Raw genomic sequence first — 57,671 nt, 5'->3', positions numbered from 1 at the left:
CTGATGATGAACAACCCGGAACAAACGGCAATGAGTACGCCAAACAGCATAACATTACCTCCGTCTTAATGTTAAGAGGTATACCAACACAACAATACCACTCCGATCCGGCTATTGGTACACGGACATTCTATAGATTTCCTCAAGAAACGTTAAAGTTCTAATAAAATAGCAGGATTCGGGAATGTTACATAAGGATTGGCAAATCAAAAAAAGGAGGCGGAGGAAATGAACTCCAATTCGAATAACGAAAGAGAAACGTTCGTAGCCGTGCAAAAAAACGGGGACGGAGACATTACGGCCTTCCAAACGTCGACCGGACGTACGCTGAACTACGAGCAGGCTTTGACGGAAGTGCAGGGCGGCCAGATCGCCGGCGTCAACGCATTTAAAGGAAGAGACGGCGAAACGTATATTCGGGGAGACGCCGACGGCGATCCGAGCAACAATCTCGACAATCTCCCTACGTTCTGAAAAACATATCGTTCACCACAGCATGGAAAAACCGGGCTCTAGGCCCGGTTTTTTTGGCGTTTACTTATTCCTATTCATTCAGATGGCGGCATCGGTCGGGAACGAATACGTCTTGCGCTGAAGTATAAACTTCATCAGCCCGGTATGACCGACGTACGAGTCCATATCGTCTCCGTAATGCATCAGCCATACTTTCTTCTGAATATCAGGGGGCAGCGTCATCAGCTCGGCGAGCGTGGCGTGTACCAGGCCGTGTCCTTCCAGCTGGCAATCGTGCAGCAGATACGTACAGCCCCGTTCGTGAACGGCTCGGATCAGCTCGGGATCGAACACCGTGTCTCCGCTATAAAACAGCTGATTATTCAAAATAGCAGCGTAGCTCGGCATATTCCGGAAATGCGTGGTCGGCAAAATCTCAATCGTAAAGCCCGGATGGATCAGATGCGGAACCCCGCTTCTCAGCGGAATCACGTCAAAAAACTGGTCGAGCGACTGGTCTTCCTCCGCGCCGTACTGCAGACCGCCCTTCAAGGAATGCTCCCACAGCGGGCCGATCAGCTGTTCTTCGATGAAGAGTGCCGGTTTTTTCTTGTATTGAAACTTCAATCGCAGCATTAGCTCTTCGAAGCCGCCGATATGATCGGCGTGCAGATGTGTGACGAACACGCCGTCGATCCTGTCAAGCGGGGCGTTCAGCTCATGCATCGCAAGCGGTGCCGTAATGCCGAAGTCGATCATGAGCGTATACCCGTTGCACGTTACGAGCGCGTTGTTGTTGTAATATTTTTTGGCAAAGGCCGAGCCCGTCCCGATCATCTGGATATCGATGCGCATATAGTTTCTGCTTCCTCCTTCGGCTTGTTCGAATAAACGTTGCATGCGCACGTCATTTGAGGACATATTGCTTCAAATGTATCATTTTTCCTGTCAAATGGAAAGGAGTTGATCACGGATTTTCGACAAATTTTTCAGTATGCCTGCGGCTTCCCCGCTCCGCAAATAAACGTACCCCCGGTACAGAGGCGGAGTCTTGTTCATCCTCTTCCGCATAGTATACAAGGCGATCAGGCAACGGGTCGACAAGCGCGCGGGAGGAAAAATGATGGCGGGGAAAAAAGTAAAAAAACAAGCGTCCTCGGGAAGGACGCAGGCTCATTACAAATTTGTAACTTCCGACGTATGCGCGGTGTGCAAGCATCAGTGCGCGCGGGGCATCCGGTATATGGAACGGATGAAGCAGCCCGGCGCAGTCGGCAGAGGCGTTCCTTGCGTGCTCACCCGTTATTTCAAGTGACCGTAATCCGTTCGGGATACGGATATACGTTTATGCCGCTGCCTCTCCGGCCATTGACAGTCCAGGGCCAAGGCAAGCGGTTATCCGGCGGCGAGCGGATCGTTCCTTGCGGTCCATTCGCCGCCTTCGTATGTGCGGGAGGGTGCAACGGCACAGACGACGAATCAGATCTGCGGCCTCCCTTGTTCCTTTTGATATCCCGGGATGCCACGGAAGCGGTTCCATGGTATCATAATCGTATGGAAAATCGAGGAACGGAGGGTGTGCCGTGGGCAAAACGAAACATTCCGGCCCGATGAAACTGGATACGAGGCTGAAGCCGTCGCTGTGGGTAAGCCCTGCACCGCTTGGTCTCGGCAAAGTGAAGCCGCACCACATTTGGGATACGTTGAAAGCGGTTTACGACAATCGCGACAATCTCCCGTACGCCTACCGTATTCTGACACAAGGGGTGTGCGACGGATGCGCGCTGGGCGTATCCGGACTGCGGGACCGGACGTTGACCGGCCCGCATCTGTGCACGACCCGGCTGAACGTGCTCCGGCTGAATACGATGCCGGCCATCGAGCCCCGCTGGCTCGAGGATGTCTCGAAGTTGAGGGAGATGGACAGCGCCGAGCTTCGCAAGCTGGGCCGTATCCCGTATCCGATGATCCGGAGGAAAGGGGAAAACCGGTTTACGCGCCTCACCTGGGATGAAGCGCTGGAGCGGATCGCGGCCAAAATACGCAGCATCGACCCGAAGCAGCTCGCGATGTATTGGACCGCGCGGGGCATTACGAACGAAGTGTATTACACGGCTTCGAAGGTGGCGCGGTTCCTCGGCACGAACAATATCGACAACGCGTCGCGTATATGCCACTCGCCGAGCAAGACCGCCCTGAAGCGCTCGCTCGGCATAAGCGCCTCAAGCTGCAGCTACAAAGACTGGATCGGCACCGATGTTCTCGTGTTCTGGGGCTCCGTAGCCGCGAACAACCAGCCGGTGTCGACGAAATATATGTACGCCGCCAAGAAAGCCGGGACCCGGATTATCGTGGTGAATCCGTACCGGGAGCCTGCGATGGAGAACTATTGGATTCCGTCGATTCCGGAGAGCGCCCTGTTCGGGACGAAAATCGTCGACGATTTCGTCCAGGTACATATCGGGGGAGATATCGCCTTGATGAACGGGGTGATGAAATATTGGTTCGAGCTGGAGAAGGACCGCCCCGGAAGCGCCATCGACCGGAAGTATGTGCACGAACATACGACGGGATACGAAGAGCTTCGCAAGCATGCCGCTTCATTGAGCTGGCCTGCGCTGGAGAAAAGCTCCGGGCTGGCCCGACAGCAGATCGGCGAGTTTGCGCAGACACTGGCGTCGGCCCAAACCGGCGTGTTCGTCTGGAGCATGGGCTTAACCCAGCACCGGTTCGGTACGGACAACGTATCGCAGATCGCCAACCTGGCGATGCTCCGCGGTTTTATCGGCAGGGAGAGATGCGGGTTGATGCCGATTCGCGGGCATAGCGGGGTACAGGGCGCCGGTGAGATGGGCGCCGAGCCGATGTCCTTGCCGGGAGGAGGGCCGATCGACGAGGAGAGCCGGGATCGTTTCGGGAAGCTGTGGGGGTTCCCGATTCCTGCTTGGTCCGGGGATATCGTCGGCTTGTCGCTGGAGAACGCGCTATTGCCGGAAGGGCACGAGCGACGTACCCGTGTCTTTTATACGAGCGGCGGGAATTTCCTCGAGACGATGCCGAAGCCGGAGTTTATCCGCTCCTGTCTGGAACGTATGGAGCTTCGGGTTCATCAGGATATTATTCTGAACACGTCGACGCTTGCGGACGCCCGTGAGGAAGTGATCGTCCTGCCGGCGATGACGCGTTACGAGCAGCCCGGAGGCGGAACGTCGACGAGCACGGAGCGGATGGTTTATTACAGCCCGGAGATCGAAGGCCCGCGAATCGGGGAAGCCCGGGCGGAATGGGACATTCTCGTCGATTTGGCGGGGAGGGTCAAGCCCGAGCACAAAGCGAAAATCGCCTTCCGCTCCGTACAGCACATTCGCGAAGAGATCGCGGAGGCTGTTCCGTATTATGACGGGATTCAGCATCTGTCCAAGGCGGGGGACGTTTTCCAATGGGGCGGCGTATGGCTGTGCGAGGACGGGATCAGCCCTACGCCGGACGGCAAGGGACGGCTTCTGCCCATCCAACTCCCGGAGCTGCGCAAGCCGGAAGGTCATCTGTACGTCACGACCCGCAGAGGCAAGCAGTTCAATTCGATGGTATACAGCCGTATCGATCCGTTTAATGCGGCCAGGCGCGACGACGTGCTGCTGCACGCATCGGACGCCGGGGAGCTGGGAATTGCCGAGGGCGAAGCGATCGTGGTCTATAACCGGAACGGTACGATGTACGGCCGGGCCAAATTCGCCGAGATCAAGCCGGGCAATGTCGAGGTGTTTTGGCCGGAAGGCAATGTGCTGTTTCCGGTCGGCGTCTACGAGCCTCATGCTGGAATTCCGGAATACAACGGCGCGGTTATTATCGAGAAGGCGGAGACGTTTTTCGCTTTTAAAGACACCCGGTATGCCGAGCGGAGAATTGCCGAGCTGGATATCGGAACGGAGTAGCAGGCTCCCCCATAAGAGCCGCAATCGGCCGAATGCTTCGGGCAATGGTTCTAAATGATATAGATGGAACGGCCCGGTGAAGTCATCGCCGGGCTTTTTCTTTTGGTCGAAAAACCGGATAAGTCGTTGGAACTATTTGTCATGCAGGACTTTAGTCTAATTATTTGTCGAAGATCGATGAATTTCATGCAGGAATTGGAAAGATCACGTGGAATATATTGGAGTTGCGATTAGAATGTGCTGAGGTTATGGACATGAATCTACTTATGAAGCCGCTCGTTCGTTTGATGGGGCGAATGAAATATAAACAAAAGCTGTATTTGATGGCGCTTGCAGTTATCGTTCCGTTCAGCCTGCTGGCGGTGTATTGGATTCAGGATATCGAGGACGACTCCCGCCGGATGCGAATCGGTCGGGAAAGTCTGCTCGTTCATGATGCGCTCGTGCAATTGTACGGCGACATCCAGATCCATAGAGATTTTGCCGGACGTGTCTCAGCCGATCCAGCAGCTGTACAGGAGAAGCGCAAGGAGCTGCAGGCGGGGATCGATACGAAGCTGGCTGCTCTGGGACACGTGCTTCGCCAAACGAATGCTCCGGATAGCGTGACCGAGGACTGGCGAGCGGTCTCCGCCTACTGGAACGAATCCACACGTGCGGAAACGGCCATGAGTCCGGCGGAAGCCGTCTCCGCCCACTCGAAGGCGCTAAGCGTGATCTACGCGATGATGATCCGCACCGCCGAACGATCGGGGCTCGGTCATAGCGCGGACCCGGCGACGGCACGGCTGGCGGAAGCGGCTCTGACGAAGCTGCCGGTCGTCATCAGCCAGGCGGATGATCTGCGTACGGCCGCCGCCTCCGAGCTGTCTCTCGGCGCTGAAGCCTTAAGTTCGCGGGTCAAGCAGCCGGCTGACGAAGCCGTCTCGAAATTGCTCCAATTGCGTGAAGGCACCCTTAAGCAGATTCCCGAGCCGCAAACGCAGCAGCGGTTGAACCAGGCTTTGGAAAGCGCTGTATCTGCATTTGCCGTGTTATCCGCCAAGCGGCCGGCCCCTGCTTTCGAAGCAGGCTTGACTCGTTTGGACAAGGAGCAGCTCGACTCCCTCTCCCGAGAGGCGGTTAAGAAAGTATATGACGTATACGCGGAATATTCGAGGCTGCTTGACGATACGTTGAAGCAGCGCGCTGCCCGTCTGAAATCCGGCAAAATCGTCGTCGTTCTGTTTGTCATAGCCGGCCAGCTGGCGTCGATTCTGCTGTTCACGGCCGTATACAAAACGGTTATCGGGTCGGTGGCCGAACTGAAGCGCGTATCGCGAAGGATCGCCTCCGGGGATTTATCGGCACGGGTCCGTCTGCATGCCCGCGATGAATTGCGCGAGGTGGAGACGGCGTTTAACAGAGTCATCGATTCCTTCGACCAGACGATGTCCGAAAGAAAGCTGGAAGAAGAGCAGATGCGGCACAAGGCGTATTATGACGCGCTGACCGGACTGCCGAACCGGTTTCTGCTGCAGGACCGGCTCCGCACGGCGATCTCCCACGCGAGCAGGCAAGGGGGGATGCTGGCCGTTCTGTTTATCGATCTGGATGGATTCAAGCATATTAACGATACGCTCGGACACCGGACAGGCGATATGCTGCTTCATGCGATCGCCGGACGGCTCCGCTCGCGGCTCAGGGAAAGCGATACGGTGTCCCGGGTGGGCGGGGACGAATTTATTATATTGCTGCCTGACCTGTCAGAGCGGCAAGTCGCGGCTTACGTGGCGCGCAAGCTTGTAGACGAGATGTCCAAGGCGTTCGTATTCGAAGGGCAGGAATTGTTCGTATCGGCGAGCGTCGGCATCAGCCTGTACCCGGGCGACGGAACCGATTCCGACACGCTGCTCCAGAAGGCGGACTCGGCGATGTACCAGGTCAAATCCAACGGCAAAAACAATGTCCAGCTGATCGACAACGAAGACAAGGGCGGCGTGCAGCAGAAGCTGAATCTGGAGAACGAGCTGCGGATCGCGCTGGACAAAGGCCAATTCCATGTCGTCTATCAACCGATAGTCGGAGCGGAGAGCGGGACGCTGGCGGGGGTTGAAGCTTTGCTGCGCTGGAACCATCCGAGACGCGGGCTTCTGTACCCGGCGGACTTTATGGAGGTGGCCCAGCAGAGCGGACTGATTGTCCGGATGGACGAATACACCCTTGCGGCCGCATGCCGGCAGATGAAGGGCTGGAAGGACGGGCTCGGATGGAACGTTCCGGTATCGGTGAACTTGTGCCTGCATCCGGAGTGGCGGGGCCGGCTGGCCGACAAAGTGTCGGAGCTGCTTGCCGCGAGCGGGCTCCATGCCGATCAGCTCGTGGTGGAATTTACGGAAAACCGGGTGTTTCAAAACCTGGATGAGACGCTGCACATCCTAAAGAGCCTGCGCTTGCTCGGCGTACGCATTTTGCTGGACGATTTCGGAACCGGATTTTCGTCGTTCACGTATTTGAAGAAGCTGCCGATCGACGGGCTCAAAATAGACCGCACGTTTGTAAAAGACATTCCGCACGGACTGAAAGACTCGGCGATCACAGCTTCGACGGTAACGCTTGCCAAGCAGCTTCATATGCGTGTAGTTGCAGAAGGAGTGGAGACGGAGGAGCAGCTCCAATATTTAAAGCAGATCGGTTGCGGTGAAATTCAAGGGTATATCGTATCCAAGCCGGAAACGGCGGGTGTGATTGCAAGCCGTTTTCGGTAATGCCGGTCTACCAGGCAGCTCGGCGAATGATAGAAATTGAATCAGCAGGGAAGTGTGGTGCTGAAAAAGAACCGCAGAATATTGGAAACCGGGCTGCAGGATCCTTAGCGGCTGTACCGCATGACTTTGACAATTAATTGGTCCAGCTGTTGGCTTATTTCCAGTACTTGAGGATGTCCGAAGTTGAATTCATATATTTTTGCCGTGCGCAGAAGTTGTTTTTTTAACAGGTCGATTTCGACTTGAAGGCCCGTCAGATGATTCATGTTGATTCCGCTTCCTCTTTCTGATGTATATTTCTGTATCAGTTTACATGATTTTTATTGATCGTGTAACACCATTCCGTGCAGGTTTATTTTTGTTTACAAACTACTTGGGGTTCATGTAGAATAAAATATTTACCAATTCATAGAAAGCTCTATCAGTCATCCATATCATAGAACAAACAAACGATTCTTGCAGCTGATTTCTAATAAGGCCGGCAAACTTTTGTGACGGTTTCCCGCAACTTTTTGCAGACGTGCGAGTATAACGATTCAGAACAACACGTTTGATGGAGGTAATCGCATGAAGGTGAAGCGGCTTGCCGCACTAACAGCAACATTAGTCGTGCTTGGAGCAGGAATCGTATACGCTGGCTCCCCGTGGGGAGATTATAAAGGTTTTGACAAAGTAAAAGTGCAGGTAAACGGATCGGCGGTGCCCGATGGCGATGTTCCTGCGTTTATGATCGACGGCCGCGTCGTGCTGCCGCTTCGTGCTTTATCCGATTCGCTTCAGGCCGTCGTCCAGTGGGACGATTCAGCGAAGACGGTTAATATGTATAAACCGAATGTACATATGTTCGTCGCCGAGAAGCTCGGCAAGAAAGATTCGCTCGAAACGCCGTTCGGAGCCGTACCGCTCGGCAAAAAGCTGGATTTTGTCGTATCCGCGCAGGTCGACAGCTTGACTACACCGATCGATGCGTTCAAGATCGATCTGGTGTCTCCGGCCGGAGACGTGATCCGGACGACGGAAGTGCCGATGGAACAAAGCAAGGAGAGCTTCTGGTATACTTGGCCGCTTGAAGCCGTGCATTTTGAAGCGTCCGGCACCTATAAGATTCAGTTTAAAATCAAGATCGACAAATCGCAAGATTACGCCGTCGTCTCTGAGAAAAAAATCATTTCCCAGTAAGCTCCGCGCGCCATTCGTTTCATTGACCGTCGATAGGGAACATGGTACGATAGGATGGGTTTGAAATTCAATCGATGAAACGAGGGTTTTGCATGAGCGACCATCAGCACGACGAAAATTGCGGCTGCGGAGAGCATGAGGAAGACGTATTTATTTTAACCGACGAAGACGGCAACGAACACGAGATGGTGATCGTATATACGTTTGAAACGAAAGAGAAAGCGTACGCCGTATTGCTGGACCGCAACGACCCGGAATCGGACAGCATCATTTTCCGGATCGATGAAGAAGGCGAGGAGTCTTTCCTGGTCAACATCGAAGACGATGCCGAGTGGGAGCACGTTACGGCAGTATACGAGCAGATCGTAGAATCGGAAACCGAGGCATAAGATAGCGGAAAGAACCCCCTTTGCACAGTGCAGAGGGGGTTTTTTGGTTTTGCTAGAAGAGCAGAGCCGGACAGAGGGAACGTGATTCTATCACTTGCGCGGATTAAAGTACATTGTCCGGCCGTTGAACAGCCGAAGCTCGGCCTTTAAGTGACGCGCCAAATATTTGCACAATTCGTTGCCTTTGGACTTGTCGCCGTGCGTCGCGTCATCGGGAAGCGTCACTTGAATGTACGTTTTTTCTTTCTCTTCTTCGGTTTGGGTGCCGACGCCGAACAATATGTATTTATACAGAGGATTGCTGCCTTTCAAGTAAAACCATTTGCCCTGGCCTTCCGGCTTCGTCTCAATCGAATAAGGAAACGCGGAACCGGCATAGTCCCATCCAAGCTGACGGCCCGTTAGCCCGGTTTGCTCTTGGTAACGGCCGAGGTGGTCTTTCAGTTCGTCCAGCGTCAGGGTGGATGCGGCCGATCCGTCCACCAAATAAATGTAAGCGCTTTGCGCCATCGTTACACCGCCCTTGTCGTTCCGTTTGTCAATGACCATCATAGCACTTCATCCCTTTATTGACAATATCCGCTGACGCCGGCGGATGCACCAATCCCTTATCCGGGACGAGACGGATACATTTATCATTGTCAAACTGGCGAGGAGGATGGTATAGTAACTGTAAAATATTATAAATATTCAGAAAATTCAAACGAATGGAGCGTGATTCTCATGTTTGAACGTTTGTATGATACGTCCGAGCAAGCTCAAGTGCAATTTATCGGCTATGCTTCCGATCGGGCACGCTACGATTTCGGAATTGTGTATACGAACGCCTTTTTCGGCAAACCGATCGTATTTTGTATGCAAACGAACCGTTCGACTCTTCTCGATTATGACGATCTCGATAATTTGACTTATCTGCAAAAAGCGTTCCAGCTCACAACCGCCGAAGCGGAGGAAGTATCGGTACTGATGAAGCAATTTATTCCTACCTTGTCGATTAAGGATCAATATTAAGGGTTCGGATCGGACACCAAAACGGAGAGGGGCCCTAGGGCTCCTCTCCGTTTTGTATGGGCTGCCCGCTGGCAGAACGGCAAATTTCTCAGAAAATCGGCTTGGTCTCGACGATCACTTTGACGAATTCGATCGTGCGGTCTTCCGGGCCTTTGACCGGCAATCCGACCTCCAGATGATCGACGATATAATCGATGTTGTCCTGGGAGATCACTTCGCCAGGAAGCAGGATCGGTATCCCAGGCGGGTATACATAAATAAATTCAGCCATAATGCGCCCCGCAGATTCTTTAAACGGCACAATCTCCGTATCTCCGTAAAAAGCGTCGCGGGGGGTCAGCGACAGCTGCGGAATTTCCGGAATGTGAATGACGAGCTCGTTCGAATGATTGACGTTGTGCGTTTCCTTGGAGAGCTCCGCCAGTGCCCGGATCAAAATGTCGACATTCTCCTGCGTATCGCCCGGTGTGACGAGGCAGAGAATGTTGTACATATCGCTCATCTCAATCTCGAGGTTGTACTTCTCCCGCAGCCAGTTCTCGGCGTCATACCCCGTAATGCCCAGATGGCGTACGTGCACGGTCACTTTGGTCGGATCGTAGTCAAACGTCGCTTCCGTCCCCAATATTTCTTCCCCGAAGCAATGCAGTCCGGGTATTTCATTAATCGCCCTGCGGGCGTATTGGGCCAGCTGCAAAGCTTTCTCCGCGATCGCTTTGCCGTTCAGCGCCAAGTTTCTGCGGGACGTATCGAGTGAGGCCAGCAGCAAATAAGACGTCGAAGTGGTCGTCAGCATGCTGATGATCGTCTGAATCCGACGCTGGTTGATTCTCGGACCTTGCACGTTCAGAATCGAGCTTTGCGTCATCGAGCCGCCGAGCTTATGAACGCTGGTGGCCGCCATGTCGGCGCCGGCTTGCATTGCCGATATCGGCAAATCGTCATGGAAATGAATCAGCGACCCGTGAGCCTCGTCGACGAGTACGGGAATATCGTAGCTGTGCACCAGTTCGACGATTTCTTTCAGGTCGGCGCATACGCCGTAATAGGTCGGGTTGATCACGAGCACCGCTTTAGCGTCGGGATGCCGGCTTAACGCTTTTTTGACGGAGCTGGTCGTGACCCCGTGATCGATCCCCAAATTGGCGTCGCGTACCGGCGACAGGAAGATCGGCTTGGCTCCCGAGAATATAATGGCAGACAATATCGATTTATGCACGTTGCGGGGAACGATGATTTTATCGCCTTCTCCGACGACGGACATAATCATGGTCATAATCGCGCCGCTCGTGCCTTGGACGGAGAAGAACGTATAGTCGGCTCCGAATGCGTCGGCTGCGAGCTGCTGCGCTTCCAGGATAACTCCTGTCGGCTGGTGAAGATCGTCCAGCGGCGCTATATTGATCAGGTCGATCGAAAGTGCGTTATCTCCGATAAACGAGCGAAACTCGGGATCGGAGCCGACCCCCGTTTTGTGTCCGGGAATATGAAACTGAATCGGGCGTTTGGCCGCATGCCCGGTCAGTGCGGTAAATAAAGGGGTGCGGTTATGATCCATGCGGTCATCCCTTCCTTCCGGCGATTTCGAATGATATGCTTAAAGAGGTTGTTCAAAAAGTCCACTTTTAATCACGGACTTTTTGAACTCGCGCTTAAAACTAAACAAGCTTGAGTATATCAAATTGGGCGGGTGATGCAAGTTTTTATTTCATTAAAACTTGCACCGTTGATGCAAAGTTTTTATTTCGTGAAAAACATGCATCGTCGATGCGAACTTTTTATTTCATTAAAACTTGCATCGTAGACTTCCCTCAGCGAACATCGGCTTCGCGACGTTTTACGACCCTGCTCCTGGGGCAGACTAACCAATAAGTAGATTCTTATATCGGCTGAGGTGGACAAGTGAACCGGTTACTATCGTTTTGGAACGAACAGAAAAAATTTCTTACTCCTTTCGTAGTGATGCTTCTGGTCATTATGTTTATTGTTGAATTCGTGAAGGGAGCGATACTCGTCTCGATTTTGCCGATATATATGAAGTCGGTGCTCGGGATTACGACGTTTTTAATCGGCTGGACGCTTGCGCTTCAATACATAGGCGACAACTTGTTCCGTTCCCCGATCGGCTGGCTGATCGATAAAGTCGGCTATCGTCCGGTTATGCTGGGCGGGGTAATCGTGACGCTGCTGTCGGTGCTTATCCTCGTGTTTTTTCGTCAGCCGTATTGGATCATGCTGTCCTGCACGCTGCTCGGAATCGGAACATCGCCTTTATGGCCCTGCGTCATTACGGGGGCGACGAATTCGACGGGAGAGAAGGCGACCGGCACTACGATGTCGATCATCTATATGTCGTGGTTATCCGGAGTCGGCATGGGGCCGGTCGTCATCAATTTTTTTATCGGAGACACCTACAGAACGGCGTTTGGTATCTTGCTCGGCCTGATGGTGCTGACTGTGGTCGTCTCGCTGTTTTTGCCTGGCAAAGGATACGGCTCGGATCTGAAATCCCTGGTGAACGATTACCGGGCCGAGCACGGGGCGCGGGGGTCGGCAGACGGCTTCTTCATCCGGCAAACCCGCAAAATCCGCCTATATATGGATGAAGTGCGGCGCTCGCTGCACGTCAGCTGGGTCTTTTATCCTTCCCTGTTCGCCCAGACGTTCGCTCTCGGGCTGCTGACGCCGGTGCTGACGCTGTATGCGAGGACGATCCTGAACTTGACGCCTGCCCAGTACAGTCTGTTTCTGATTGCCGGGGGAGCGGTTACGGTGCTATTCCTTATACCTGTAGGCAAGCTTGTGGACCGTTTCGGCGTCCGCTGGTTTATTAATATCGGGCTCGTGCTCAGCTCTGCGACGCTGCTGACGTTCACTTCGGTGAAGTCCGTCGGCTGGGTGCTTGTGCTGGTGATGCTGCTCGGGGTCGGTTATGCCCTGATCATCCCTTCCTGGAATGCGCTCATCGCCTCGGTTATTCCGAAGGAAAAGCGCGGCGCGATCTGGGGGTTCTTCCTCACGATCGAAGGATCGGGCAACGTGCTCGGACCGATCTTATCGGGCAAGCTGTGGGATTCGATCGGCTATCAGGCGCCGTTTCTGTTAAGCGGGTGCGTGCTTGCCGTCCTTTTCGTTCTACAATTGTTCATTTTTGTCGACCGTAAAGTTATGGTAAGATGATTAAAGCGTCTGCAAACGCAACGGTTTGGCTGGTGTTGTATACTACGTTTTCGGAGGCCTTTCGTCCATGAACAAGCAGATTGGGGTCATCATGCTCATTCTGGTGACCATCTTTATCGGATTCGGCATTATCATTCCGGTCCTTCCGGAAATTGTCAGTCCTTTTCATCTCAGTATGATGCTAACGCTTTACTCCGCGATCTCGTTCGTGATGTCGCCGTTTTGGGGCTCGTTATCGGACCGGATCGGCAGACGGCCGGTGCTGCTGCTCGGTCTTGTCGGATTTGCCGTGAGCTTTCTGATTCTCGGCCTTGCCGGCGATTCGTTATGGCTGATGTATGTGTCCCGCATCCTTGGAGGCGTGTTCTCCGGCGCGGCGACTTCCTGCGCCGTCGCTTATGTGGCGGATATTACGACGGAGAGCAACCGGACGAAAGGGATGGGACTGGTCGGCATGTCGATCGGGCTCGGTTTCATTTTCGGTCCGGCGATCGGCGGGCTGCTGGCGGGCTTCGGCTTGTCGATTCCGTTTTTCGTCTCCGCAGCCTTGTCGCTGATCACGTTCCTGTTTGCGTGGAAGCGCCTGGTGGAGTCGCTTCCGGCAGAGAGCAGGGGACAGAGCGGCCAGAAGCGGGTGTCCCGATGGACCGCTTTCTCGGGTCCGCTCAAATATTTGTATGTGTTGTCGTTTTTCGTGACGTTTACGCTGGCCGGCATGGAGGCGACGCTGCAATACTTCCAGATGCTCCGGTTTAATGCGACTCCGATGGATATCGGCATTATGTTTCTGGCGAGCGGTATCGTAGGGGCGGCCATTCAGGGAGGCGTCGTCCGGAGGCTGGTCAAACCGGGGGACGAGCCCAAAGTGATCGCGATCGGACTGCTGCTGTCTTCGGTCGGATTTTTCCTGATCCTCCTGTCGTCGAACTTGCTGACCGCTTCAATTTATTTGACCGTATTCGGCGCGGGCAACGCTTTGATCCGTCCGTGCGTGTTGTCGCTCATTACGCAAAAAACGAAAGTCGGCCAAGGCGTAGCGACGGGCTTGAACTCGTCCATGGACAGCCTCGGCAGAATCGCCGGCCCGCTGATGGGGATGGGCGCCTTTCACTTTAACGTCAATATGCCGTTCGCGATCGGCGGCGTCCTGTGTCTGGCCGCAATCCTGCTGCTCGTTCCGTACCGGGCGCTTGACCGCCGGATGAAAGCGGAAAGCGCGGCAGGCTGATCGCAGCCTGCTTGCAACGAGGACGGCTCCTGCCGGCAACAGTCCTGCGGACGCGTCCGCTGTGTTCACCTCGAGCCGCAGATTTTTTCTAGCGGCACATATCCGCTTCGTAAACAAACAAGGCCCCCCGGTAACGCCTGACGGCATTTCCGGGGGGCTTTGTTGATGCGTTGTGCGTCTGGCTTGTTACTTCGTTACCGAAACGGTAATCGTTGTGCTGGAGGTCACTCCGGCATAGTTGACCAGCTCGGCCCGATACGTATACGTCCCGACCGGCTTGCCGCTTACAAGCGTCGCCGCCGATTGCGCCTGAGGCGTCCGTGCGGTCAGCGTCTGCGTGTCGATCAGCGTTCCGTTCTCGTACAGCCGGTACGACTCCCCGTTCGTTCCCCACCACATATTCATACGGATCGTAAAGTTTCCGTCCGTATCCCAATTATCGTGAGAGAGAACGGCTTTGGCCGGTGCGGCATCGGTTACGTTAACGGTCAGCACGCCGCTTTTCGTCGTGCCGTAAGCGTTCGTAAGCTCGGCGTAGTAACGGTAGGTGCCGTTAGGTTTATAAGTGACGGACGTAACGGTCGCCTGAGCATGAGGCGAATTGTCGAGCAGCGTCCGGGTGTCGATCAACACGTCGTTCTCATACAATTTGTACGAGCTGCCGTTATTGCCCGACCACATGTTCATCGTGATGTTGTAGCTGCCGTCCGCAAGCCCGGTATCGTGTCCGTTGTCGTGGGATAAAACCGGTAGTCCCGGCACTCCGGTGCTTTTCGCTGCGATATTTGTCACGGTAGCGGTTTGACGGGCTGGGTTGCCTGCTTCATCGATAAATTCGAACATAAAGCTGCCGTTGGCTTGGAACGTATAGCTGGCCGATCCGCCATTGTTCGTAATCGTAACCGGTTCGCTTGGCGTCAAGACCGCGGTAACCGGGCCGCTGGTCGGAGAAGTGCTGCTGTAGGTGACGGAAGCGGCCGGCGCCGTGGTGTCGATCCGCAGCGAAGCGGTCTTGACGGCTTCGCCATTGCCCGCCATGTCCGTCGAACGGTAGCTGATCGTATAGGAGCCATCCTGATCCAGAACGAACGGGCCCGTATAAGCGTTCCAAGCGGCTCCGCCGTTGAGGCTGTACACGGTGTCCATTACGCCGGCCCCGCGGTCGTAGGCGGACAGGGTGACTGTAACCGGATTGACGTACCATCCGTTCAAGCCGTCCGGCAGGCCCGGCGACAGTTCCGCAGTCGTTACGGGAGCCGTGCGGTCCATCAGCATGTTTTGCAAGTAGATCTTCCGCTTGTCATCAACGTCGTAGCGCAGCTCCATCCATGTCCGGACGTTCTGGAACAGCTGATCCGTTTGCACCGCATTCAAGCTCGCCAGTTGGCTCATCGCAGCGCCTTTCGCAGCGCCGTCCTCGATCAGGGGCAGGACGATCCGGTTGTAGAAGGCGATGTCTTTCGTAGCGGGGTTCTGAGACCAATAGGCGGTCAGCTCCGCGGATTTGGTTTGAAACGACGCCCAGGCTTTGGCCAGCATATATTTCTGGATCGCCATCCGTTGCTCCGCCGTCGGAGCTTGAAAGCGCAGCAAGTTGAACTTCCCGGGCTGATGGACGTGTCCTCCCCAAGTCTGGCCGTCGGAAGGGGACCATCGGATCAGGTTGAACTGCCAGTCTCCGCCATCCAGAGGCAGACGGTCGTACACGTTCTCCCAAGGAAGAACGACCACCGTTCCCCAGCCGGTCGGAATCTGTCCCGTATTCACCTTGACGCTGCCTTTCAGCGGACGGTTATTCCGGTACTCGGTCTGCCACTCGTAATATTCGATTGGCCCTCCGTCCGTCGGCACGATCATCTGATGGTAGGGGAGATCGCCTTCCCCGGGGACTACAAAAAACTCGAACGAGCTCGGCTTCAAGCTGCCGCCCGCATCGTTCTCCCATTCGTTCGCCTGGAAAAACATATATAAGCCGTCCTCGCGGTATACCATATAAAAGGAAGTTTCGCGCGGGCCGCCCGGCGGGATCGGGGTGCCGGGCCAATATACCCCGAATCGCGTTTCCTTGTATGCCGGATTGTTGAAATAAGAACTTTGCGCCCATTCCGCCGGAGATTGGAGCGATTCCTCCGTCCAAGTAACCGGATACACCTTCTTCGTCTCGGCCTGCACACTCGCTGGGCTCATACCCGAAGCGGCCCATACAAGCGCAAGCAGCAGGATGATAACTCGCCCTGATTGTCGGAACATCGTACCGCCTCCTTAGTGGGTAGTTTCCAAATCAAGCAACAGCCCGATATGCCGGATCATCTCCAGCCGGAGCAGATCTTGATTCGTCGAGCGCTCGTCGACTTCTTCGAGCCAAATCAAGGCGTTGTTCGCGGCGGCTACCCGATCGGCTTGACCCGATGCAATCGCGGCGGCGGCAACCTGCTTGAGCTTGGTCGCATAGCGGATGTCGTCAATCCCTTCGCGGAACCCTTCCCAGGCGATCGTGTCGATCAGTTTCGTTCTTGTCGGATAGACGAGGTTGAAGTTGCGGAATTCGTCCTGAATCGAGTTGTCGTTCCAGATGTTCGGAGGGCCTTCATAGAAAATATAATTGTATGTAGCGTCATAGTTGGCTTTGTACGTCCACATCCCGTGACGCTGACGCATCAAGTCGGGATTTTCCGGTCCGGTATGCGGGTACGCGTAATTCGTAATCATTTTGTCGCTGCCGAAGGAGTGCCACATATCCGCCTTTGCGCGGGTCGGCTCTCCGACGATGTTCAAGAAGTTTTCTTTCACGTCCAGCTCGAAGTGGCGTTCGGTGCCGGTAGAGAATACTTTGGCTCCCTTGTCGTGCATGTACTGCCACATCTCCTGCTGGAACTGCAGCATCGACCAGGAAGGCTCATCCCAGCCGTCAAAATACAGGTTCGTGTGACCGACGAAGCTGGAGACATAATCGTACGCCTCGTCGAGCGCGGCCTTTTGCGCGTTAACGCCGTTTCGCCATGCGTCGTAGAGGGTGTCCATCGCCAGCTTGTTCGCTTCGGTCGGATTCGCTTCATAGGTCGCCTTGGCGGCCAAATAACCTGTATATTTATTGAAAATGTCGTAGGGTGGAAACGTCTGCTTCACGCCGAACAACGGGTTCAGACTGAGGCCGGCCTGCTGCATAAGCTCCAGCTGCTTCGTGAAGGTCGCCCGGTCGGCAACCGAATAAAGCGGTCCGGGGATATGAAGCGCGTTATGATCGGCGAGATTCTGATAATCGTTCAGCAGTTTGGTCTCTACGAGAGCGAGATCCCCTTTGGCCTGAACCAAATGTTCCTTCACTCGGCTTTGGTGGTAAAGCATGACGTAAAAGTCTTTGTTCACATCGTAATACGTTTTCGGCTGAGGAAGCTCATAAGGAAGGACGCGGACATATAAGGCGAGGCTGCCTGCCGGGACGCCGTCCGCTACGATATCGATCGAGCCGGTATAAAAGCCGGCGGCGGCTTGGCCGGGAACCTTCAAGGTAAGCCACATCTGCTTCGATTCCCCCTGCTTCAGTTCGATCGGCAGAAGAGTCGGGCTGTCCTCGACCGGTTCCTCGTATGTGTTGAATTTGGTCGCCGGGATGTTGGAGATGTCTTTGTACTGGGAGCCGGTCGGGTAGTCGACGCGCAAGGAGTTGCCTTTGCGGTTATGGTCGACGAGAATGAGGTTTTCATCGTGCAGCAGCAGCTCGGGAACCAGCACTTGCTTGGAGGAGTCGCTAAAGTAGCTTTGCCAGGCCGTTCCGCCCTGATACCAGGTTTTGACGACCCGCAGATCGATAGCGCCGGCCGGAATCGTGCCGCCTTCCCCTGTCAAATCGCTGACGGCAAAGGTGACAGAGCTTACATCGGAGAGCGGGGCGAGAACGAAGGAAGCTGCTTCGAATTCCCCTTTCGCCGAGATGACCGAGAGTTGATCGGTTAAGGCGCCGTCTTGCGGAAGCGTATCCGGCAGCCGCTTTTCCGGGCTGATCGGGGGAGCCTCGTAGACGATAAAAGGCGAGTTCGCCCAAGGGGCGCCGCTGCTGAGCAGGTTGACGTCCGCGGCCAGCTTCAAGGCGTAGCTCAGCGCCTTGTGCGTGGTCAAGCCGGCCTCGGGCGTGATGTCGGCTGAGCCCAGCACCGTATTGGCTTGATTGCGAACGCTTTCAAGAAATTGCTTCAACGGAAGCCGGTCGGTAGTGCCAAGGAGCACATTCAGTTCACTGACTTGGGCGGCCAGCCCTTCTCTCGACCAGGAGTCGCCCGGAGCGGGGGAAGCAGAATTCGCCATTGCCGGCGAGACAACGAGAAGCAAGGTGCAGAGCATAGTGACGACAAGCATCAGACGCTTGAACAACAAGATCACTCCCTCGTATTCCATTGTGATGGTTGCAGTCTGCGCACACTGCAGCCTTATATTTCACTTCACTGCGGCTTGACTCGGGCGGCTAACCCCAATACAGCTGCCGCACTGCAGGAAATAACGAATTCTCCATATCTGCTTCACCCTGCTGTAGCTGTAACCATCGGCGTTCTCGTGTATCCATTCTCCTCCTGTCCTCTTAGAAAACGGTTCGATTCATATTATACATCATAATTTACGTATGTAAATGTTTTTCTCATTTGCGCATTATGTATCGAAATCATGCGGGTTCAGGATAAAATAAGCAGATAAAATCTTTGTTTTTTTTTCATTATGCAATTTATTTATATTTATAAAAGTGGTAATATGCAGTTAACTGGAACAGGAACGGACCTGGAGAAAGACGGATTCGGCATGAAGTTTTCCCGTGGAGGATGGACGAATGCGGAACAGAATTAGCTGGGAGAGAGCGGGCTTGACCGGACTGGCGTGCCTGACGCTGGCCTTGTCCGGATGCACATTGTGGCCGAAGGAAGAATCGGTGCTGAAGCCGCCGCTCGTATTGCCGCAGAAGGAAATCTACAATTTGCACGAAGTGAAGCGGGGGACTGTGACCCGGCAGGTGAAAGGGACGGGCGTGTTCCAGTCGTCCGACGTCGTCAGTCAGCACTTTTATTCTACAGGCAAAGTAACGGGCGTTCGGGCAAAACCCGGAGACCGGGTCCGGCAGGGAGACCCACTGATCGAGCTGGAGATCGGGCTTGGCGATATCGCCGTCAAGGAACGGGTCCGGGACTTGGCGAAGGCGAAGCGCAATCTGAATCTGGCCAAGGAAAGCCGGGACGAGGAGCTGATTCCGATCCGAATATTGGAGGTGGATATCGCCGAGCGATTATGGAACGATGCCCAGTCGCAGCTGGAAGGCAAAACGATGCGGGCGCAAATCGACGGCATTATCGTCGCGATGGAAGAGGTGAAGATCGGAGATACGGTTGAACCGGCTAAACCTTATGTAACGATAGCCGATCCGCAAAGGATCGAGCTGACCTACACATCGTCCGGCTCCGATAATGTGCAGGAGGTCCGGGCCGGGATGCGGGCCGACATCGTGTACCGGGACCGGCAGCTGCAAGGGACGGTGGTCCAAAGTCTGGCAAACGCACCGTCTACCGGTCAGAAACCGCAAAACGCCGGTTATGCGAAAACGATATATGTGCGGCTGGACGATGCCGGCATCCGCCCGGAGCTGAACGACAGCGCGGAAATTCAAATCATGCTCCAAAAGAAAGAGAACGTCGTCGTCATTCCGAGGTTCGCATTAACCTCTGTTCTGGGGCGTACTTACGTCAAAGTGCTGGAAGGAGAACGGATTCGGGAGGCCGATGTAGAGACCGGGCTCGAGTCGGCCACAGAAGTCGAGATCGTCAAAGGGCTGGAAGAAGGACAGCAGATCATTATCCAGTAACGGCCGGGCTCCGCACTCCACTAAGTCGGGAGGTATCGTGTTGGCACTGCTTCTCATGATGGTGCGCAAGCTGGCAAATAACGGATGGCTGGCGGTTTGTCTTCTCGGCGGGCTTGTTATGTCCGTGGCGCTCGTAAGCAGCATCCCGATCTATACCGATGCGGTATTGCAGCGGATGCTCATTAAGGATCTGGAGCAATTCCAGATTACGTCCGGCCGTTATCCCGGAATTCATTATGCGAAGGCGGTTATGGGAGGCACTTCCTATTGGGATACCGGGGACTACAAGCCGGAGGACCGGCCTCAGGCGGTACGGACGCTGGACGACTTCATGCGCAAGGAAGCGGCTCCCGGATTCGGACTGCCGGTAAGCGAGCTGGTGCGCGAGAGAAGGACGACCTATTATTCGGTGACCCCTGCGGAGCAGACCCGGATCGAATCGGGGACGAACCGGCAAATCGAGCTGGCGGCAAGGTCCGGCTTGTCCGAGCATATTCGTCTGGCAGACGGCAGATTGCCGGCCGATCGGCCTGTGGACGGGATCTACGAGGCGCTTGTGACCGAGCAGTCGCTGAAGGCGTTAAATATGGTGCTCGGCAACGTATTCGTTATAAACGACGAGGAAGCGAAGACGAACATCCGGATCACACCCGTCGGCGTCGTCGCCAAGAAGGACAATGCCGATCCTTATTGGTACAACCAGTTTGAAGACTATGCCAAAACGTTTTTTATCGACTTCGAGCTGTATGAACGCGACTTTACGACAGGGGAAGTGCTGCCGACGGCAAGCGCCGGCTGGCTGTTCCTGCTTGATTACTCCCGGATGGGCCTTGATTCCATGCACCGGTTCGTTGAGGCGAGCGAACGAATCGAATCTTTTTTATCAGGCCGGTTCCGTACCTACCTCACCGAAGTCCCTGCCATGCCGACATTGCAGACGTACTTCCAACGGGAAGCCGACTTAAGGAAGATGCTCTGGTCGCTGTACGTGCCGATTATGATTATGCTCGCTTATTACCTGTATATGGTGTCCAACCTGATTACGGAGCGCCAACAAACGGAAATTGCGGTGCTGCGCAGCCGCGGAGCCAGCCGGCTTCAGGTCGCGGCCGGCTATATGATCGAAGGGCTGCTGCTGGGGGCTGTCGCGCTGGCGATCGGACCGCCGCTTGGCATGCTGCTCGTCCGCTTGCTCGGCGCTTCGAACGGGTTTCTCGAATTCGTCAACCGTTCGGCTCTGCCGGTCCGGTTGAGCGGCGAGTCGTACCGGTATGCGCTTTATGCGGTCGCAGCCTCCGTCCTGATGACGCTTTTTCCCGCGCTTGCCGCAGCCCGCCTGTCAATCGTCAGCCATACCCGGCAGTTGGCCCGCCGCGGGAGCCGTTCGCTATGGCACCGATTCTACATAGACTTCGTGCTGGTCGCGGCCGCGGTATTCGGCCTTCGCCGGTTCGACAGGCAGCGCAGCGACTGGATGCGAATGGGAGCGGACGGCTCCGACTTCTCCGTCGATCCGCTGCTGTTCTTTTTTCCCGCGATGTTTATTCTGGGCGCGGGACTGCTTATGCTGCGCTTTTATCCTTGGCTGCTCCGACTCCTCTATTGGACCGGCAGGAAAAGATGGCCCCCGGCGCTTTATGCGACGCTGATTCAAGTCGGAAGAGCCGGAGCGCCGTATCTGTATGTGATGATGTTTCTGATCATGACGATCGCAATAGGCTTGTACAGCGCTAGTGCGGCGAGGACTTTGAACGATAACGCGGAGCACAAAATCCGCTATAAAAACGGCGCGGACATCGTGCTGAAGCAAGCCTGGATCAGCGACGCCCCGCTTTCGGGCTCCGCAGGTCCAACCGGCCGTTTACCAGGCAACCCCGGAGAGCAGACGAGCGCAGACGCTATCAGGGCGGATACGGGTTCGGCGAAGCGGACTCACTACGTGGAGCCGCCGTTCCAGCCGTTCCTGGAGCTTCCGGGCGTACAGTCCGCGGCCAAAGTATTCGTGAAAGAGGAAGCGGGGTATGCGGCCGGCAAGGAGGGCGGACCGATCCGGCTGATGGGCATTAACACCGCTGAATTCGGACGTACGGCATGGCTGAGGAACGGCCTGCTGGAGCATCATCTGAACGACTATTTGAATCTGATCGCGACCGATCCGTCAGCGGTATTGATTTCCCGAACGATGGCCGATCAGGGGATCAAGCCCGGAGACGTGATTTATATCGATTGGAGCGGCGTCCCTGCGAAGCCTTTTACCGTTTACGGGGTAGTCAATTACTGGCCGGCCATGAATCCGAATCCGTCCGGGCGTGTCCGGGACGGCGTGCCCCCGGAAATACCCCGTTTCGTGATCGGTCATCTCGAGTATATCCAGCTGGCGCTGGCGCCCGAGCCGTATGAAGTGTGGATCAGATTCAAGGATGGGGAAAGCAGGCAGCCTCTGTACGATGCGTTGGCGGCGAACGGCATCAGCTTGATCTCGGTGGCGGATACGCGGGAGGAGGTCGTCGCAGCCAAAAACGATCCTTTTCAGCTGGCCGTAAACGGGGTGATGACGCTCGGCTTTCTCATCGCCGTGATCATCAGCTTTGCCGGTTTTCTGCTGCATGGGGTACTGTCGCTCTCCGGACGGCTCGTGCAGTTCGGGATCTTGCGGGCCATGGGCATTTCGTTCCCGCAGCTGCTAGGGATGCTGGCTGCCGAGCAGCTGCTGACTACCGCAGCCGCCGTCGTTATGGGCGGGCTTGTCGGCGGGGTGACGAGCGCTTGGTTCGTCGCTCTTTTCGAAATCTCCTTCAGTCCTTCGACGCAAGTACCGCCATTCCAGGTAACGTTCGATTCCGGCGATACGTTGAAGCTGTATGTGATCGTGACCGGTATGATCACGGCGGGGCTGGTTGTTCTCGGCTGGCTGCTGTCCCGTATCCGAATTCACCAAGCGGTCAAGTTAGGAGAGGATTAGGCGGTGATGATCTTGGGGCATGGACGAAGGACGGACCGATCCGCTGCGAGAGGAAGAGGATGCCTCACGCTTTCCCTGACTGCTGTACTTCTGGCAGCAGCGCTTCTAGCGGGATGTTCGCTTCTCCCGAAGCGAAGCGAGTCCGGTCCCGGGCTGATCGAGAATGTCCGGGTAAAAGCCGACGTCTGGGCGGTGAAGAAGGGGACGCTGACCGTCGAATTAACCGGAGCCGCCATAGTTGTCCCGGCCCGGGAAAAGTTTTATTCTTTTCAGGTTAACGGGACGGTTGGGGAGGTACGGGTCAAGCGGGGGGACCGGGTCGGCCGGGGAGACGTGTTACTGCGGCTGCGAACCGCGGATTTCGCTTTATCGCACGCCCGGCAAAAGCTTGCCGTCGAGAACATGAAGCTGGCGCTTCGCCAATCGCTGAAGTCCGGTCATCCCGACGATATAATGATCGACCGGATGAATCTCGAGATCGAACAGTTGAAGCTGTCCCGGCTGCTGGACAATCAAAGCAAAAGCGAACTCGTCTCGGCAGCAGACGGAATCGTGACGTTTCTGGACGATATCGTAGCCGGGAGCAAGGCCGAGACGTACCGGAACGTGGTCGGCGTCGCTCCATCCGGTGCGTTGCGGCTTCAATATACGGGAGACCTGTCCGCTTACGCAGGCCGGATCAGGCCGGGGATGCCTGTCGCCATACAGGTGGAAGGGGCGACGGTGAGCGCGCGGGTAGCGGGGGCGCCTTTGACGATTTCTCAAGATGACGGTCATCAGCAGCAAGCCGAAACTAACGAGAACACCCTTTTTTTCGAATTCGCAGGCCCGCTCCCGGACGGACTGACGCTTGGAGCCAGTCTGGATTTCCAGCTGGAGCTGGTCAGCAAACCGGATGTGCTGACGATCCCGCGCCGGGCGCTTCGGTATGAGAACGGCTCGGTTTACGTACAGATTGCAGACGCGGATATACGCCGGGATACGGAGGTGCAGATTGGGCTCGTCACCCGTACGGAAGCGGAGATTGTGAGCGGGTTGACGGAGGGGCAGCTCGTTGTGATCAGTCCGTAGCTAACAGAACGAGTGAGACCGGATGTTTCATACCTGTGAAAAATGTCGGATTTTCGCCGGATATTTCATTTAAAATTCTTAGATTTATCACAGGTAAGAAAATAATGCGCATATATGAAAAAACCGTTGACTATCCGGATTTGCGGATATAATATTTTGTTAGCGTTTCCTATTCGTCAGATCATACGGGACAGTTCAAGGATAAGGGGAGAGGGCGGCCATGGGCGAAAGCGGCAAGAAGCTGAAAGTAGCAGTCCTCGTCACGGAGTACAGGTACAACTCCCACGCGGATGTCATTTTGGGGCGTCTGCTGGGCGGTTTTGCTTATCGCCCCCGGGTAGAGGTCGTTTCGATGTATACGGATCAGGTGCCGGACGGCGATATGAGCCGGGAGGCCGCGGCCCGGTGCGGCATTCCGGTCTGCCCGTCGATCGCCGAGGCGATCCGGGCCGACCATTCGGGAGGGCCTGTGGACGGCGTGATCATAATCGCCGAGCACGGAAATTACCCCAAGAACGAGAAGGGGCAAATTTTGTACCCCAGACGGCGTTTTCTTGAGGAAACGCTGGCAGCGCTCGATGAGCTTGGGCGTGCGGTTCCGATTTTCTCCGACAAACATCTGGCCTACACTTACAGCGATTCACTGTGGATGTACGACGAGATGAAGGCGAGAGGCATTCCGTTCATGGGCGGCTCCTCGATCCCGTATGCCGATCTGGTGCCGGCTCTTGATCTTGGGCGTGCAGGGTCGATGAAGGAGATCCTGGTGATCAGCAACGGAGGGCTGGAATGTTACGGCTTCCACGCTATGGAGGTGCTTCAATCGATCGCCGAGTTTCGGAAGGGCGGCGAGACCGGGGTGCGGTCCGTGGAGTTGATCCGGGGCGGCCAAGGGGAAGTATGGGAAGCGATGGACCGCGGGGAATGGCCGGAAGATTTGCTGCTGCATGCGCTCTCCGTTTATCCGGATTTGCCGCAAGTGCATCCGAGAACGAGCGAGCCGGACCCGGCTATGTACAGAATCGAATATGCGGACGGCACGAAGGCTTTCATTATTCAGTTCAAGCGGCTGCACGAGCATTGGGCTTTCGCCTTTCGCGACCGCGAAGGCCGGATCGCCGCTTCGCGCTACGACAACGATCTCGACCGGCCGTTCAGCCATTTTGAACGGTTGACCCGGTCTATCGAGACGTTTTTCCTTACGCGGCGGCCGCCGCAGCCGCCGGAACGGACGCTGCTCACATCAGGCATGATCAGCTTTGCGATGGATTCTTTATTTGCAGGAAAGAAGCTGGAGACGCCCGAGCTGATGATCAAGTATGCGGCGCATTCGGTCTTGGAGGGAAAAGAATGAATAACAATCTGTTTGCCGGAATTCCGGAGGAGCTTACCCGGTTTACCCAGTTGCCCAATCAGGAAGGGCACAATGCGGTGTGGGATTTCGTGAAGTCGCCGGGCGGACGGTTTTATGTAAGCGTATGCGGGGAAAACGAGAAGCCGCTCACCGCGTTGCTGTACGAGTATGATCCCGAGTCGGGCGGGCTCAGGCTTATATTCGACGTGGCGAAAGTGTGGATCGTCGATTCGCAGCAAATGCCGCCGAGCAAAATCCATACGAGCATCGATTTTTTGCCGGACGGCAGACTGATTATGGCGACCCATAACACGGCCCCCGCGCCGGGCCACAAGCAGTGGATGTATGAGCAGTATTACGAGCATCCGTGGGAAGGGTATCCCGGCTCGATCCTAATGATCGTCGATCCGGATACGAACGAGGTTCAGGTGAGAGGCATTCCCGTGCCGAGGGAGAGTATGTACGGCGGCATGCTGGGCAATGATCCGCGTTATTATTATTTTCTCGGTTACATGAGAGGGCACTTGTACCGGATCGATCTGGATACCAATGAGGTGAAGGATTACGGCAAAGTGTCGGAATTCTCCTCCTGCCGGCTCGTCAAGGATGCCCAAGGCCGGTTGTACGGCAGTTCCTACACAGGGGGGATCTGGCGATTCGATCCGGAGCGGGAAAAGGTGCAGGATTTGAAGGTGAATTTCGTCTCTCCTAACGGAACGAAGCATCGGAGGCAGTTTATTTTCGCCGTGCATTCTCCGCGGAATTCGCTGTTCCTTGTAGACAATATGGACGGGGAGATGATCGAGCTCCATACGGAGACGCTTGCGGTTACGAGGCACGGCCCGATCCATCTGCGCCATGAAACGCCGGTGAATCCGTACGGGATCGGAGGACTGGCGGCCGACGACAATTTCGTTTTGTATTACGGCCTGAAAACATACGACGGTTATTTCCCGATCCGGCTCGTCCGGTGGGATATTTTGAACGGCGGAGAGCCGGAAAATCTGGGGCTGATCGCACCGCAAGGCAAGGACTCCCAGTACATATGCGAGATGATTTTTGACCGCGACGGCTGGCTGCATATGGTGGACGTATGCGGAGAGTTTTCCCCGTACATCCTCGCCGTCGATATGAAGAAGCTGCAGCCTCCGGGACCGGGCGCTCCGAACGTGCCGCTGAGGCCGTACACCGAACCGGACTATAACGGTGTCGGTCGCCCGGCGTTTATGCATATCGTGGCGGGCGGCACGCGGACCATGCCGCTTCACCAGTATATGAGCTGGAACGATACGGCGGTCCGTCACGTGCGTTCCATCGCGGAGCGCGTATTCACGATAAACGGCGGCGCTCAAGTGCTGCTGGCCGAGTCGGATGCCGGGACGGGACGGCTTGTGCAAAAGACGGTTATTTATGACGGGGGCGCTCCTCTATCGTGTGTGGATGTGGACGGCCGGAGGGCGGCGGTCCTTACGGCGGACGGCAAAATCGTGGAAACGGATCTTCGGGCCGGCACCGGTACGATTATGTTCGAAACGCCGGAGGGAACGAAGCTCACGAAGCTGCACCTGACTCTCAAAGGAAACCAATTGCTGGCCAGCGACCCGGCAGGCACCGTGTACGTATGCGATCCGCAGAAGCGCTCCCTTCAGTTGCTGCACGGTCTGGTCTTGACCGAGCCGGATGCCCATCCGATCCGGCTGGACGACGACAGGCTGTTGCTGTCCGGCGCCGCTGACGAGCTGGTGCTATACGATCTGGCGGAGGGTCGTGCCGTGACGCTGCCGGTCAAAGTTCCCTCCATCCGGGGAAGAGCGTTCCGGGCGACGGTGACGGGTGGGGCGGCGCTCGCAGACGGAACTGTAGTTGCGGGGACGGCGGACGGCATGTTGTTCACGTTGTCCGCAGATCACCGGAAGACGACGTCCTACGGCCGGTTATACTCAAGCGGGCAACTGCGTTGCTTCGTCAGACGGAACGGGGAGGAAGTTTTCGGCGTATATGGCGGAGCCAGGGATGCCGGCCATGTGTTCCATTTTTCGTGCGAGCACGGGTTTACGGATCTGGGAAGACCGCGGGTTATTAAAGACAATGCGGAGCTGAGGGAGCTGGATTCCGAGTGGGCCAGCATCCATTCCATCTCATGTCTCGCCTACTCGCCCGAGGACGATTCCTTATGTGTCGGTTCGGGAGAGCTGTACGGCTGCGTGGTGCGTTATACGAATGTCGCGGTTCCCGGACAGGGTGGGGAGCCGGGATGATGCACAAACCCATACAGGCGCACAGAGGCTACTCGGATCTGTATCCTGAGAACACGATGCTGGCTTTCAGGGAGGCGGTGCGGGCGGGAGCCGGAGGGATAGAGATGGATATCCGGCGGACGGCCGATCATCAATTTGTGATGATCCACGATTCGACTGTCAACCGGACGACGAACGGAACGGGCAACGTAGCCGAGCTCGAATACGGCAGCTATATGCAACATTTGGATGCGGGCGGTTGGAAAGGGCCGGCCTACGCGAATCGCGCAGATACCCGAATCCCGACGCTGCAGCAGGTGCTGGATGAGTTTCAAAACAGCGGCATTACGTTGATCCTGCATCTGAAGCAGGAGGACTCGCTCGATGTTTTGAACATCGTCCGGCAGCGGAATAGGCTCGGCCAAGTCGTGTTTTTTGGAAATGAAGCGGTGATCAACCCGATTAAGAAGGCGGAAGCGGGCGCGTATACGCAAAATGACGGAGCGCCGGGCCCGGAGCGTTATGAAGCGTTGCTGCGCAACGCGATCGAATACGGCCATAACGCTGTAAGCGTAAGCAGCGACACGGTAACGGGTGAAATGGTGGCGGAGATCAAGCGGTATAATAAATGGGTGCATGTGTCCTTCTTATCCGGCGATTACGAAGCCGGCGTAGAGCGGTTGACCGCGCTGAACGTGGACTATATGCTGGGCAACGATCCGAGACGGATGATCGGCGGACAGGGCCGAAAGGAGAATGCGATATAAAAGGGCGGGAGCAGACGAAGGCGGGTTTTCGTTCCGTCGAAGAGCGATACGATGTCGTGGTGTGCGGCGGCGGATTGGCGGGTTTCTCCGCAGCCGTCGCCGCGGCCCGTCACGGCGCGAAGGTGTGTCTCGTGCAGGACCGGCCGGTGTTCGGCGGCAACAGCTCGTCGGAAATACGCGTTCCCCCGCAAGGAGCGGCCAGCTTCCATGCGTACGCACGGGAAACCGGCATCATCTCCGAGCTGCTGATCGAGGAGAGGGCGCGCAACCACGAGAATCCGACGTGGGACAACGGATACATCAACAGCGTCTGGGATATGGTTATGTACGATATGGCGATGCACACGCCGAATCTGACGTTCCGGCTGAATTCGACGGTTACCGATGTAAGGATGCGGGATGAACGGTCGGTGGAAGCCGTGATCGCCCGCGTCAGCCACGCGGAGACCGAGCTGACGTTATACGCGGATACGTTCGTCGATTGTACCGGCGACGGTATCGTAGCCGCGTTAGCCGGCTGCGAATGGAGGCTCGGGACGGAGAGCCGGGACGAATTCGGCGAGCCGCACGCGCCGGAGCAAGCCAGCGATGCGGTCATGGGCAATTCGATTCACTTCAAAGCGAAGGATGTCGGCTATCCGGTGCCGTTTACCGCTCCGGACTGGGCGGTCCGCTACGACAACCCGGACTTTTTCTATAAGCAGGGCAGATGGCCGAGCGATGTGCGAAGCGGGTTCTGGTGGATCGAGCTGTCCGTGCCATGGCATACGATCTACGACAACGAGACGCTCCGGCACGAATTAACCCGGCACGTATTAGGCGTCTGGGACTGGATCAAAAACCGGGACCCGCGGCTGAAGGAGGAAGCGAGGACGTACGCGCTCGACTGGATCGGGCAAGTGCCCGGCAAGCGGGAAAGCCGGAGAATCGTCGGCGAATACTTGATGACCGAGCACGATCCTTTGCAGAAGACGGTATTCCCGGACGAGGTCGCCTACGGCGGCTGGTTTATCGATTTGCATGAGCCTGGAGGACTTCTCGCTCCGTTCAGCGAACATTCTGCTATAGAGGGAAATTCCGGAACTTCCTACATGTCGAAAAGTTATGTCGGACCGTACGGAATCCCGCTGCGCATCTTGATTGCGAACAAGATGAATAATGTGATGATGGCCGGCCGGAACGTCAGCGTCACTCATGCGGCGCTCGGCACGGTGCGCGTCATGGGGACGACGGCGGTGATGGGGCAGGCGGCGGGGACGGCTGCCGCCCTGGCGATTCGCGCCGGCATCCCGGTGCGCGACGTTCCGGAGCGGGCGATCGGCGATGTCCAGCAGGCGCTGCTGCGCGACGGGTGTTTCCTGCCGAACGTCGTGAACGAGGATGAGCGCGATCTGGCCAGACGGGCCGAGGTCCGTGCTAGCAGCGAAGCGGTTCTGGCCGGCGCACTTCCTCCGCCGGACGGGGAAGACCGGCCGGCTGCACAGCCGCTAACGCACAGGAGAGGCCAATGGATCTGCGTCGGCGCGGATCGTGTGGAGGTGTTGACCGTATGTCTGGCCAACGGGTCGGGCGCCGCTCAGACCGTGGAAGCCCGGTTATATGCCGCGGAGCATATATGGGATTACCGGGTCGAGCCGGGAGAGCCGCTCGCAGCGGCCACGCTCACGGTACCGCCGGGAGAGGAGCAATGGGTGGAATGGCCGGTCGGCATCGACGTATCGCAGCTCCGGGGAAGCTATATCCGCCTGGATCTGCTGGCGAATCCGCTCGTCGGCTGGCACGCTGCGGCCGCGATCCAGCCCGGGCATGTAAGCGCCTACGAGATCGGCAACGGTCTGATGCGGCGGTTCGGAAGCGGGACGACGATGAGCTTCCGCATCTCGCCGTCCCAGGCGTGTTACGGGGCGGACAACATCCGCAGCGGCGTCACCCGCCCTTACCGGAGCACGAACTTGTGGCGCTCCGACCCGTCCGAGTCTGACGCCCCTTGGCTGGAGCTGACATGGGCGGAGCCGGTGGAGATCGGGCGGATCGAGCTGACCTTTCCCTGCCAGCTGCTTCGCGACTACCGGAACTATCCGGGCCTCTACCGCGATCCGGAATGTCCGAAGGATGTTGCGGCAGAAGCGTTCGTAGACGGCAGCTGGACCGGGATCGGGGCGATCGCCGACAATTATCAGCGGATGCGGTCGATCGTTCCGGAACGCCCGGTCCGGACGGAACGGCTGCGAATCACCGTTCGTTCCACGAATGGCGATCCGTCTGCGGGGATTTATGAAGTCAGGTGTTATCCTACTTCCTAGAAAGTGGTGAACCGCGTGAGTATGCTGGACAATAAAGTGGTGCTGATCACCGGCGGTTTAGGCGCTTTGGGCCGGTCGGCCGCGCGCATGTTTCTGGCAAGAGGAGCGGCGGTGTTCATCTGCGACCGCGCTTCTCTTGCGGCATTTCCGGAGATCGGAGCGTTGGAAGCGCGGTACGGGGACAAGCGGTTCGCCTTCATGCAGGCCGACCTGTGCGACGAACGGCAGGTGATGGACGTCGTAGCTGAAGTCGAACGCCGCTTCGGCAGGCTGGACGGGACGTATCATAATGTGTTCGCGAATGTGTGGAAGCCTGCGCTTGAGATCACGCTGACGGAATGGGAGGATACGATCCGGGGGACGCTGACGAGCACGTTCCTGGTTAATAAATACGCGCTCGCCCTGATGATCCGCTCGGGCGGCGGATCGATCGTCAATACGTCCTCGATTCTCGGGGAGATCGTGTCGGAGGGCTGTCTGGCTTATGGAGCCGGCAAAGCGGCGATCCATCAGTTTACGAAAGTGCTGGCTGCCGATTACGCGTCATACGGGATACGCGCGAATGTGCTCGTTCCCGGCGATTTCAGGGCGAAGGAAGATTTCGCGCGCCAATCCGAGAAGGAAAAAGAAGCAATTCGCAGCCGAACCTGGCTGGGCCGCAGCGGCAGTGCCGACGAGATTAACGAGATGGCCGCCTTTTTGTTGTCGGACGCTTCCTCTTATATAACCGGCTCGATTTATAAAGTGGATGGAGGGTTTCATGCATGACGCCAAAAACGATAGAATGCAAATTTACAGAGGATGAGACCAGGAGATGGGAGACGCTGCAGGCGGAACAACTGGTCGATGTCGTCAGCGGCGGTCAGGTGCAGCAACCGACGCGGGTGATGACGTGCTGGGACGGGGATGCGGTTTATTTCCGGTTCGAATGTGTCGATGATCATACGGTCGCCGATTATACGCAACGCGACGATCCGTTGTACGAACAGGATGTAGTGGAAGTATTCATAGATGAAGAGGGGACGGGGCGGCATTATATCGAGCTGGAGCTCAGCCCCTTGAACGTAGTGTTCGATGCCCGCGTGGACAACGAGGACGGGCGGATTCGCGTACATACGGAGTGGGATGCGGACGGAATGGAGACGAAGGTATGGAACGAAGGCGATCTTCGGCTCTACGAGATCCGCTTGCCGTTCATCCATTTTAGCCGGCGGCCGGAATCGGGGACGTTGTGGCGCATCAACTTTTACAGAATCGACGAGGACCGGGACAATAAACGGTATTACCAGGCATGGTCGCCGACGGGGGCGGTCAATTACCATATTCCGTCGCGATTCGGAACGTTACGGTTCGTCAAGTAACATTACGCCATGGGGGAGGAGACGGGGCAAATCATGAAATCCTTCTTGTATCACGAGCATACGAGGGAAGAACTAACGGCCAAAGCCAAACAGGGTTATATGGCCGTCGTTCCGCTGGCGGCAACGGAACAGCACGGGCCGCATCTCCCCGTATACACCGACAGCCTGATCTGCGGGCATATCGCGAACGGAGCGGCGCTTCGTGCGGCCTCTTCGGTTCCGCTCCTGCTCTGTCCGCTCATCCCGATCGGCTGCTCGCATCATCATCTCGCCTTCGGAGGAACGCTGAGCTTCTCTTCGGCAACTTATGTGCGGATGCTACGGGATATCGGGGAAAGCCTCGTCGCGAACGGGTTCCGTAAAATCGTATTCCTTAACGGCCACGGCGGAAACGATCCGATCATGCAGCAGACGGCGAGCGATCTGGCCGTCTCGCATCCGATCTGGACCGCCTCGGCTTCCTACTGGAGCGTTGCGAAGGAAGCGCTTCGGCTCGCCGATGCGGAGCAAGTCGGCATGGTGCCGGGCCATGCGGGAGGGTTCGAGACTTCGGCGATACTGGCCTTGCGCGAGGAACTGGTTCATACCGACAGGGCTGCCGGGGAACATCCCCAGCGTCCCTGGATTCTTTCGGGGCCGCCCGGAACATTTATTGGCAGGCATGGAGAACTGACCGGAGCGGACGGATATACCGATTCCCCGCACCGGGCAACTGCGGAGAAAGGGCGCGCTTATTTGGATGTAATCAGCCGTAGCGTCGCCGAATGGCTCGTCCGGACGTATCAATCGATGGAGACCGGGGAGAGAAGCTTGGCTGTGAATGGAAAGCAGGAAAATGGCATATAAGCCAAGAACATACAAAGGGGAGGACGAGCCGCAGCTCGTCGCTCCCCTTCACTGAACGTACCGGGCTTATGCTTTCAGCTTGGCGATCACGTCGATTTCGACAAGCAAGTCGAAATTGAGTTCGCAATAGACGAGTGTGCGCGCCGGGTAAGGGCAGGGGAAGAGGCGGGCGTAAATTTGGTTGAACAGCTCGTAGTGTTCCCGCTTGCATAGATATACGTTGACCTTTACCACGTCCCGCAGCGTTAATCCGGATTGAGACAAGATGCGTTCAATGTTCTGGACGGTTACGATCGTCTGATGTTCCAGATCGTCCGCCGTAATATCGCCTGTATGCGGATCCACTCCCCCTTGCCCGGATACGAACAGCAGCGATTCCGTAGGCGTAGCAGACGAGAAGGGAACTTCATCCATTCCGTATTTTTGTAATTTCGTATCCAATGCTCATGATCCTCTCCGCGGAAAAGGTGTACGTATCCGATTGGCCCCGGGGAGGCGAGACGGCCGGTTTCCGCTTACTTCCGCCCCGTTCCTCCTCCGAGGGACCGATATCTACCAGCCTAAAGCTTTGCGGGTCTCGAGAGCTTTGGTGTTGTAAGCCTCGATCGCCGGGAACACGGTGCTGATATTGCCGCCTTCGCGGATCAGTTTATCGATGGAAGCGTTGACCTTGCCGGCCAAATCGCCAAGATTGACGGTGCGCGGATCGCTGGAGAAGCAGCACATTTTGGCGGACAATTGCAGCGCCTCGACGTTTTTGCCTTTCCAGAGCGGCACCTCGCCGAAATATTTCTCCAACACAGGATCTTTGACGAACGCGCTGGAGCCGGTTTCAATCATCGTTTTCTGGGCTTCGATATCGAACAGGAAGCTGATGTACAGGAACGCTTCCTCTTTATGTTTGGACGCTTTCGGAATCGAGATCGGGCCTGCCTGATGAATCGTCGCCTGCATCTTTTTGCCCTTCGGCATCGGCAGAACGTCCCACTCGAACTTCGCTTTCTGAATCGTCTCCAGCATCCAGTCCGCGCCGAGCATGAACAGGACATTGCCTTTTATGAAAGCTTCTTCCGCTACGGCAGGTATGCCCAAATCTTTTTGCTCTTGAACGGTAGGCTGGACGTGCCATTTGTTCGTCAAATCCTGAACCCATTTGAAGTCTTCCTGAATGGCCGGCGTATGGGCGACGCTCTGGGAAGAGTCCTTGTTCATATACCGGTAGTTATCGGCGCTTCCATTGGCCATCGTCAGGATGCTCGTAAATTCATGGCCCATGCCGACCATGCCCCAATCGTTTGCCGCCGTATTCGTCGCTTTTTTGGCCATCTCGAGGAAGTCGTTATACGTCCAATCGTTTTTGGGCATCGTCATTCCGTATTTCTTCATCAAATCTTTGTTGACGATGATCCACATCGGAATGTCGGAGAAGGGGACGGTCCACTGTTTGCCGCCGGTTGCGAACGATTCCAGCAAGTTATCGATCTTGTTCGCGCTTTGAATTCTTTGATCTTTCTTGATGTAAGGAGTCAAATCTTCCAGAAGATCGCCGCTCATCCATTCCGACAACCCGTTGTCGAGAAAGACGAGGTCGGCGGGATCGCCGGCTATGACGTTTTTGATGATGCCTCCGTTGATCTTCGTACTGGCGTCGATCGTAATCCAAGGGTATTTCTCGGTGAACTTGTCGAACAGCTTCTGGAAAGGTCCTGCGTTCCAGGTTAATACTTTTAAAGTAACCGGGTCCTTTTTCTCAGGTGCGGCGGTATTCGGAGTCGGGGTGTTGCCGGTCGGATCGGCAGGTTTCCCGGAGCTTCCGCCGGAACAAGCGGCTAATAAAGGCAGGAAGGTGAGGACCAGGATGAACGTGCTGATCAGCGCGAATTGCCGTGAACGCTTTTTACGGAATTTCATTGGATCGCCTCCACATATCGATTCGAGTGACACCCAGTTTTCATCATTACATAACCCTTATCTGCGACAGTGATCGTCGCGGTTCATCCAGATGGTTACAATCCCGCAATCCCCCCTACATATCATTCGCATATTCGGATAGTAAGCGCATACATCTCGGGTTTTCTGAACGATTCGGAATATGGAGCCGGATCAAGCGAGAAGCGGAACCGCTCATCGAAAACGCTTCGGACGAAAGCTTTTCTTTCTCGATTTTATCACGAACATTTCTCAAGTCAAGAAATAAATTTCATGTATACGATAAATAGAAAAATGATATGCGCGAAAAAAAGTGATTCACCGTATATATATGTAATAATATTTGTGTTTACGTGATTATATTATTTTGCTATGATTTATTCATGTATAGGAAAAGTTTTTAAGATTTGAATGTGGGGGTAGGTCCGTATGGGAAGCGTTGCATTCAACCACGTGTACAAGTACTACAAGGGGGAAGCGAATCCGTCGGTTAACGATTTTCATCTGGATGTAGCCGACGGGGAGTTCCTTGTCCTGGTCGGACCTTCGGGATGCGGCAAGTCCACGACCCTCCGGATGCTCGCCGGCCTGGAGGAAGTATCGCAGGGCGATATATACATAGACGGCAAATTCATCAACTACGTATCCCCGAAAAATCGCGATATTGCAATGGTTTTCCAAAACTATGCCCTGTATCCGAATATGACCGTGTTTGAAAATATGGCTTTGGGCTTGCAGCTTCATAAGGTGGCGAAGCACGAGATCGAGCAGCGGGTCAGCCGGGCGGCCAAGATGCTGGAGATCTCGCATTTCCTGGCGAAGCGGCCCGGTCAGCTGTCCGGCGGACAGAAGCAGCGCGTAGCGTTGGGGCGCGCCCTCGTGCGGGAGCCGCAAGTGTTTCTGATGGATGAGCCGCTCTCGAACCTGGACGCCAAGCTCCGGACGCAGACCCGTGTGGAAATCAGCAAGCTGCACAGCGAGCTGCGAACGACGATGGTGTATGTCACCCACGATCAGACGGAAGCGATGACGATGGGAACGCGGATCGTCGTGATGGAGAAAGGCAAGATCCAGCAGGTGGCCCCGCCCCAGCACTTGTACGACCATCCGAACAACATGTTCGTAGCCGGATTTATCGGCACCCCGCAGATGAACTTTATACCGGGGGCGATCGTATCGGAACACAACGTCTTTTATTTTGAGAACAGGCGGCTGAAAATACGGGTGCCGGAAAGCCGCTGCGCCCAAATTATCGCAGCCCGGACGAATTTGCGCCAAGTCGTGCTCGGCATCCGGCCGGAATATGTGCTGAGCGAGTCTTGGGCGCTCGAACAGTATCCGGATTGGCGAGTAAGCGCCATCGTCGATTCGAGGGAACCGATGGGCTCCAACACGTTTCTGCATGCCAAGTCGGGGGACGATACGTTCATCTCGCGAGCGGAAGCGCATACACCGATTCAGCCCGGCGATACGGTATCGCTTGTCGTGCGTATGGATCGGGCGCATTTCTTCGACTCGGAAAGCGGAGTTGCCTTTGCGGCGCAGGGGGATCTTCGATTATGAGCCGGCGCTGGAGAAGAAGCGGACGTATCTTGTTCGGCACGTTAGCCGTGTGCGGGATCGCATGGATCTTCTGGCGCTCGTCATCTACGGAGCCGGCCAGCTTCCCGGTTGTCGCCCAGTCGGACATCCGTTTGTCTGCCGCGGCCGCGGACCGGCAGCCGGTCCCTTACGTGTTGTGGCAGCGCAGCGGCGAATTCAGCCGGTTCCAGCCGGCCGGGACATCGGGGGCCCGCGTGCTCGCGGCCGAATACAGCGGGATGTCGCCGGATGCCGGCGTCCAGCGCCGCCGGGATGACGCGAAGAAGGCGGACATCGTGGAATGGACCCATGCGAAAGGCTGGCTCGAATGGAACGTGGAGGTGCCGGAGGACGGACTGTACGATCTGATGATCGAGTATGCGCCTATGAAAGGAAGCTTCTCGGAGATCGTCCGGGGCGTACAGATCGACGGCAAGTATCCGTTCGCCGAAGCGGGGCGGATCGTACTGGACCGGCAGTGGAGAGACGCCAAGTACCCGTACGACCGCAATGGGATCGGCAATGAGATCCGTCCGGTGCAGGAGGAAAGAAGCGGCTGGCAGACCGCACGCGTAACCGACTATTCGCTCTCCTCGGAGCCGCTGCGCTGGGCGCTGACCAAGGGCCCGCATACGATCCGGCTGGTCGGAGTGAAAGAACCGGTTGCCTTGTATTCGCTTACACTCGCTTCGCCCGAGAAGCTGCCGGCTTACGCCGAATACGCCGGCCGGCATCCGGCCGGCAGCGGGCCGCAGAAGGACTGGTATCAGCGGTACGAAGCGGAGCAATTTCTGCAGAAGTCTGCGGTCAGCACCCGAACGATAAGCGTGGCGGAGCCGCTGGTCTCCCCGGACGCGAAAGGCAAAATAACGTACAACGCGCTCGGAGGCACTTCGTGGGAGAAGGCGGGCCAGTCGGTCGAGTGGGAGATTGCCGTACCGGAGACCGGATATTACGCGATCGATCTGAAATATTTTCAAGGCTATAACGGGAATGCGTCCGTGTACCGGACGGTGCTGATCGACGATCAGGTACCGTTCCGGGAAATGCTGCATTACCGCTTCGCCCCGAACCGCGCTTTGGAGATCAAGCCGCTTGCGGACCCGGACGGAGAGCCGTACTTGTTCCATCTGACCGAGGGCACGCACCGGCTTAAGCTGGTCGCGGATAATTCGCTCGTCCGTCCTGCGGTCGAGGCGTTGCATGAAATTAGACAACGGGTCATGTCGATCGAGAAGGAGATCCGGGCGATCTCCGGCAACTACGGCTTCGGCGCCGATCAGAACATCGACACCGCGCGGACATGGGAGATTAAGAAATTCGATCCGGAGATCGAAAACAAGCTGCAATCCGTCAACGATGAGATGGAGGTCGTCCGCGACTACTTGCTCGGACTGAACCAGGCGGTTACCGATCCGACTACGGCTCTGAGCGCGCTGATCGACCTGGTCCGGTCGCTGAAGCAAGACGTCAACGAGATTCCGAATCAGGTGACTGCCTTCTCGGATATCGTGTCAGGCATCGGCACCTGGATCAAACCGGTGGAAAGCCAGGCGCTGCAGCTCGATTATATCGTCGTGCGAACCCCGCAGACGAACCCGCCGTTCCAGATCCCGAACGGTTGGGACAAGGTGCGGTATACGGCGGTGAACTTCGCCCGCTCCTTCTTCGAGAATTACGATACGAACGAGCTGAACGACGAGAACGCCCTGACGATCTGGGTGCAGCGCGGACGGGACTACGTCGATTTGCTGCAATCGCTGATCGAGCAGGAATTTACCCCGCAGACGGGCATTAAAGTGAATGTGAATCTGATCCCGAATCAGAACGTGCTGTTGATGGGCAATGCGGCAGGCGATCAGCCGGATCTGGCGCTTGGCGTCGGGATGGAGACGCCGGTCGACTTCGCCATGCGCGGTGCGGCGGAAGACTTGTCGCAGTATGACGGGTTCGAGGAAGTGCTCAAACGGTTCAATCCCGGGATCATGCGATCGTATAACTACGGAGGGGGCGTATACGGGCTGCCGGAGACCCAGACGTACAACATGATGTTTTACCGGACCGACATCTTCGAGCAGTTGGGCATCGAGCCGCCGGATACGTGGGACGATCTGATGCGTTTGCTGCCGACCTTGCAGGAGAGAGGCATGTCGTTTAAATATCCGAGAAAAATCGACGGTACGATCCACTCCAACTTGACGACGTCGGGCGCCTACAGCCTGCACTATGCGCTGCCCTTTTATCAGCAGGGAGCGGAGTTTTATACGGAAGACGGCTTGCAGACGGAGCTGACCAGCACGGAGGGGCTGGCCGCGTTCAAGCAATATACGGAGTGGTTCAGCAAATACAGCCTGCCGCAGGAAGTTCCGGCCTTCATCAACCATTTCCGGTATGGGGATATGCCGATCGGGATCAGCGATTTTATGCTGAACATTCAACTGACGGTCGCCGCTCCCGAGCTCGCCGGACACTGGAAGATGGTTCCCGTCCCGGGCACCCGGCAGCCGGACGGCACCGTGGTGCGATGGGCGCCGCAGGAAACGACGTCGGCTTTTATGATGAAGCAGAGCAAGCGCAAGGAAGAGGCGTGGAAGTTTCTGGAGTGGTGGACGTCGGGTAGCGTCCAGAGCCGGTACGGCAACGATATCGAATCGTATGCCGGCATCGAGTACCGCTGGTATACGGCGAACGTGGCCGCGATGCAGACGCTGCCCTGGTCCGAAGACGACTTGAAGGCGCTGAACGAACAAGACCGGTGGGCCAAAAACGTGCCGTACGTTCCGGGTTATTATTTTCTGACCCGCGAGATGGATTTTGCCTGGATCAATACGGTCATCGGAGGAAAACCGGCCCGGGAGACGCTCGGCAAATCCGAAATGTCGCTGCAGCGGGAAATGAGGCGCAAGCAGGAGGAGTTCGGTCTCACGCCGGACGACAATCTGCAAGTAACGCCATACAACCAGCCTTACGGAAGGGAGTAACCTATGGAACCCGTACAACTGTCCAACGCCGTTACGCTGCCGCCGGGCGGGCCGAGAACCCCGGCTCCTAAGACGATAGCGAGAATCAAACGATTTTTACGGGAATGCTGGCGCGACCGATTGTCGTATTTGTTTCTGGCTCCCTTCCTCATTTGCTTTGCCTGTTTTATTATCGTTCCGGTGCTGATGGCGGCTTTGCTTAGCGTCACTTCCTTTAACGGAATCGAGTTTCCGCGATTTATTGGGGCGAGCAACTTCGTCTACATGTTGACGCAGGACATCGTATTTATGAAATACACGCTTCCGAATACGCTGAAGTTCGCGATCATCGTCGGGCCCGGCGGTTATGTGCTGTCGTTCGTGTTCGCCTGGCTCATTCATCAGCTGCCCTCCGGCATCCGCGATTACTTCACGCTGGCGCTGTATGCGCCGTCCATGGTCGGGGGAGTGGCGCTGTCGGTCGTCTGGGCGGCTACGTTCAGCGGCGACCGGGTCGGGTATTTGAACAATGTGCTGATGCGTCTCGGGTTCATCGAATCGCCGCATCTATGGCTGCAGGACCCGAGATATTTGATGACCATCATGATTGTCGTGACGTTGTGGACCAGTATGGGGGTCGGGTTTCTCGCCATGCTTGGCGGGCTGCAAACCGTGAACAAGGAGCTGTACGAAGCGGGCAGAATCGACGGGATCAAGAACAGCTTGCAGGAAGTGTACTATATCACGATTCCGGCGATGAAGCCGCAGATGCTGTTCAGCGCGGTCATGGCGATCGTCGGCACGCTGAAGGCGGGGGCGATCTCGACCCAGCTTACGGGACTGACGATTACGCCGGACTATGCCGGACACCTCATCACGAACCATATCGACGACTATGCTTATTTGCGGTATGAATGGGGTTACGCTTCCTCGTTGTCCGTCGTGCTGCTGATCATGAGCTATGGCCTGATGAAGCTTAGCTACAAGCTGTTCGGATCGAAGGGGGAATAGCGGAATGCTGCTTTCGATTCGCAAGCTCTCGTTCTCCCGGGTAGTGCTGGTCGGATTCCTTGCCGCTGTGGCCGCGTTTATGCTCGTGCCGATTGTTTTTTTGTTTAATAACGCCTTCAAGCCGTTAAACGAGCTGTTTTTGTTTCCGCCTACGATCTTCGTCAAGCACCCGACGATGCGCAATTTCGAACAATTGCTGCTTCATACGTCGGCCGGACTCGTTCCGGCGACGCGGTACTTGTTCAACAGCGTACTCGTTTCGGCGGTGTCCACCGTGTCCGTCATCCTCGTCAGCACGATGGCCGGTTATGTGCTTGCGAAGCACCGGTTTCATTTTAAAACGGCCATAATGGCCTTCATCATGATCGCGCTTATGTTCGCTCCGGAGACCGTAGCGATCCCCCGCTATCTCGTCGTAAGCAGTCTGGGGCTGAAAAATACGTATCTCGCTCATATTTTGCCGTTTATCGCTTCGCCGGTCGCGGTGTTCCTGATGAAGCAATTTATCGACCAAATCCCGGACTCCTTGCTGGAAGCGGCCAAGCTGGACGGCGCCGGCGATCTGTACATCTTCTCGCGCATCGTGATTCCGCTCACGGCGCCTGCGGTGGCAACGGTCACTATCATTACGTTTCAGGCCGTATATCTGGATGTGGAAACCTCGACGCTGTACACGACAAAAGAAACGATGAAGACGCTGGCCTTTTATGTGACCAGCCTCACGACGAACGTCCCCGGCGTTGCGGCGGCCAGCATGGCGGCGGCGGTCGGACTGCTGATGTTTTTGCCGAATCTGATCCTGTTCCTGCTGTTCCAGCGGAAAATGATCGAAACGATGCTGCATTCGGGTGTGAAGTAATATGGGGAAAAAGAGAGGGCTTCCGATGATCCGACGCGCCGCATCCGGTTGGATGATAACCACTGTGACTATGCTCACCGTCTTATGTCTGCTCGGCTTGCTGGTCCCGCAGGCGGCATGGGCCAAGCTGCCCTACAGCACCTATTATGTCGATCCGGTCACCGGCGGGATGAATCAGATTCAGCCTTTATATGTACCGGACCGCATCATCGACGGCAACTCGATGAAGAAGCCGTTCTCCGCGCCAAGCGACCTGTTCATAGCGGGCAACGACCACGTCTACATCGCCGACACGGGGAACGATCGCATCGTCGAGCTCGGTCCGTCCGGACAATTCATCCGTACGATCGGCGAGGAGGAGGGGCCGGGCAAGCTGAGCCGTCCGGAGGGCGTGTTCGTCGCTGCAGACGGTACGATCTACGCGGCCAATACCGCCGGGGAGACGATTGTCCAATATGCGCCGGACGGCAGCCTGTTGAAGGTGTTCGCCAAGCCGGACTCCAGCGTGCTGGGGAAAGACTACTTTTTTATTCCGACCAAACTGGTTGTGGATAACCGCGGGTTTCTGTATGTCGTCATAAAAGACACCTATCAGGGCTTGCTGCGGATGAATCCGGAAGGCGAGTTTACCGGGTTTTTCGGGGCGAACAAAGCGAAGCTGAGTTGGATGGACCGGCTGAAGCGGACGGTGCTCAACCAGGTGCAGCTGGCTCAGGAGGTCGCGAAGCGCCCGGACTCGATCGCAAACGTCACCTTGTCCGAAGACGGCTTTTTGTTCACAACGACCGCAACCGCACTTAACGACGGGCAGATCAAAAAGCTGAACGCCGGAGGCTCCGACGCGTTCAAAAACAAAGAGTTCGGGGAAACGCAGCTGGTCGATATGACCGTGGACGGCCACGGCTTTTTGTACGGGATGAACCGGCAGTTTAATGAAATCTCGATCTACGACCCGATGGGCGGCGTTTTGTTTTATTTCAGCGAGGGTGACAAAAACGCCCGGCAGATCGGGGTAACGAGCTTTGCCAGCAGTATCGCAATCAATGGACGAAACGAAATATGGCTGGCCGACAGCCGCTCCAATCTGATTCACGTCTTTAAGCGAACGAGCTTCGGCGACGCTTTTATGACGGCGGCCCATCATTACTACGAGGGCGATTATGTCAAAAGCAAGGCGTACTGGGAAGAAGTCGTCCGTCAGAACGGGATGCTCAACATCTCGTTTAACGGATTGGGCAAAATCGCCCTGCACGAGAAACGGTATGACGACGCGCTGTATTATTTCAAGCAATCGTACGACCCCGAAGGATATTCGGACGCCTTCTGGAATTTGCGGTACGAATGGATTCAGGACCACTTCTTCATAGCGGCTCTGGCAACGGCTGCCGGGATCGGAGCGCTCGTTTTTCTCGGGAGGAAGGGAAGGGCGTTCGTCCACAGCCGGACATGGCCCCGGGGGTTGGAGCGTTATACGGCCGAGCTTAAGGATGCGATTTATTTGATTTTCCATCCGTATGAAGGGTTTTACCGGTTGAAGGACCGGCAAATTTCCTGGTTCGTGCTGCTGCTGATCGGCTCTCTTGCCGTCGGGGTCCATCTGCTGTCCATATTCGGTTCCGGTTTTATCGCGTATCCGTTCGATCTCGGCAGCTATAACCTGAAATGGTCTTTGGGCCTGCTCCTGGTGCCGTGGGCGACGTGGGTAATCGCGAACTACCTGGTCAGCTCCGTGAAGGGCGGGGAAGGGCGGTTTCGCGAAGTGCTGCAGGCCAGCACCTATGCGATCGTTCCTTATATGGTGATGCAGATCCCGGCGATTGCGCTCTCCAACGTCGCCGTGCTCGAAGAATGGATATTGATCGACCTGATTCATCAGCTCATGTGGATCTGGATCGTACTGCTGCTGTTCGTTATGACCCAGGTCATTCATAATTTCGATTTTACCGAAGCGATCAAAAATGCAGGCATCACCGTATTTACGATCGGGGTTATGTGGGTGTTTGCGGTCATCATGACCGGGCTCGGTATGAACCTGTACGATTTTCTGGAACAGATCTACCGGGAGGTGACGTTTAATGGTTAGACGGTTATGGTCTGTGCATCCGAAAAGGCGCATCCAACTGATCGCGGCAGCTGCGGCGGTTCTGGCGATCGTACTGCTGTGGGCGTTAAACCGGGATACGCTGCCGAAGCTGGAAGCGATGAACATCGAGATTCCTGCCGCCGCTAGGCTGTCCGTAGCGCAAGGGGAGGATTGGAAGCCGGCGGCGGTCGATCCGGATGGCTACGCGACGGTGGCGGAGAACAGCCGATTCTCGCTGCGGCTCGATCCGAAGACGAGTCAAATCGCTGTGCTGAACAAACCAAACGGCTACTTGTGGCGAAGCAACCCGCCGGCCGGCCAACTTGCCGGGGAGACGGTAAAAGGGACGCTGCTGGAAAATATGCAGTCCCCCTATATTCTCGAATACACGTCGGGAACGGAGACGAAACGTTCGGTCACGAATGCGCTCGATCCGAAAATGACGACCCGGTACACCCGGATCGGAACGGACGGCATTCAGGTAACCTATACCCACACTGAGCTGCACATCTCTTTCGTGCTGCAGTACCGGATAACCGACAGCGGGTTCGAAGTGTCCGTCCCCAGCTCGGGAATTGCCGAAACGGGAGAAGCCCGATTGTTTGCGCTTAATGTGCTGCCTTTTTTCGGAGCCGTTTCGAAGGCGGAAGAGACCGGTTATTTATTCGTCCCGGACGGTCCCGGGGGGCTCGTCTATTATGACCGCAAGCGGCCGACGATCGGAACCGTCTATGAGTTCCCGATCTACGGGGAAGACCCGTCGCATCTGAAAGAGCGGGAGAGGAAGACGCCGCGCGAGCAGATCGGTTTTCCGGTATTCGGCCTGAAGCGAGGAACGCAAGCGTTCGCCGCGATCGTCAAGGAGGGGCAGTATACCGCCTCGGTCAAAGCGGTCCTGCCCGGCAACATTTCGAGCTACAATACGGTGAGCGCCAACTTCAGCTATAGGCAGGAGTACGGGCGCAAAGTGAGCGGGATTACGAAGGATGTCGTCGGCACGATTCAAAAAAACCGGAATGAGGACGACCGGCGCGTGGAATACCGGCTGTTGTCCGGCGATGCCGCAAGCTACGTCGGGATGGCGCAGGCGTATCGCGCTTATCTGAAGGAAGATGGCGTGCTCGCCGCCGGGCTGAAACCGGTCGATCAAATCCCGATGCAGCTGTCGTTTATAGGCGGAGCGACGAAGCCCCGATTCGGCGGCAGCCGATACGAGACGGCGACCACGTTCGCACAAGCGGAGAGCATGGTGGACGAACTGATGCGGCTGGGTGCGGGCAACATCCGCGTGACGTATCAGGGCTGGCAGCATAGCGGGTTCGCCCGGTCCGATCAGCGTTTCCCCGTCGTGCAGGAGATTGGAGGAACCGAGGGAGCCAAGCGATTCATCCAGGCGATGCATGAGAAAGGAATCCAGGTGCTGTTCGAGGATTATATGACGTGGAAACTTCCGGATTATACCCGCTTCCAAGTCAAGTCGGACGGCATCCGCGGGATCGATACGGCCGTCTTGCAAGACCGCAATGGCCGGTTTATCGTCGATCCGGTGAAGGCCGTACGCGGGCAAAAAGACGTCGTCGACCGGTTGAAGGAGCTCGGCGCGGACGGTATCCATTACGTCGAGGGACCCGGCGATCAAGTGTTCAGCGACTTCAATCCTTCCTCTCCCCTGGCGAGAAAGGATACCGCCTACTACTACCGGGAGCTGCTTGATTATGTCCGCGACCGGCTGGGGGCGGTCGGAGTGGTCCGGGGCAACGACTATTCGCTCGGGCGCGTCAGCTTTATCGAAGAGCTGCCGTTCAGCTCCAGCTACGACCTGATGATCGACGAGACGGTGCCTTTTTATCCGATGGCGCTCCATGGGTCGGTAGAATATACGTCGGCGGCCGGCAATTTGCGGGACGTGTATGACGAGCAGCTGCTGAAAGCGATCGAATACGGTGCCGTTCCGTATTTCAGGCTGACCTACTCGGAAAGCCGCGTCTTGAAGGACACCGATTACAGCCATATATACAGCGGGGAATATGCGGTCTGGAAAGACCGGATCATCGAGGAGTACCGGAAGTTCAATCAGCTCGCTGCCGTCTACCATCAGCCGATGACCGGTCACGAGCGGGTCTCGGAAGGGGTCTACAAGACGACCTATGCCGACGGAACGAGCGTGACCGTCAATTACAATACGAAACGATTCGACGTAACGAAAGGAGGAGGAGCCTAGATGGTCGGCAAGACGGAACGGCGCCTGGGGTACATCAAGCTTCTCCTGAAAGATTACGGAATCGGGTATTTGTTCATGCTGCCGTGGCTGGTCGGTTTTGCATGGTTCGTCGCGTTTCCGGTCGGCTGGTCGCTCTACAACAGCTTCAATAAAGTAACGCCTTCCAGCGGCAGCTTCAAGTACGAGTGGGTGGGACTCGACAATTACAAGCGAATGCTGGTGACGGATAACGCTTATCCGATCGTTCTGTTCTCTTTGTTTCAGGAGATGCTGATGATCATTCCGCTCATCCTGATCTTTTCGTTTTTCGTATCGCTGCTGCTGAATCAGAAGTTTCCCGGCCGGGGGCTGATGCGGGCGATCTTTTTTCTCCCGGTCTTATTTGCGACTGGGCAGGTGCTGCTGGAGCTGTTCGCGCAAGGCGCGGGGGAGATGCCGTTTCTCGAGCAGTACAACGTGGCTGCGATCGTCCAGCAGTATTTCAGCGAACGGACGGCGGCTACCGTGATGAATGTGCTGAGCCGGGCGGTTATTATATTATGGTACTCGGGCGTGCAAATTCTCATTTTCTTAGCCGGTTTCCAGACGATATCCAGATCGATCTATGAAGCGATTCGGGTAGACGGCGCTTCCCCGTGGGAAAGCTTCTGGAAGATTACGTTTCCCGGCATGCTGCCCTTTATCGGGTTAAACGCCGTATTTACGATCGTCGATCTGTTCACGTTCCCGTTTAACCCCGTGCTGCAAATTGTCAAAAACAATATGTTCTCCCCGACCACGGGATACGGATATGCGAGCGCTCAGGCGTGGTTGTATTTCCTTCTAATCCTGATCCTGCTTGGCGTGACCGTGGGGCTGACGTATCGGGCGACGAAAGGAAGGGGCGAGCTGCGATGAGGTTGACGGAGCGATACCGGCAAGTGAGGCTGGAGGCGGTGCGATTCACGGAGAGCCGCCGGGCGCAGCGGGTGGGCAAGCTGCTGCTCGGTCCAAACGTGAATGACGGATACGTGGCAAAAACGGTGATCATCGTCCTGTTGTCGGTCATCGCTTTCCTTTACTTGAAACCGATTATTTACATGGTATCCACCAGCGTGAAAAGTTTGGAAGACTTGATCGATCCCGTAGTCGGACTGATTCCGCGGAGCCTGCACAGCCAAAATTATATCGATGCGTGGAGAGGGCTCCGATACCCGGAAGCGTTTACCAACACATTTATTATCGCTTTTTTCGGTTCCTTGTTCCAGGTGCTCTCCTGCGCTCTTACCGGGTATGCGCTGGCCCGCCTCCGGTTTCCGGGGAAATCGCTCTTTTTCGTCTTGATTTTGATAACGTTCCTCGTTCCGCCGGAAATTACGATTATCCCGCTGTATATGATTTTCAACAAGCTCGGCTGGCTGAACACGCCGCTCGTTTTTCTGGTGCCGGCTATACTGGGCCAAGGGATGCGCGGGGCATTGTTCATTATCATCTTCCGGCAGTTTTTCCTGTCCCAGCCGAAAGCGCTGGAGGAAGCGGCCAAGATGGACGGGGCATCCGTGTTCCGGTTGTTTTTCCGGATCATGATGCCGCTCGCCGGCTCCGCCTGCCTTGTCGTGTTTCTGTTCTCGTTCGTCTGGTATTGGAATATGCATTTCGAGCCGTCGATGTTTCTCAGCAAAGACTTCATTCCGCTGTCGCTGCGCCTGAACGAGCTGTCGACCGAGCTGCTCGGGAACAAGTCGCTGAGCTTAAGCGTAGCCGTCGGAAAAGATCCGGTCTCGGAAGGGCCCAAGATGGCCGCCGCGTTTCTGATTATTTTGCCGCCGCTGCTCGTTTATTTCATCGCACAGCGCTGGTTTACGGAAGGAATCGAGCGTACGGGGCTGGTCGAATAGGACGGCACGGCGCGTTGCGTCAAAAGGGGGGCTCAACTCAACAGTCAGGCCGCGATGATTCGGGCCCCGCTTAGAACCGGTTTGACTGGAGAAAAAGGACCTCGGCCTCCACATTACAGTGGAGTTTGAGGTCCTTGTCCTTTCGATTGGGAAATGGGGATGTTCCCTGACATGCGAGTATTTCCGGGACAGCCCCGAAGCGGGGCGGGTGAGGGCGGCGAAGCGGAGTCGCCCCCTCCGCGCCTGTTAATTTTGGCGGTATACCTTGTTGCTAAGCTCCTCGCACGAGCGTCTGATCCAATCGTGCACGTTCCCCCACACCTCGCCGGTAATGCGCACGACCGGGATCGAGATGCTGATCGAGGCGACCGCACGGTCGTCCATATCTTTGACCGCCCCGGCGACACAGTGTACGCCGTCAACCGTCTCGCCCATGTTGTAGCCGAATTCCTGCTTGCGGACTTTGTCCAGCTCCTTGAGCAAGTCCGAGAAGGAGGAGATCGTCTTGCTCGTCACTTTCTCCAATTCGTCGGACGGGTACAAGGCGCGCAGTTCCTCCGCCGACAGATCGGCCAGCAAAATTTTGCCCGACGCGGTGGCATGCAGGGGCAGCGTTACGCCGAGACTCGGATTAAACCGGAGCGAATGCGTGCTCACCTTTTCTCCGATATATAAAAGCTGATTGCCGGTTCTTATCGATAAACTGACCGTCTCGTTCAGATTGTGGATAATCTTCTCGGCGATGTAGTTGAATTCTCCGGTTAAGCTGGCGTTGCGCATATAGCCGGAACGAATCGCAAACAATTTGTAGCCGATGCGAAACTGCTTGCCGGACCGGTCTGTCTCCAAATATCCGCGGCTGAGCATGTTTTGCAAAATCAGATACGTGCTGCTGGAAGGCATGTTCAGATTTTTGGATATTTCCGTCAAATTGTACGAATCTTTCTCTCCGGTGAACAATTCGAAAATATCCAGGACGCGATCGGCAGATTTAACTTTTGGCGCTTGTTGTTCCATTGGATTCACCCTCCATAGAAAAGATTTCATAAATATGAAATCTATAATGATTCTATCGTATTTGCTTCAAATTGTCGACATCATTATTTGGCCGTTGCAGGCAGGCCCGGGCCTATTCGGAAACCGGGGACTGTCCGCGAAAAGCAGACAGGCCGGTGCATCGTATGGATTGACAACTTACTGGTAAATGTAGTATAGTGGGATATGGAAATGGAATTTTTTGAAATTCGCATATCGATAATTGTTATCATCCGTCATTATGGTACCTTTATCAATATGTGAATTTTTTTCGTTGCAGATGTTCCTGATCGTTCAATCGCTTCTGCTTTGAACCGGATTCCAGGCTTCTGTCGTAAAAAACAGAACATGTTAGTTTATTCAGAAAGGAGCGATTTCCATGCAAACGGGAACTGTAAAGTGGTTCAACTCTGAAAAAGGGTACGGCTTTATCGAAGTGGAAGGCGGAAATGACGTTTTCGTTCATTTCAGCGCCATCGTCGGCGAAGGCTACAAGTCGCTTGACGAAGGTCAACAAGTTCAATTCAATGTGGTACAAGGCAACCGCGGACCGCAAGCTGAGAACGTTGTGAAGCTGTAACACCGGACAAGAGTAGTAAAAGCTGCCCTGCCTCGTTGTATGGGCGGCTTTTTTTCATACAGAAAGGGTCCACTACAATCGGAAGGGGTACGTGAGAGAGATGAACAAACGCAGACGGTTTACGGAAGAGCTGCCGCTCGAGGAAACGGAAATCTGGTCCTGTACGAAAGAAGGTTGCAACGGATGGATGAGAGACGACTTTGCTTTCGAGAGCACGCCCACTTGCCGCCTTTGTTTGTCGCCGATGACTCGCGCTTTAAAGATGATCCCTGTGGTGTCGAATTCTAACGGAAACCTGAAACCGTTCAAAGCGGAATAGAACCCTACGATCAAGAGGTCCGGACGGACATTCGTGTTACCCGAAAATCCTTTTCTTCCTTAGTAACGGACGAAGAGGATTTTTTTGATGATTTATGTAAGCGGTTTAAGCTATAATACAACCATACTGCCTGCCGTGCGTTTGTTTATAGATAGGACTTGGAGTTATACCGGTTTCCATGGGGGATTTTGTTCAAGCATCTGGAGGGACCAACTGTGAAACGTTCGTTGACCGCGCTTCGACCCCGCTCGCGTATTCTGATAGCCGCTGCGGTCGTATTCGTTATGTTGTACATGCTGCACCTGGAGTCCGCCGTAGGCAACGACAACAGGCCGAAGCAGATCATGATCCGGCTTGAGGACGTCGGTCCGGGAGGACAGTACGAAGGTGCGGAACACCTCGGCAAGCTGCGGGCCGTGTTTACTTTATTGAAAGAACGGGACGTTCCCTTTCAGATTGCGGTCATCCCGCGCTGGAAAAACGTCTTGAAGGACGGTACGGTATACGACGTGTCGATCGACCAGACGGATAACGAATACGCGCGGTCGTTTGCGGCTCTGCTGCACAATGCGGCAAGATCGGGCGCCGTGATCGGGATGCACGGGTATACGCATCAGGTTGGCGACACGGTTCGCCCGGACGGATACCAGGAGTCGGGAATCGGCGACGAGTTTTACGTCCCCGACGTCGCGGAGACGTTAACGACGCAGTTCGCCTCCCGAAGAGTAGAGGAGGGGGCGGAGACGTTCCGCCGCGCCGGCTTGTTCCCTTATTTCTGGGAAGCTCCCCATTACCGGACGCTTCCCGAGCAGGACGCCGTGTTTCGCAATTATTTCGGGCTTCATTTTCAAGCCGACGTTCATCAGAATGCCAACACGTTATATACGCAATACAAGACGGAGAGGAACGAAGGTTACGGCTCGTCCTCACTTGGCGCAATCTACGTGCCGACACCGTTCTCTTATATTCCTTATAACCGGGATTCCGACATCATCATGAACCAGCTGGACAAATCGGATAAGCTACCCTCATTTTTCTATCATCCTTTTCTCGAATTTGGTCATTTGCTTCCGGTTACCGACGAGTCGGGGGAGCCGGTCGTTCAGGACGGCCTGCCGCTGTACCGTTATCCGGCATCGGATAAGAGCAATCTGCAAAAGCTGCTGAGCCGTCTTCGGGATAAAGGCTACAGCTTCATCCCGATTACGGATTATATCCCGTTCGTTCCGGCGCATAGCGTCCAGGTCGGCACGGGGATGGAGGGGGCGGTGTCGGCCGCGGATGTGACGGGAGACGGCCAGGCGGATGTCGTCGTCTGGGACCGCAAGAACGGACAAGTGACCGTCAAGAGCGGCGAGTTTCGGGGGTTGCGGAACGAAAGCTCCGGTGCGCCGAAAATATGGTGCCGGCTGCCCTACACAAAAGGGGACTCCTGGACGCTTCTGGACGATAACGGCGACGGAAAAGCCGACTTATGGGTGATGCGCACGGACGGCACCCTCGAGTCGTACCGTTCCCGCGGAGACAGCTTCGTGCCGGGCCGTTCCTGGAAAACGGGCAAGCCGGGGTGGAGCTCGATGTATGCCCTGAAACAAAACGGCGGCGAATGGATAATCGCGGGCGAGACGGCGGATAACAATCAGCTGGAGAGCTTCTCGTTCAAAAAAGGTGAGCTGCAGCCGCTGGCTCCCCGTCCCTGGGACCGGAGACTTCCCGTACGGCTGGTCGCCGGCGACCTGGACGGAGACGGCAACGAATCGCTGCTGATCCCGTTCCCTCATTCTTCGAGATGGATCGAGCTGAGTCCCGACGAAACGTCATGGAAATGGAAACGCCGCGTGCTGCAGCTCGATATCCCGACCGGAGAGGACGGCACGGTGAAGATCGGGGATTTTAACGGGGACGGGAAGACGGATATTTTGTTCTGGAACCGGGAGGAGAAAACGTTCGCCGTATACCGGCAGACCGGTCCGCTGCAATTCGAGCTGTCCTCGCGAATGGGGCCTTGGGGGCATTCGGACGGGGAACTACTCGTCTGCGATATGAACGGGGACGGACGCCAGGACGTCGCGGAGCTGGACGACGGGCAGCCGTACATCGATATGGCGCTGTCGTTCCAGACCAAGAAGCCGCCGGTTCCTGTCAAGGCGCCATAACCATACAAAAGCTTCGGCCAGGGAAGGGAATTACGCTTCCTTGCGCCGAAGCTTATCAACTGTGTGCATGAGGTTGAACGGTCATCCAAAGAGTAGCGGAAGATTGACTTCCGGTATTTCCGTATAACGTGTAACTTTCCTGCTATAGCGGAAATTTGATTTCCGCTATTTTGGCTTTTTAGGGGGATAAAAGCGATTTAACTGAAAATAGCGGAACAAATAGTTCCGTTATGCGCCGATTTCCTGCTGTAAGAAACAAATAACGGAAGTGATACTTCCGGAAGAAATCTCACTGGCTTTAGTTGAAGCCGGTTGTTGTCACATCAACTCCAATTGACAAACACGACAGTGGTGGCAGCTGGCGTGAAGCTACACATTCCTGTCTACTTACAAACGTAGGGGGTTTGTATGCCAAAGACCATCCGGACGCTTATAATTTACTAGAATGTTAAGTGCTTCAGTGTTGAAGTAGAAGACAGCTCGTAAGAAATCCAAGGGAATGGTATTGGAGCGTAAAGTTTGGGTGTGAATTGGGCATAAAGCTAGCCAAATTCACATTCGGTCCGCATTTGAAGTCGTGTTGTAACCGTAAAACCTCAAAAAGACAACACGATTGAGGGCGAGCGGATGGAGCCCGATACCCATTCCCTTCCACGCGCATACGTATGGGTTTACACGTCAAAAGGACCATCCGGCCGCTTTTACTGGACGGTTTTCGTTAACCGGGACGTCCCGAAGTGGATAACCCGTACAAAATAAACTGGATCGTGTGCTCGATCTCCTGCTCGTCCTCCCATTCCAGATGGGGCAGCAGCATATAGCGCATCGCCAAAAATCCGAGGATGGCCGAACCTGTCAATCGCAGCGCGGTCTTGGACGGAATCGTGACGATTTGCCCGTTCGCTTGAAACTTTTCGATAATCGGCGTCAAACGTCCGAGCACTTGTCCAGCGACAGCATCGAGAAATTGTTCCTTCAGCTCGGGATGGAACGGAATCTCCTGGAGCAATATTTTGACGACCGGCAAATGCTTTTTGACGAACTCGATGCGGTTCACGATTACGGCACGCAGAAATTGTTCGTAGGAAGCATAGTCGGCGTCAAGCACTTTCGTAAAATCGCGAAGCACGAACGGGGCCAGCAGTTTGGTCATCATCGGTGCCAAGATGCTTAGCAGCAGTTCTTTTTTCGTCTTGTAATGCCGGAAGATCGTACCTTCGGCGACAGCTGCTTTTTGGGCGATTTCGCTCGTGGAGGACGCCGCATACCCTTTCTCGGCAAATACTTCGATGGCAGCCGATAAGATTCGCAGCTGCTTTTCCGTTTTTTTCTCATCCTCGTCGTAAAACTTCAACTGCTCCTGCAGCCATAACTCCATTTGGTCCGACATAGGGCGCGGGCCTCCTCCCGGTGCGATATAGGGGACAAGTAATTCTTATGGACTTTGGGATGAATCAGATCCGCCGGTGTTTTTTCAGCGCCAGCACGTTCAAGAACATGATCACGGCCGAGAAGGCGAGCAGCACGTAGACGTCAGCCGCAATATCGGACCACCCCTGGCCCCGGACCATAATATTCCGCAGTGCATCGGCTCCGTAGGTAAGCGGCATGCACTTGCCCAGCCAGCGCAGCCAGACGGACATCGTGTCCATATTAAACAAACCGGAGAAAAACACTTGCGGAACGATAACCAGCGGTATAAATTGTATCATCTGAAACTCGTTGCTGGCAAATGCCGACAAAAACGTGCCGAGCGCCAAAGCGGTAACCGCGAGCAGCAGCGTAACGAGCAGCACGTACCAGAACGAGCCGGCCATCATCATGCCCAGCACGTGGATCGCATACCAGGCGATCAGGGCGGACTGAATCATCGTAAACAGGCCGAATCCTAAAATGTAACCGGCCACGATCTCCCAGCGCCGGATCGGAGTGGCGAGCAGCCGTTCCAAAGTCCCGCCCATCCTTTCGCGCAAAAACGATACGCCGGATATAAGGAAGACGAAAAAAAAGACGAAAAACCCGATAAGCACAGGGCCGAAATGATCAAAAGCCGCCATCTCCGCCGATCCGTGCAAATAAGTGACGGCAGGCTTGGGAGCGGCCGCTGCCGGATTCAGGTCCTGGAGCACGTTTTGGAGCAGCAGAAGCACCGCTCGGTTGGCCGTCGGGTCGCTGCCTTCCAGCTTCACGACAGGTGACGAGCCTTGCAAGGTGACGATGGCATCGATTCGCGCGTCCGCCAAAGCCGTCTCCGCTTCTTCCGGAGTATAGCGGTAGATGTCCGCGCCGTGCTGCTCCAGTTTCTGAACGAGCGGCTCGGGCAGCCCGCCGACCGAAAGGGCCGGTCGGAACGTATCGCCATTAAAGACGAGCGACATCAAAGTAAGCACAAGCATCGGCGCGACAATCATAAGCGCGAGCGTCCGTTTGTCATGCCAAAACTGGCGCAAAATCCGGATGACCAGTGCGCGGATTCTCATGAGGCGGCACCTCCGAAATGCAAAAATGCTTGTTCCAGCGTAGCGGAACCGGTATCCTTCTTGAGCGCTTCGGGAGTACCTGCGGCGATAAGCGTGCCGTCGCGAATCATCCCGAGCTGCCCGCACCGTTCGGCTTCATCCATCACGTGGGTGGTGAGGACGATCGTCGTGCCGGAACGGCTTAACTGCTCCAGCTCGCTCCATATCGATTGGCGCAGGACGGGATCGATGCCGACCGTCGGTTCGTCCAGGATAAGCACCGGCGGCTGGTGGAGCAGCGCGACGGCCAGCGACAGCCTTCGTTTCATCCCGCCGGAATAACGGGCGACCTGTTGCTTCATATGAGCGCCGAGATTGACCAGTTCCATAACCTCCTGCATGCGGCGCTTTTTATCGGCTCCGCCGAGACCGTACAAAGCGCAGAAAAATTCGAGATTTTCCTGTGCGGTTAATTCCGCATACAACGCATCGGATTGACCCATGTACCCAATCTGCTGCAGATGCGACAGTTTGGGCATGCGTTCGCCCAGCACATACACGTCGCCGCTTGTCGCCTCGTCGATTCCGGCGATCATTTTCACAAGCGTCGTTTTGCCGGAGCCGGACGGTCCCAGCAATCCGAATATGTCCGAGCGGCCGACTTGAAGCGAAATCTCCTTGATCACTTCCTTGCTTCCGAATGTTCGGCAGACCTGATCGAGCCGAATACAAGTCGCACTTTGCATAAATAATCGCCCTCCTCACGAAAGTGAGTAATCACTCATTTTTAGTATAAAACGGACTTCGGCTATTGTAAATAAAAAAGGCGAGGGGGTGAAAAACGGCTGCGAAATATTTTAAGAATACGCATTCTTTATGATTGAAAAGTAACCGCATACATGATATATTGAAACCGAGAAATCGATTTCTATTAAATCGGGGTCAAAAAAAGGAGGTATATGGAAAGTACGGTTTTACTGGATGATCGAGCGTCATAAGGCGGATCTTGCTCCGATTAGGCAGGGCCATCGGGCATAGGGCAAGCAGCGGCAATAGGTAACACATACGTATAAGTTGATAGCGAATCCGTACAGCTTATAAGCAGGCTCGACACATGGAAGGATAAGAACGGAACCATTGGGAAGCATCTACTAAAGGGAGGGTTCAGCATGTCTGTTAAACGCGCTTTGGTCGCTTCGACCGTTATGGCTGCGATGCTGCTTGCAACCGCTTGCGGAGGCGGCGGAAAATCGGCCGGCCAGACAGAGAATGGAGAGAAAGGCCAGCCGTCCGCACCGGATATTACGAAGACGCCGGCGGAACTTAATTTTTTCACGATGGCCGGAGATACGGATGAAGTATTTAACGAAAGGTTCGGCAATTCGATCCGCAAAAAATTTCCTAATTATAAAATCAATTATATCCGCGCCCAAAAAGGGAGCACTTTGCCGGAGCTGCTGGCAGCGGGGACGACGATCGATATTTATTACGATTCGATCGGCAATTTCAGCGAAGGGCTGCTGGTCAACAAGCTGGAGTACGATCTGTCCGAGCTGATCAAGAAAAATTCGGTCGATCTGAACCGGTTCGAGCCGACGGTCGTCGATGCGATGAAGCAAATATCCGGCGGCAAAATGTACGGTTTGCCTGTGTACACGAACAACCTGGCCTTATTTTATAACAAGGCGGTATTCGATAAGTTCGGGGTGCCGTATCCGAAGGACGGCATGACGTGGGACGAGACGCTGGAGATCGCCCGCAAGCTGAACCGGACCGACGGCGATAAGCAATATATCGGGCTGGCCGTATCGGGCTCGCATATGCTCCGGATGAATCAGTTCTCGCTTCCGTATGTCGATATGCAGACCGACAAGCCGACGATCCAAAACGAGAAGTGGAGACGGTTGTATCAGGCGACGATAATCGATCCGGCCCAGGATGCCGGCTATAAAGCGAAAATTACCGAATTGAAAAATGCGCTGCCGTATCGCGACGCGCTGACGAAGGATCAGAATCTCGGCATGTTCGTCTTTTTGTCCCAGATGCCGTTTACCGTGCCGGAGATGAAAACGATGAACTGGGAAATGGTCTCCCTGCCTACTTTCAAGGAGCTTCCGAACGTCGGCTCGCAGTCGTATCCTTCGTACTTCACGATCACTTCGCTGTCCAAATCGAAAGAGGCGGCGATGGAAGTGCTGAAATACTTGATCTCCGACGAATATCAGATGGAGATTTCGCGTAAAGGAACGATGCCCGTTCTTAAAAACGAAGCCGTCCAGAAAGCGTATGCCCAGGATACGGAGTATAAGAATAAAAACTTTGCTTCCGTGTTTTATAACAAATTCGCTCCTATATCACCCAAAACGATCTATGACGTGGCAGTCGAAAAGACGTATACGAAAGATATCGGTCTAATAGCGAAGGGCGAGATCGATATTAACACGGCATTCCGCAACGCCGAAGAGGCGGCGGTTAAAGCGATCGCCGAGGCGAAGAACAAGTAACGCGGGCTACCCGACAGGGGAAAAGGAAAACGGGACAGATAGGCGGCGGCCTGCTGTCCCGTTTGCGTTGCACGTCCAGCATGGGCGTCATCTCTATTCATTGAGATGTTTTCCGATTGATATTATGCATGATTGCACGGTAAAGAAAATCTGCTAAATCCTCATTGCCGTATGCATTAAAATAGTTTTTGAATCGTGCATCGAATTTGTAGGTATTGGCAATGCAAGCCAGTAACTCTGCATCACATGTCATGAATTGCATTAGATTTTTTTTCCACCTCGATTAATTGCTGAACTTTACCGGAGGAAGGACCCTGATCGACACAAGACGCAATTTGTTTGAATAGTTCCTCCATGGATTGAAAACGTTCCTCTTTATCATCTAGTGATAATTTTTCCAATGTTTCATTAAACTCTTTATACGCTTCTGTTTCACCATAAATGAATCTTGCCTCATTTGCATATTGTTCTTTCAATGGCAAAGAACTATTGAAGATTTGCAAATTACTAATATCATTCCCCGAAACGTATTCATCGAGAGCTGCCATGATTGTTTCTAGTCTTTGTTTTCTACCTTTTTCCGTCAGATGCGTCGGTTTAAATAAATGAATTCTATCGTAATAATGCAGGGTCCGACCTGTAATGCCTGTAATCTGAACAATATCTTTAACAGCTAATAATGGTTTCTTCATCCCAAAATCCTTTTACTTCGTCTAGTATTTGAGCAGCGGGCGTTATCGTAGCCCTTCACTTACAATTAGCTCGCCCAAATTATCGGTGTGGTCCCACTGAATAAATTGATATCGCACATTATGGTTGCATTCGTGCGCCAGCGCAGCCTTCATTCGAGGAATCGTGTACTCATTTGGCAAGAGAGTACCCCAGATAAACCCGGGATGCCCCCAAAGCCGCTATATCTTTCGTTTATTGCTAAGGCACGGCTTTCCGGATTCCCTCGAAATCAACTCTACCTCAGGTGAAATCTGCGGGGTAATTTGATCAGGGGATCGATGTATCATACTATTAAACGTAATAACGTCAAAACCATTCGTCTCTTCAGCTCTAAAAGGGATCTGTTGAATTTGTCATTGTTTCATAAAGGGAGCCATCATTTCGTTTCTGAATAATTCAAGCTTTTCCTCGGGCGAAGCTTGGGTAATTTTTTGATAAATCTGGTCTGAATGCAATGTTTTTATATTCATATCTTTCACTCCAGGTATCGTATTCATAGAGAG

At 55.3% G+C, this 57,671-nt stretch carries 43 protein-coding genes and 4 pseudogenes (1 of these 47 only partly in view); 31 read left to right on the top strand and 16 right to left on the bottom strand.

The features are described 5' to 3' along the window. A protein-coding gene (locus tag PV433_RS15300) for an ATP-binding protein (RefSeq protein WP_332072946.1) crosses the window boundary here: on the bottom strand, nt 1–50 show its 5' end (the start). 1,216 nt of this gene lie to the left of the window's left edge; only the first 50 of its 1,266 coding nucleotides appear in the window; its start codon is at nt 48–50; its stop codon lies beyond the left edge, outside the window. Between the two features lie 178 nt (nt 51–228). Between PV433_RS15300 and PV433_RS15295 the strand changes: the two genes are divergently transcribed. After that, the gene (locus PV433_RS15295; protein WP_332072945.1) at nt 229–474 is read left to right on the top strand and encodes a DUF3892 domain-containing protein; all 246 of its coding nucleotides are present in this window, start codon (nt 229–231) and stop codon (nt 472–474) included. 78 nt (nt 475–552) lie between these two features. On the opposite strand, the gene PV433_RS15290 is transcribed toward PV433_RS15295, so the two are convergent. Further along, nucleotides 553–1,308, bottom strand: coding sequence for an MBL fold metallo-hydrolase (locus PV433_RS15290; RefSeq protein ID WP_332072944.1), 756 nt, complete (start codon nt 1,306–1,308; stop codon nt 553–555). 265 nt (nt 1,309–1,573) lie between these two features. On the opposite strand from PV433_RS15290, the gene PV433_RS15285 reads away from it, so the two are divergent. From PV433_RS15285 to PV433_RS15275, 3 genes are all read left to right on the top strand, one after another. Beyond that, nucleotides 1,574–1,768, top strand: coding sequence for a hypothetical protein (locus PV433_RS15285; RefSeq protein WP_332072943.1), 195 nt, complete (start codon nt 1,574–1,576; stop codon nt 1,766–1,768). Nucleotides 1,769–2,036: 268 nt separating this feature from the next. Then, nucleotides 2,037–4,388 carry an FdhF/YdeP family oxidoreductase gene (locus tag PV433_RS15280; RefSeq protein ID WP_332072942.1) on the top strand — a complete coding sequence of 784 codons (2,352 nt, stop codon included), beginning with the start codon at nt 2,037–2,039 and terminating at the stop codon, nt 4,386–4,388. A gap of 254 nt (nt 4,389–4,642) precedes the next feature. Further along, nucleotides 4,643–7,135, top strand: coding sequence for a putative bifunctional diguanylate cyclase/phosphodiesterase (locus tag PV433_RS15275; RefSeq protein WP_332072941.1), 2,493 nt, complete (start codon nt 4,643–4,645; stop codon nt 7,133–7,135). Nucleotides 7,136–7,239: 104 nt separating this feature from the next. On the opposite strand, the gene PV433_RS15270 is transcribed toward PV433_RS15275, so the two are convergent. Then, nucleotides 7,240–7,401, bottom strand: coding sequence for an aspartyl-phosphate phosphatase Spo0E family protein (locus PV433_RS15270; protein ID WP_190926329.1), 162 nt, complete (start codon nt 7,399–7,401; stop codon nt 7,240–7,242). Nucleotides 7,402–7,702: 301 nt separating this feature from the next. On the opposite strand from PV433_RS15270, the gene PV433_RS15265 reads away from it, so the two are divergent. Both PV433_RS15265 and PV433_RS15260 read left to right on the top strand, forming a co-directional pair. After that, nucleotides 7,703–8,314 carry a stalk domain-containing protein gene (locus PV433_RS15265; RefSeq protein ID WP_332072940.1) on the top strand — a complete coding sequence of 204 codons (612 nt, stop codon included), beginning with the start codon at nt 7,703–7,705 and terminating at the stop codon, nt 8,312–8,314. 92 nt (nt 8,315–8,406) lie between these two features. Further along, nucleotides 8,407–8,703: a DUF1292 domain-containing protein gene (locus PV433_RS15260; RefSeq protein ID WP_190926333.1), complete on the top strand. Its 297-nt coding sequence runs from the start codon at nt 8,407–8,409 to the stop codon at nt 8,701–8,703. A 90-nt stretch (nt 8,704–8,793) separates the two neighbouring features. Here PV433_RS15260 and PV433_RS15255 read toward each other — a convergent pair whose 3' ends face one another. After that, nucleotides 8,794–9,213, bottom strand: coding sequence for a DUF1885 family protein (locus PV433_RS15255; protein WP_332073079.1), 420 nt, complete (start codon nt 9,211–9,213; stop codon nt 8,794–8,796). Between the two features lie 213 nt (nt 9,214–9,426). Between PV433_RS15255 and PV433_RS15250 the strand changes: the two genes are divergently transcribed. Continuing rightward, nucleotides 9,427–9,714: an SAV0927 family protein gene (locus PV433_RS15250; RefSeq protein WP_332072938.1), complete on the top strand. Its 288-nt coding sequence runs from the start codon at nt 9,427–9,429 to the stop codon at nt 9,712–9,714. 88 nt (nt 9,715–9,802) lie between these two features. Here the strand turns inward: PV433_RS15250 and PV433_RS15245 are convergent, their stop codons facing one another. Further along, nucleotides 9,803–11,272 (bottom strand): aminotransferase class I/II-fold pyridoxal phosphate-dependent enzyme, encoded by a 1,470-nt coding sequence (locus PV433_RS15245; protein ID WP_332072937.1) that lies wholly within the window; start codon nt 11,270–11,272, stop codon nt 9,803–9,805. Between the two features lie 344 nt (nt 11,273–11,616). Between PV433_RS15245 and PV433_RS15240 the strand changes: the two genes are divergently transcribed. Together PV433_RS15240 and PV433_RS15235 are read left to right on the top strand one after the other, a co-directional pair. After that, nucleotides 11,617–12,894, top strand: a complete 1,278-nt coding sequence (locus PV433_RS15240; RefSeq protein WP_332072936.1) for an MFS transporter — start codon at nt 11,617–11,619, stop codon at nt 12,892–12,894. 67 nt (nt 12,895–12,961) lie between these two features. Then, a complete protein-coding gene (locus tag PV433_RS15235; RefSeq protein WP_332072934.1) occupies nt 12,962–14,122 on the top strand; it encodes an MFS transporter in 1,161 nt (386 codons plus the stop codon). Between the two features lie 186 nt (nt 14,123–14,308). On the opposite strand, the pseudogene PV433_RS34110 reads toward PV433_RS15235, so the two are convergent. From PV433_RS34110 to PV433_RS15225, 3 genes and pseudogenes are all read right to left on the bottom strand, one after another. After that, nucleotides 14,309–14,884 (bottom strand): annotated as a pseudogene (locus PV433_RS34110) (chitinase N-terminal domain-containing protein); the annotation flags it as partial. A gap of 243 nt (nt 14,885–15,127) precedes the next feature. Further along, a pseudogene (locus PV433_RS34105) lies at nt 15,128–15,391 on the bottom strand (OmpL47-type beta-barrel domain-containing protein); the annotation flags it as partial. A gap of 993 nt (nt 15,392–16,384) precedes the next feature. Next, on the bottom strand, nt 16,385–18,490 hold the full coding sequence (locus tag PV433_RS15225; RefSeq protein ID WP_332072931.1) for a hypothetical protein: 2,106 nt from the start codon (nt 18,488–18,490) through the stop codon (nt 16,385–16,387). A gap of 448 nt (nt 18,491–18,938) precedes the next feature. On the opposite strand from PV433_RS15225, the gene PV433_RS15220 reads away from it, so the two are divergent. The 10 genes from PV433_RS15220 (at nt 18,939) to PV433_RS15175 (ending at nt 32,862) form a co-directional block, all read left to right on the top strand. After that, nucleotides 18,939–19,961: an efflux RND transporter periplasmic adaptor subunit gene (locus PV433_RS15220; protein ID WP_332072930.1), complete on the top strand. Its 1,023-nt coding sequence runs from the start codon at nt 18,939–18,941 to the stop codon at nt 19,959–19,961. Between the two features lie 37 nt (nt 19,962–19,998). Beyond that, entirely contained in the window at nt 19,999–22,923 is a 2,925-nt protein-coding gene (locus PV433_RS15215; protein WP_332072928.1) for an ABC transporter permease, read from the top strand. A 3-nt stretch (nt 22,924–22,926) separates the two neighbouring features. Further along, nucleotides 22,927–23,994, top strand: a complete 1,068-nt coding sequence (locus tag PV433_RS15210) for an efflux RND transporter periplasmic adaptor subunit (RefSeq protein WP_442951530.1) — start codon at nt 22,927–22,929, stop codon at nt 23,992–23,994. A 220-nt stretch (nt 23,995–24,214) separates the two neighbouring features. Next, entirely contained in the window at nt 24,215–25,348 is a 1,134-nt protein-coding gene (locus PV433_RS15205) for a hypothetical protein (RefSeq protein WP_332072927.1), read from the top strand. Then, on the top strand, nt 25,345–27,606 hold the full coding sequence (locus PV433_RS15200; protein ID WP_332072926.1) for a hypothetical protein: 2,262 nt from the start codon (nt 25,345–25,347) through the stop codon (nt 27,604–27,606). The genes PV433_RS15205 and PV433_RS15200 overlap by 4 nt, the downstream gene beginning before the upstream one ends. Then, nucleotides 27,603–28,352, top strand: coding sequence for a glycerophosphodiester phosphodiesterase (locus PV433_RS15195; RefSeq protein WP_332072925.1), 750 nt, complete (start codon nt 27,603–27,605; stop codon nt 28,350–28,352). The genes PV433_RS15200 and PV433_RS15195 overlap by 4 nt, the downstream gene beginning before the upstream one ends. 56 nt (nt 28,353–28,408) lie before the next feature. Then, on the top strand, nt 28,409–30,655 hold the full coding sequence (locus PV433_RS15190) for an FAD-dependent oxidoreductase (protein WP_332072924.1): 2,247 nt from the start codon (nt 28,409–28,411) through the stop codon (nt 30,653–30,655). Nucleotides 30,656–30,676: 21 nt separating this feature from the next. Next, complete coding sequence (locus PV433_RS15185; protein WP_332073077.1) at nt 30,677–31,423, top strand: SDR family NAD(P)-dependent oxidoreductase; 747 nt, start codon at nt 30,677–30,679, stop codon at nt 31,421–31,423. Then, a complete protein-coding gene (locus PV433_RS15180) occupies nt 31,420–32,016 on the top strand; it encodes a carbohydrate-binding family 9-like protein (protein ID WP_332072923.1) in 597 nt (198 codons plus the stop codon). The genes PV433_RS15185 and PV433_RS15180 overlap by 4 nt, the downstream gene beginning before the upstream one ends. 33 nt (nt 32,017–32,049) lie before the next feature. Then, the gene (locus tag PV433_RS15175) at nt 32,050–32,862 is read left to right on the top strand and encodes a creatininase family protein (RefSeq protein WP_332072922.1); all 813 of its coding nucleotides are present in this window, start codon (nt 32,050–32,052) and stop codon (nt 32,860–32,862) included. 66 nt (nt 32,863–32,928) lie between these two features. On the opposite strand, the gene PV433_RS15170 is transcribed toward PV433_RS15175, so the two are convergent. After that, a complete protein-coding gene (locus PV433_RS15170; protein WP_190926361.1) occupies nt 32,929–33,303 on the bottom strand; it encodes a RidA family protein in 375 nt (124 codons plus the stop codon). Between the two features lie 111 nt (nt 33,304–33,414). Then, nucleotides 33,415–34,773: an ABC transporter substrate-binding protein gene (locus PV433_RS15165; protein WP_332072921.1), complete on the bottom strand. Its 1,359-nt coding sequence runs from the start codon at nt 34,771–34,773 to the stop codon at nt 33,415–33,417. Nucleotides 34,774–35,220: 447 nt separating this feature from the next. Here PV433_RS15165 and PV433_RS15160 point away from each other — a divergent pair, with 447 nt between their 5' ends. The 8 genes from PV433_RS15160 to PV433_RS15125 are packed head-to-tail and all read left to right on the top strand — an operon-like array spanning nt 35,221 to nt 47,383. Beyond that, on the top strand, nt 35,221–36,354 hold the full coding sequence (locus PV433_RS15160; RefSeq protein ID WP_332072920.1) for an ABC transporter ATP-binding protein: 1,134 nt from the start codon (nt 35,221–35,223) through the stop codon (nt 36,352–36,354). Then, entirely contained in the window at nt 36,351–39,353 is a 3,003-nt protein-coding gene (locus PV433_RS15155; protein ID WP_332072919.1) for an extracellular solute-binding protein, read from the top strand. The genes PV433_RS15160 and PV433_RS15155 overlap by 4 nt, the downstream gene beginning before the upstream one ends. 3 nt (nt 39,354–39,356) lie before the next feature. Then, a complete protein-coding gene (locus tag PV433_RS15150; RefSeq protein ID WP_332072918.1) occupies nt 39,357–40,343 on the top strand; it encodes a carbohydrate ABC transporter permease in 987 nt (328 codons plus the stop codon). 4 nt (nt 40,344–40,347) lie between these two features. Next, nucleotides 40,348–41,202 carry a carbohydrate ABC transporter permease gene (locus PV433_RS15145; protein WP_332072917.1) on the top strand — a complete coding sequence of 285 codons (855 nt, stop codon included), beginning with the start codon at nt 40,348–40,350 and terminating at the stop codon, nt 41,200–41,202. 25 nt (nt 41,203–41,227) lie between these two features. Further along, nucleotides 41,228–43,285, top strand: coding sequence for a YIP1 family protein (locus tag PV433_RS15140; RefSeq protein ID WP_332072916.1), 2,058 nt, complete (start codon nt 41,228–41,230; stop codon nt 43,283–43,285). After that, the gene (locus PV433_RS15135) at nt 43,278–45,506 is read left to right on the top strand and encodes a DUF5696 domain-containing protein (RefSeq protein WP_332072915.1); all 2,229 of its coding nucleotides are present in this window, start codon (nt 43,278–43,280) and stop codon (nt 45,504–45,506) included. Before PV433_RS15140 ends, PV433_RS15135 begins: the two co-directional genes overlap by 8 nt. Then, nucleotides 45,507–46,403 carry a carbohydrate ABC transporter permease gene (locus PV433_RS15130; RefSeq protein ID WP_332072914.1) on the top strand — a complete coding sequence of 299 codons (897 nt, stop codon included), beginning with the start codon at nt 45,507–45,509 and terminating at the stop codon, nt 46,401–46,403. Then, nucleotides 46,400–47,383, top strand: a complete 984-nt coding sequence (locus PV433_RS15125) for a carbohydrate ABC transporter permease (protein WP_332072913.1) — start codon at nt 46,400–46,402, stop codon at nt 47,381–47,383. The genes PV433_RS15130 and PV433_RS15125 overlap by 4 nt, the downstream gene beginning before the upstream one ends. A 246-nt stretch (nt 47,384–47,629) precedes the next feature. On the opposite strand, the gene PV433_RS15120 is transcribed toward PV433_RS15125, so the two are convergent. Continuing rightward, nucleotides 47,630–48,400, bottom strand: a complete 771-nt coding sequence (locus PV433_RS15120) for an IclR family transcriptional regulator (protein ID WP_332072912.1) — start codon at nt 48,398–48,400, stop codon at nt 47,630–47,632. A 397-nt stretch (nt 48,401–48,797) separates the two neighbouring features. Here PV433_RS15120 and PV433_RS15115 point away from each other — a divergent pair, with 397 nt between their 5' ends. The 3 genes from PV433_RS15115 (at nt 48,798) to PV433_RS15105 (ending at nt 51,473) form a co-directional block, all read left to right on the top strand. Beyond that, on the top strand, nt 48,798–48,998 hold the full coding sequence (locus PV433_RS15115) for a cold-shock protein (protein WP_332072911.1): 201 nt from the start codon (nt 48,798–48,800) through the stop codon (nt 48,996–48,998). A 100-nt stretch (nt 48,999–49,098) separates the two neighbouring features. Continuing rightward, nucleotides 49,099–49,317: a cold-inducible protein YdjO-related protein gene (locus tag PV433_RS15110; protein ID WP_332072910.1), complete on the top strand. Its 219-nt coding sequence runs from the start codon at nt 49,099–49,101 to the stop codon at nt 49,315–49,317. Nucleotides 49,318–49,532: 215 nt separating this feature from the next. Next, nucleotides 49,533–51,473 (top strand): DUF2334 domain-containing protein, encoded by a 1,941-nt coding sequence (locus PV433_RS15105; protein ID WP_332072909.1) that lies wholly within the window; start codon nt 49,533–49,535, stop codon nt 51,471–51,473. A 718-nt stretch (nt 51,474–52,191) separates the two neighbouring features. Here the strand turns inward: PV433_RS15105 and PV433_RS15100 are convergent. The 3 genes from PV433_RS15100 to PV433_RS15090 all read right to left on the bottom strand — a co-directional run bounded on the left by PV433_RS15100 (nt 52,192) and on the right by PV433_RS15090 (nt 54,678). Continuing rightward, the gene (locus PV433_RS15100) at nt 52,192–52,863 is read right to left on the bottom strand and encodes a TetR/AcrR family transcriptional regulator (RefSeq protein ID WP_332072908.1); all 672 of its coding nucleotides are present in this window, start codon (nt 52,861–52,863) and stop codon (nt 52,192–52,194) included. A gap of 64 nt (nt 52,864–52,927) precedes the next feature. Beyond that, nucleotides 52,928–53,953, bottom strand: a complete 1,026-nt coding sequence (locus tag PV433_RS15095; protein ID WP_332072907.1) for an ABC transporter permease — start codon at nt 53,951–53,953, stop codon at nt 52,928–52,930. Then, nucleotides 53,950–54,678, bottom strand: coding sequence for an ABC transporter ATP-binding protein (locus PV433_RS15090; RefSeq protein WP_332072906.1), 729 nt, complete (start codon nt 54,676–54,678; stop codon nt 53,950–53,952). Before PV433_RS15090 ends, PV433_RS15095 begins: the two co-directional genes overlap by 4 nt. 423 nt (nt 54,679–55,101) lie before the next feature. On the opposite strand from PV433_RS15090, the gene PV433_RS15085 reads away from it, so the two are divergent. Continuing rightward, the gene (locus PV433_RS15085) at nt 55,102–56,436 is read left to right on the top strand and encodes an ABC transporter substrate-binding protein (protein WP_332072905.1); all 1,335 of its coding nucleotides are present in this window, start codon (nt 55,102–55,104) and stop codon (nt 56,434–56,436) included. A 97-nt stretch (nt 56,437–56,533) separates the two neighbouring features. Here PV433_RS15085 and PV433_RS15080 read toward each other — a convergent pair. Beyond that, nucleotides 56,534–57,128 (bottom strand): annotated as a pseudogene (locus PV433_RS15080) (MerR family transcriptional regulator). A gap of 48 nt (nt 57,129–57,176) precedes the next feature. Beyond that, nucleotides 57,177–57,638 (bottom strand): annotated as a pseudogene (locus PV433_RS15075) (DUF2268 domain-containing putative Zn-dependent protease); the annotation flags it as partial. Nucleotides 57,639–57,671: the final 33 nt, after the last annotated feature.

The sequence above is a fragment of the Paenibacillus sp. GYB004 genome, from assembly GCF_036577605.1.
In the GTDB taxonomy this organism is placed as follows: domain Bacteria; phylum Bacillota; class Bacilli; order Paenibacillales; family NBRC-103111; genus Paenibacillus_AB; species Paenibacillus_AB oceani.
Note: the sequence above shows the minus strand (reverse complement) of the source record. Positions and strands in the feature narration are given on the sequence as shown.

Coding starts and splice junctions, on each gene's coding strand:
- PV433_RS15120 (WP_332072912.1), bottom strand. CDS start 48,400: ATGGAACAACAAGCGCCAAAAGTTAAATCTGCCGATCGCGTCCTGGAT.
- PV433_RS15275 (WP_332072941.1), top strand. CDS start 4,643: ATGAATCTACTTATGAAGCCGCTCGTTCGTTTGATGGGGCGAATGAAA.
- PV433_RS15200 (WP_332072926.1), top strand. CDS start 25,345: ATGAATAACAATCTGTTTGCCGGAATTCCGGAGGAGCTTACCCGGTTT.
- PV433_RS15160 (WP_332072920.1), top strand. CDS start 35,221: ATGGGAAGCGTTGCATTCAACCACGTGTACAAGTACTACAAGGGGGAA.
- PV433_RS15155 (WP_332072919.1), top strand. CDS start 36,351: ATGAGCCGGCGCTGGAGAAGAAGCGGACGTATCTTGTTCGGCACGTTA.
- PV433_RS15100 (WP_332072908.1), bottom strand. CDS start 52,863: ATGTCGGACCAAATGGAGTTATGGCTGCAGGAGCAGTTGAAGTTTTAC.
- PV433_RS15270 (WP_190926329.1), bottom strand. CDS start 7,401: ATGAATCATCTGACGGGCCTTCAAGTCGAAATCGACCTGTTAAAAAAA.
- PV433_RS15255 (WP_332073079.1), bottom strand. CDS start 9,213: ATGGCGCAAAGCGCTTACATTTATTTGGTGGACGGATCGGCCGCATCC.
- PV433_RS15180 (WP_332072923.1), top strand. CDS start 31,420: ATGACGCCAAAAACGATAGAATGCAAATTTACAGAGGATGAGACCAGG.
- PV433_RS15185 (WP_332073077.1), top strand. CDS start 30,677: ATGCTGGACAATAAAGTGGTGCTGATCACCGGCGGTTTAGGCGCTTTG.
- PV433_RS15205 (WP_332072927.1), top strand. CDS start 24,215: ATGGGCGAAAGCGGCAAGAAGCTGAAAGTAGCAGTCCTCGTCACGGAG.
- PV433_RS15260 (WP_190926333.1), top strand. CDS start 8,407: ATGAGCGACCATCAGCACGACGAAAATTGCGGCTGCGGAGAGCATGAG.
- PV433_RS15290 (WP_332072944.1), bottom strand. CDS start 1,308: ATGCGCATCGATATCCAGATGATCGGGACGGGCTCGGCCTTTGCCAAA.
- PV433_RS15175 (WP_332072922.1), top strand. CDS start 32,050: ATGAAATCCTTCTTGTATCACGAGCATACGAGGGAAGAACTAACGGCC.
- PV433_RS15085 (WP_332072905.1), top strand. CDS start 55,102: ATGTCTGTTAAACGCGCTTTGGTCGCTTCGACCGTTATGGCTGCGATG.
- PV433_RS15220 (WP_332072930.1), top strand. CDS start 18,939: ATGCGGAACAGAATTAGCTGGGAGAGAGCGGGCTTGACCGGACTGGCG.
- PV433_RS15115 (WP_332072911.1), top strand. CDS start 48,798: ATGCAAACGGGAACTGTAAAGTGGTTCAACTCTGAAAAAGGGTACGGC.
- PV433_RS15195 (WP_332072925.1), top strand. CDS start 27,603: ATGATGCACAAACCCATACAGGCGCACAGAGGCTACTCGGATCTGTAT.
- PV433_RS15130 (WP_332072914.1), top strand. CDS start 45,507: ATGGTCGGCAAGACGGAACGGCGCCTGGGGTACATCAAGCTTCTCCTG.
- PV433_RS15250 (WP_332072938.1), top strand. CDS start 9,427: ATGTTTGAACGTTTGTATGATACGTCCGAGCAAGCTCAAGTGCAATTT.
- PV433_RS15295 (WP_332072945.1), top strand. CDS start 229: ATGAACTCCAATTCGAATAACGAAAGAGAAACGTTCGTAGCCGTGCAA.
- PV433_RS15145 (WP_332072917.1), top strand. CDS start 40,348: ATGCTGCTTTCGATTCGCAAGCTCTCGTTCTCCCGGGTAGTGCTGGTC.
- PV433_RS15090 (WP_332072906.1), bottom strand. CDS start 54,678: ATGCAAAGTGCGACTTGTATTCGGCTCGATCAGGTCTGCCGAACATTC.
- PV433_RS15140 (WP_332072916.1), top strand. CDS start 41,228: ATGATCCGACGCGCCGCATCCGGTTGGATGATAACCACTGTGACTATG.
- PV433_RS15265 (WP_332072940.1), top strand. CDS start 7,703: ATGAAGGTGAAGCGGCTTGCCGCACTAACAGCAACATTAGTCGTGCTT.
- PV433_RS15135 (WP_332072915.1), top strand. CDS start 43,278: ATGGTTAGACGGTTATGGTCTGTGCATCCGAAAAGGCGCATCCAACTG.
- PV433_RS15150 (WP_332072918.1), top strand. CDS start 39,357: ATGGAACCCGTACAACTGTCCAACGCCGTTACGCTGCCGCCGGGCGGG.
- PV433_RS15245 (WP_332072937.1), bottom strand. CDS start 11,272: ATGGATCATAACCGCACCCCTTTATTTACCGCACTGACCGGGCATGCG.
- PV433_RS15165 (WP_332072921.1), bottom strand. CDS start 34,773: ATGAAATTCCGTAAAAAGCGTTCACGGCAATTCGCGCTGATCAGCACG.
- PV433_RS15125 (WP_332072913.1), top strand. CDS start 46,400: ATGAGGTTGACGGAGCGATACCGGCAAGTGAGGCTGGAGGCGGTGCGA.
- PV433_RS15095 (WP_332072907.1), bottom strand. CDS start 53,953: ATGAGAATCCGCGCACTGGTCATCCGGATTTTGCGCCAGTTTTGGCAT.
- PV433_RS15285 (WP_332072943.1), top strand. CDS start 1,574: ATGATGGCGGGGAAAAAAGTAAAAAAACAAGCGTCCTCGGGAAGGACG.
- PV433_RS15235 (WP_332072934.1), top strand. CDS start 12,962: ATGAACAAGCAGATTGGGGTCATCATGCTCATTCTGGTGACCATCTTT.
- PV433_RS15110 (WP_332072910.1), top strand. CDS start 49,099: ATGAACAAACGCAGACGGTTTACGGAAGAGCTGCCGCTCGAGGAAACG.